Raw genomic sequence first — 57,436 nt, 5'->3', positions numbered from 1 at the left:
GCGCCACCTCGTAAAACCTCGGCCCGCGGTCATGCTGTAGCGCCTGGATGTCATGATGGTCATAGTGCCGATTTTCCTCCGGCAGCATCGGACAGGGCGGATTGATCCATGCGGTGTGTTTCACATTATTTCTCCTCCCATGCCATCGCACGTCCCAGTGCCCGTTTCCAGCCTTCCGTGATCCGGCTGCGCATTCCCGCCTTCATCGTGGGCTTAAACTTGCGGTCCACCTGCCAATGTTTGGCAATGTCGGCCACGTTTTTCCAATACCCCACGGCAAGTCCCGCAAGACACGCCGCGCCCAGTGCCGTCGTCTCGTTCACCTTTGGCCGCACCACCGGCACCCCGAGAAGGTCGCACTGCATCTGCATCAGCAGGTTGTTCACGCTCGCACCTCCATCCACCCGCAGCTCCTTCAGCTTGATCCCCGCATCTGCCTCCATGGCCTTCAAAATATCCATCACCTGCAGCGCGATCCCCTCCAGCGCAGCTCGTGCGATATGCGCCACCGTGGTGCCGCGCGTCATCCCCACCAATGTGCCGCGCGCATAAGCATCCCAGTGCGGAGCGCCTAGCCCCGCAAACGCAGGCACCAGATACACGCCGCCCGTGTCAGGCACACTCGCAGCCAACGCCTCCACATCTGCCGACTTCCGGATGATGCCCAGCCCATCTCGCAGCCACTGAATCGCCGCTCCCGCAATGAAAACGCTCCCCTCCAGCGCATACTCCGTGCGCCCGTCGATCCTCCACGCCACCGTGGTCAGCAGCTTGTTTTTGGACGCAATGGGTTTCGTGCCCGTGTTCATCAGCATGAAGCAGCCCGTACCATACGTGTTCTTCACCATCCCGGGCTTCGTGCACACCTGCCCAAACAGCGCCGACTGCTGATCCCCCGCGATTCCCGCGATGGGAGTCTTACCACCCAGCAGCGTCGTCTCGCCAAACACCCCGCTGGAATCCCGCACCTCCGGCAGCATCGAGCGCGGCACACCAAAAATTCTGAGCAGCTCTTCATCCCACGTGCCCTTGCGGATGTCATACAGCATCGTGCGCGAGGCATTGCTCACATCCGTCGCATGCACTTTGCCGCCGGTCAGGTTCCACAGCAGCCAGGAGTCGATCGTGCCAAAGGCAAGCTCCCCCTTTGCCGCACGCGCCTTGGCCCCCTTCACATTCTGCAAAATCCACTGCACCTTCGTGGCGGAAAAATACGCATCCACCACCAGCCCCGTTTTCTTCTGGATCAGCTTGTCCAGCTTCTGGGCTCGCAGCTTGTCGCACATCGGTGCCGTGCGCCTGTCCTGCCACACGATCGCGTTGCAGATCGGCTTCCCCGTTTTGCGATCCCACACCACCGTCGTCTCCCGCTGGTTCGTGATGCCGATGGCGGCCACATCCCCAGCCTTCGCACGCGCCTTGTGCAGCACCTCCGCCGCCACCCCGGCCTGCGTCGCCCAGATTTCCTGCGCATCATGCTCCACCCAGCCGGGCTTTGGAAAGATCTGCCGGAATTCCTTCTGCGCCGTGGCCACAATGCCGCCGTCATGATTGAAGAGAATGGCGCGGGAGCTGGTCGTGCCCTGATCGAGAGCGAGGATGTATTTCATGGTTAATGCAGATGTTCCCAAGCCCTGCGCGCAGAGTCAATGCCTTACAAACTCTCAGGGAACCTGTAGCTGGCATTTTTCCCCATGAATGAATACTTTCGGGCGGAAAGCATCCAAACCACTGTCATGCAAGCCCCCCCTGAATCCGTAGCGCCCGCTCCAGCGACCCGCGCGCGCTCCACCAAAAAAATCATCCTCATCACCCTCGCCGTCATCCTCGGCTGCGCGGGCATCGCCGCTGCCACCGGCGCCTTCTGGGTCAAGCACACCTTCTACCCCTCCCCCATGAAGCCGGTCAGCCTCACCTCCACGGAGCAGGCCGCCTTCGACAACAAGCTTCAGGCCCTCAACAACCCTGCTGCCATCCCTCCCGATGAGGCAAACCGCACCATCATCATCAATGAGCGCGAAGTAAACGCCTACCTCGCCCAGCAGCAGCTCGGCGAGAGCGTCCAGGTCCAGTTTGCCGAAGGCCAGGTCTCCGCCGCCATCATCCTCGCCGCCCCGCCGGATTTCCCGATCATGCCCAATCAAAAAATCCGCCTCCGTTTCACCTTCGGCACCAGCCTTACCCCGGCTCACAAGCTCTCCCTCAAGCTCGACGACCTCAGCCTCGGCGGCATTTCCCTTCCCAATAGCTGGATCGGCGACATCAAAGGCCTCGACCTCATCGCCGCCAATGTCGAATCCGACCCCGCCCTCCAAAAATTCGTCGCCGGCATCCAGTCCCTCGACATCCACAACGGCACCCTCCGCCTCGTGCTGAACAAGTGACCCATTGAGCCTGACATTGAGGCATCCGTTGGCACATTTTATCTAGCTCAGTCCAGGCGCAGCCTTGCCATTGGCTCCTGGAAGGAGCCCGGAAATTAGCCGGTGGTGAAGCGAGGCTTTGCGAGCGAGAACCACCGGACTCAGGATAACCGATGTTCAAAGCCAAGGCCGCATGCCGGAGGTATGCGAGAAGTCTTCAGCGATCCAACGCAAACGAGAAGCAAGAACAAGACCCCACATGGGAGAACGCGAGACCGCAAATGCCCCATGACGCCCATACCTAGTACGAGCCTCAAACAAAAAGCCGCAGCGGATCTCTCCCCTGCGGCTTTTTTGTTTCATCAAATCAACCCGGTCACTTCTTAGCGTCAGCTTCAGCCAGGATCTTCTTCGCCTCCTCGGCGCCGATCTCTCGCACCTGCAGGTTCCTCCAGCGAATCTCACCGCCATGCGTCTGCAGCATGATCGGCCCCTTCGCAGGCAGCGGCTTCGTGCGGTCATAGTAGTTTTCCATCACGTTGCCATCCACCACCAGCTTGTCATTCAGCCACACCCACGTGCGTGCCCCGATCTGGCGGATGCGGAAGCTGTTCCACTCGCCAAAAGGCTTGTCCGCCACCACCAGAGGGTCACGTCCCGGCGTATCAGGAGTGTTGTTGAAAAGCCCTCCCGAACCCAGATGAGGTCTGCGCGTTGGCTTCGCCGGATCAAAGACCTGGTTCTTGTCCCAGATCTGCACCTGCGGCACCCCGCGCAGATAGATGCCGCTGTCAGCACCCGCCACGGTTTTATACTCAATGAGGAATTCCATGTCGCCAAACTCCTGCTCCGTGGTGGCATACGGACCGTGGCCGTCATTGACCAGTTCGCCATTTTCCACCTTCCAGAAGGTTGCGAATTCCTCGCGCATCTTCTTCAGCGCAGCCTCCTTCTTCTCGCCTGCCAGTTTGACGACAGAGTGAGGATTCAGCCCGTACCAGCCGGTCAGATCCTTGCCATTGAAGATCGGCTTGAATGCGGAGTCCTCCGCACGGGCCACGAGACAAAACGCCAGCGCCAGGCTGCCAAGAGTAAGTGTGTTAAGTTTCATGATCGTAAATGCAGATTGCCGGGTGTGGGTTATTTCGCCTGCTTGAGCTTTGCGATGAGGTATTCGTTGATTGTCTTGTACTTCACGTCTGTGGCACCAGGGTAAACGACGTCACAAGCCACACCTTTTTCTTTGCAGTGTTCCTGCAGCTTTACGCCGAAGTTGGCAGTATGCGTGGGGTCCTTCTGCTCCTGTCCGATGGCTGGTGCGGAGCTGAAATAACAGTACACTGGCGGATCATCCGTGCTCACCAGCGCATAGGGCGAGTATTCATTGATCCACGGCAGGATGCGCTCACGCGCGGCCACAAAGTCATCGAAGTTTTTGAACTCGCCCGCCTTGCTGAAGGCATGACCACCATAGCGGCTGTTCGGCGTCCATTCGCGCATCTGCTTTGGGTCCAGCGTCGTCTGCGGACCATTCACCGCCGCGGTCAGCAGGCGTGTGGACTCGCGCTTGATCGGATCGCTGCTCTTCGGATCCGCCATGTCATCATGAAAGGCCAGCCACAGGCTGCTGCAGGCCCCGGCCGAACCGCCGCTCGCGGCAATGCGTGTCTTGTCGATGTTCCACTCCGCAGCCTTGCTGCGCACCGTCTGCAGCGCCAGCGCCGCATCCGTCAGCGGGGCCTTCACCGGTGGCACCACATCCTGCGCCTGCGAGATGTAGCGGTAGTTGATCGACACCACCGAGATGCCTTCCTTCAAAAACGGCTCCACCGAGATGCCCTTCTTGTCTCCACCCATCCAGCCACCGCCATGGATGAAAAACAGCAGCGGCGTCGGCTTGTCAGACTTCGCCTGCCAGAAATCCAGCACGTTCCGCTCAAACGGCCCATACTTAAAATCCGCCACCATCGGCGGCGGATTCTTCGGATAGACCTTCTTGGCCGGAGCTTTTTTAGCAGGAGCCTCAGCCTTCTTCGCCGGAGCATCGGCGGCTGAGGCAATGGAAACGAGCAGGAGGAGAGACAGAGCGAGTTTCATGGAGCAGTTAGAACGCATCTTATGAGACCGAATTCGCTATTTTCTCGTTTTTGTCTCTAGTTCCAAGAGACGCTTAACTTTACGGCTGTCATGTCCGGACCCAGTTCCAGCGTGAAAGAAGTCGCCCCTTCTTTGCCCCGTCCAACATATTCGCGTCCTCCATCGTCTAAGTCTGTGCGCTCCGCTTGATCCAAATCTGGAACCCGCGTCAGCCAGGATTCAACACTCGACCTGGGCGCAGAAAATGAGCTTTTGAACTTTCGTGTTAAGAAATCTCCAAAAGTCTCAATTTTAAAATTTCTGGCATCCACAGGAAGATCAGGCACCCCCGACCAAGCGCGCGTCACATGCCACATGTGCCGTCTCATAAACGGGTTTCGATTGTCCCAGTAATTCGAATTTAAGAGGTATCCGACGAGAAGCGCGCTTCCAACCGCAAGGCCAAAGCCTGCGGTCAGCAAGCGTCTTTTTATGAAGAATCTCATCATATGAGAGGCCCCAATCTCACTTCTTCAGCGTCTCAATCAAAAACTCCGCAATGCTCTTGTGCTTCAGCTCCGGCGCCCCCGGATACACCAGCTCGCACTCGTCACCGATCGCACGGCAGTGCTCCTGTAGCTTCACGCCGTAGTTCGAGGTATGCGTCGGGTCCTTCTGCTCCTGCCCGATCCCTGGAACACTAGTGTAGTAGAGATAAACCGGCGGGTCGTCCTTGCTCACAAGCTCATACGGCGAGTACATTTTGATCCACTTCAGCACCGACTCACGCTTCTCCAAAAACTCCGCAAACCTCGTGTCGCGTGTCTTGCGCTCGTTCGGGTCCATAAACCCAAAGGCATGGCCACCATAGCGGCTGTTCGGCGTCCACTCCTTGAGCTGCTTCGGGTCCAGCGAGGTCTGCGCGCCGCTCACCGCTGCGCACCAGAGGCGTGTGGACTCACGTGCAATGGGATCGCTGCTCTTCGGATCGGCCATGTCGTCGTGAAAGGCCAGATACAGGCTGCTGCACGCACCCGCCGAGCCGCCGCTCGCACCGATGCGCTGCTTGTCGATGTTCCACTCTCCCGCCTTGCTGCGCACAAACTGCAGCGCACGCGCCGCATCCTCCAGCGGCCACTGCACCGGCGGCATCACACCCGCCAGCTGCGCCTGCCACGAGTAGCGATAGTTGATCGATACCACGGAAATCCCCGCCTTCAGGCAGGCCTCCAGCTCGCCCACCTTGGATTTGTCCCCCGCCACCCAGCCGCCGCCGTGGATGAAAAACAGCAGCGGTGTGGGCTTCACAGCGTCCGCTTTGTAAAAATCGAGCACCTGCCTCTCATGCGCACCATACGGCACATTAGCGAGCGTCGGCGCCCTCTTCGGCGTGGCAGGCTTCTCAGTAGGCACAGCAGCAGGTTTCGTCGCTGGAGCAGGTGTCTGTGCGTTCAAAGACGCAGCAAGAATCAGTGTCAGAATGGCAGGTGATTTCATAATCGTGGATTGGAAAGAGATCAGGGTTTGGCAAAACGGTCCGCAGCGGCTTTTTGAAATGCGGGCAGAATCTTCCTCCCCTCGTCGGTTCTCCAGCCCGCATTCTGCACCATAAAGACAGTCGCGATGCCCTTGGCCGGATCGATGGACATGTTGGTGGAATAGGCACCCCCGTGACCAAACGCGCTGCCATTGAGCTGATACCCCAGGCTGTAAGCGTTCAACCCCTCGGCGGTCTGCTTTGTCTGCAGCTGCTTCAGTGCCGCCTCCGAAATATAGCGCTTCCCGTTCAGCTGCCCGCCATTGAGCAGCATCTGGCAAAACTTCACCACATCCGCCGCCGTGCTGAAAAGCCCGCCCGCTGGCATCGGCTGGCGTATGCGCTCGTGCAGCGGGTAGTGCAGTTGCCCCACCGTCGTGGCCTCCAGATCCGTCTTGCCCTCGTTCGCCTTGTAGGAAGTCGCGATGCGCTTTTCCTGCTCTTCGCTGGGCCAAAAGGTCGTGTCCACCATCCCCAGCGGCGCAAAGAGCCGCTGCTGCATGAAGTCCTCGTAGCTCATTCCAGACACCACCTCGATGATGCGTGCCGCAGTGTTGATGCCCGCATTCGCATACTGGTATTTCGTATCTGGCTCAAACTGCAGCGGTGCCGCTGCATAGCTCAGCACCGCCACCCGCAGCGGCAGCATGTCCAGTGTGGGATTTTCCACCGCCGACTTAAAGGCCAGCCCGCTCGTATGGCTCAACACATTGCGCACCGTGATCGGATGCTTCGGCTTCTTCAGCAGCACATGCTCCCCATCCTTCTCCGCCACGACCATCTGCCCTTTGAATTCCGGCAGGTATTTTTCCACCGGATCATCCAGAGACACCTTCCCCTCGTCCACCAGCATCATGAAGGCCGTCGCCGTGATCGGCTTGCTCATCGACGCGATCCAGAAGATCGCATCCTTCGCCATCGGCTTCTTCGCTGCGATATCCGCCCAGCCCACCGTCGTCACATCCACCACCTTGTCCTTGTCCGCCACCATCGTCACCGCTCCCGCCAGCACCTTGTCATCCACATACGGCTGCAAAACCGAGGCGATGGGTTTGGGCGTCTCAGCGCGAAGGCTGACGAGGGCAATGAAAAGGAACGGCACAAGGCGTTTCATGGGAAGGGACCTATGCAAACGCACCACGCAGGCCGTTTGATCAAACAAAACCTCATCTCAGCCCCTGGATTTTTTTCCACCTGCTCACGCCAGCGCCTTCGCGATCACCCTGCGATCCTCCACCCCCGTCAGCCGCTGCGCCAGTCCCTGATGCAGATAACTCAGCCGCGAATGATCAATGCCCATCAGATGCAGGATCGTCGCATGCAGATCACTCACATGGCAGCGCTCCTCCACCGCCTTGAATCCCAGCTCATCCGTCGCTCCGATGGCCTGCCCGCCCTTCACCCCGGCACCGGCCAGCCACATGGAGAAGCCATGCCAGTCGTGATCTCGCCCCGGCTTGCCCACGCCCTCACTCGTCGGCGTGCGGCCAAACTCCCCGCCCCACACCAGCAGCGTCTCATCCCACAGCCCGGTTCGCTTCAGATCCGCAATCAGCGCGGCAATCGGCTGGTCCGTCTCTCCCGCATGCAGCGTGTGGTTGGTAATGCAGTCATTATGCCCGTCCCAGGTGTCCTCGATATGCCCGCCTCCCGAGTACAACTGGATGAATCGCACCCCTTTCTCGATCAGCTTGCGCGTGATCAGGCACTTGCGGCCAAAATCCGCCGTGCGCTTGTCATTGAGTCCGTACATCTCGCGCGTCGCCGCATCTTCATTCTCCAGATCCACCACGCTCATCGCCTCCGTCTGCATGCGGTAGGCCAGCTCATAGGATTCAATGCGCGCCATCAGCTCCGTCTCCTCGGGGTGCCGCATGAGGTGCGTCTCGTTCAAAGACTTCAGCAGGTCCAGGCTGCGCCGTTGCGTCCGCTCGCTCGTCCCTTCCGGCGTGGCCAGATCCAGCAGCGGCGGCCCTCCGCTGCGAAAAAGCGTGCCCTGATACGCCGCAGGCATGTAGCCCGCCGTCCAGTTCGACGCACTGCCGATGGGTCCGCCACGCGGGTCCGTCATCACCACAAACCCCGGCAGATCTTGATTCGCCGAACCCAGCCCATAGTTCAGCCACGAGCCCAGGCTCGGCTTACCGATGAAGATGCTGCCCGTGTTCATTTGCAGACAGCCCGAGGCATGTGCCGCCGTATCTGCATGCATGGAGCGAATCACGCACAGGTCATCCGCATGCATCGCCACATGAGGAAACAGGCTGCTGATCTCCAGCCCGCTCTGCCCATGCTTCTTAAACTCAAACGGCGACTGCATCAGATGCCCCACCGCACGTCCGTTCGATCCCACCTTCGCATCCCCAGTGTAGGGCATGCCATGGTACTTCTTCAGCGCCGGCTTCGGATCAAACGTGTCCACCTGGCTCGGCCCGCCGTTCATAAAGAGAAACACGCAGTGCTTCGCCTTCGCCGGAAAATGCGGCCTCTTCTCCGCCAGCGGCGATGCCGCCATCGCATCCGCAGCCAGCAGATCCGCCAGCGCCAGCCCGGCAAAGCCGCCGGTGGCACGCATCAGGTATTCACGTCGTGTGAGAGATCGGTTCATGGTCTTCACTCCGGATAAACAAACTCGTTCAGATTCAAAATCACCCGGCACGCCTGCTCCAGCGGCTGCTCCTGCAAAAACACACGCATCTTCGCCATCTCATCGCCCGTGGGCTCCCGGCATAGCGCCAGCTTCCACGCCAGCTCGATCTGCCTCGCCGCATCATCTCCCGCCTCCCGCCTGAGGCGCCCCGCAAAGTGCCGCGCCTGCTCGTTCACAAACTCACCGTTGAACAAGCTCAGCGCCTGCGGTGCCACCGTGGTCACCTGCCGCTGCGGGCAGCTGCTCACGGTGTCTGCAAGATCCAGCGTCTCAAACATCGGTACCACGAGCCCGCGCTTGATAAAGGCATAGATGCTGCGCCGTGAGGCCTCGGCCTCATCCGACACCTTCCAGACTTTGTCCTTGTCCGTATTCGCCTCCAGCGCCGCCTGCGAAATGCCGGGCTTCATCGCGGGTCCAAATCGCTTCGGATTCAGCCTGCCGCTCACCGCCAGCATTGAGTCCCGGATGGCCTCCACCTCCAGCCGCCGATACCGCATCAGCGCCTCGGATGATCTTCCCATCTGCCACGCCCTGCTGGTCAGGATGAGACGATGCAGCTTCTTCAGCGACCACCCCGCATCATGCATGAACCAGTGCGCCAGCCAGTCGAGCAATTCCGGATTAGAAGGAGCCGCGCCCATAAGACCAAAGTCATTCGCCGTGCTCACCAGCCCCTGGCCAAAATGCTGCTGCCAGATTCGGTTCACCATCACTCGTGCCGTCAGTGGGTTCTGCTCACTCGCCATCCAGCGCGCCAGCCCCAGACGCCGCTGTGTGGTCTTGTCACTTGAAGCCGCAAACAATGGCTGCTCTTTGACCAGGATGGCAGGCACCGCAGGCCCGACCAAATCGCCAAACCGTGTGGGCGACCCACGCACCAGCACATGCGTTTCCGGTGCTTTCGCTGACGGCTCGTCCCACGCATAGACCTCTGTTCCATCCACAGCCACCGTCAGCTCCTTGCGCCCCTTCGCCGGACGCTGCAGCGGATTAAACACCGCCACCAGACTGTAGTAATCACGCGTGGCCAGCGGCTCAAACTTGTGATCATGGCATCGCGCACAGCCGATCGTCAGTCCTAGAAACGCCTGCCCCATGGTGCTCACGATGTCATCCAGCTGGTCATACCGGTCCGCTGCGGGATCAGCCGGCTCATCATCCCAGTGCCCCAGTCTCAGAAACCCAGTGGCGATCACCGACTCCAAAGTTCGCTCCGGCAGTTCGTCACCCGCCAGCTGCTCCATCACAAAGCGGTTGTAAGGCTTGTCAGCATTGAGCGCCTCGATCACATAGTCTCGGTAGCGCCACACAAAGGGCTTCTCTGCATCACGCTCATAGCCATTGCTGTCCGCATAGCGCACCACATCCAGCCAGTGCCTTGCCCAGCGCTCGCCATATTCCGGTCGCTTGAGCAGATCATCCACCACCGCGTTCAGCTCTCCAGATCGAGAAAACCTCTCCTGCTCCTCCACCGTCGGCGGCAGCCCCATCAGATCCAGATGCACCCGACGCAGCAGCGCCTGCGGACTCGCCTTTGCCGCAGCCTCCGCCTTGCCAAATACAAACGCATCAATCGGATTTTGGTACGCCGACTCCGGCACCACCACACGCCGCACAGGCTGGAATGACCAATGCTCCGAAGGCTTCTTCGGAATCACCTCTTCTTTCGGAAACGGCGCACCCTCCGCAATCCATTGCTTCAGCAACTCGATCTGCTCCACGCTCAGCCTCTTGCCTTCCGGCGGCATGCGCTCATCCTCATCATTGGATACAATGCGTTCCAGCAGCGCTTCATGAGACTCCTTCGGAATCAAAGCCCCCGCATCCAATCTCAAGTCGCCCTTCTGCTTCACTGTCCCATGGCACGATATGCAGCGCTCTTTGAGCAGCGGCTTGATGTCCTTCACGTAATCCGCCGCCAGCAGCATCTGCCCAGACGCAGTCATCCAGCCACACACCCACAGCGCTGCATTGGCTGCAGATTTCAGTGGATGGCATGAGCGCGGCTCAGACTGAGATTCGGCTGGCATAGATGGTCTGTCACATCAATACGACCATTCCACACCTCTCTAAATTGAACATCTGGCCTATTTCATGCATATTTTGACATGGCCTCAGAGCACGACCCCAACCTCTATTTCAACATTCCCGGCCCCTGGAATGTGAACGCCACACGGCCCGTGCACTGCGATCTGGGACAGGTCGTTTACGCAGGCACCAAGTGGAACAGCCAGGCCACCTACGCACACGCACCACCGCCGCACTACCTGCGTCCCACGCCCAATTACCTCCTCGTGCTCACACTCGAAGGCACCGCCGACTACATGGACGACACCGGCGTCCGCTGCACACTACAGCCCGGCACGCTCGTGTGGTCAAAGCCCGGCATCAATCAAAGCTACGGCCCGCAAAACGGCGTGCGCTGGAGCGAGCTCTTCCTCTGGTTCAATGGCAGCGTGTTCGATGCCTGGCAGTCCGCCGGATTCCCCGGAGAGCGCAGCCGCGTGCTGGAGCTCAGCCCCTTACCTTACTGGACTGACCGGCTCCGCCGCATCCTCCAGCCACCATCCGACACACCACCTCAGACACCTCTTTCCCGCCTCTGCCACTTTCAGCAGTGGCTGGCAGATGCGCTTCAGCAGGATGACACACGGCACCAGACCACGGAAACCATGCAGTGGCGTGAGACCGCCGAGCGCATGCTCGCCCGTGGCAGGCTCGGCTCTCCCTCGCTGGAGCAGATCGCCGCAGACCTCGGCATGTCCTACAGCGCCTTCCGCAAACGCTTCGTGCACATGACCGGCAAAAGCCCCGGCGAATTCCGCGCCGACGCCATCGTTCTGCGCGCTTGCTCCCGCCTTCTCGAAAGCACCCACACTCTCGCCCGCATCGCCGACGACCTCGGCTTCCACGATGCCTTCCACTTCTCCCGCCGCTTCAAACAAGTCGTCGGCATGTCCCCCAAAGACTTCCGCCGTCAGCACACACTCCGCTGAGAGAATAGGCACTGATAGAATCCGACGAGACAAAGGGTCAAAGCGATAATCAAAAGCACAACGATGTCCCGCGAGGGCGCCAGCATAGTGGTCCGCACAACGCGAAGCCAGCCGAAGGCAATCCTCTGTGCGGCTCGCAAGCCTGCTGATGTACAAACCATCATCCCCCTCTCAGAATCCAGCGTTCATTCCCTTCTAATCACACGCCCCATCAAACACGGAGCCATCCCTTTTAACTATGCCTCCCCAGCCCCAAAGGGGCGACATAGTATAGCCCAGGGCAAGCGAGCCTGGGCGAGCGCCGCCCTGGGTTCTGCCCCACAAATTCGGAAGCAAACCCATCGCCCTCTTCCAACACCGCGTCCACCAGCAGCGTTACCCCGCCACCCCGCAGCAGGAGAGAGCCAGCGGTAACACATCCGCCCCTCCCTGCCACTACACCTCAGGCAGCTCAAACCCCGCCGCATATTCCTCCTGCGCCAGCTTGTTCGCCTCGGCGGCAAATTCACCGGTAAACACCTCGTTCACCGGATCAAAGTCCAGCCATGGCCCCACAATGACCTGATCCACCTCAGTGTTGATCTGGTTCGCCGCCAGCGTGGCCAGCATGCCCTCAAACATCGCCTGTCCCATCTTGTCTCCCTGCAGACGCTCTTTGATCTCCTCGTTCTTCATCGCCTTGCCCAGGCGATACGACGTATTCGCCAGATGCGACAGCGCCGCCGCCTGCTGCCCATGCCGGATGTGCAGCACATCCTTGGTGTATTTCCCCGCACGCACAGAATCGATAAAATTCTTCATATGGTCCGGCCCCGTCAGGAAGTTCTCAAACTTCGTGATCGCCTTCCCCTCGTTGTCATAGGCCTTGGACTCCGCCACATAGCCGCCTTCACAGTGGATGATGTTCCCCGTGCGGATCCCCTTGTAAGGCGGCTCGCCGCTCTTTTTGTCCATGTTCTTCATCGGCAGGCCAAACATGTCCATCAGCAGCGGCACCGGCTCGTAGGGATGAAAGGCCAGCTGGCAGTTCGCCGTCTGCCCGTCATCCACATACCCCCAGCGGTGGCCCAGACTCATCACTCGCTGCGGCAGCACCGCCGGATCATTCAGCGCCCACCGCGCCACATCGTACTGATGCGGCCCCTGGTTCCCGATGTCGCCGTTCCCATACGGCCACTGCCAGTGCCAGTCGTAGTGAAACTGCTTCCGCATGATCGGCAGCACCGGACGCGGCGCAGACCACAGCTTGTAGTCCACCGTGGCAGGCGGCTGCTGCGGAGCGTCCACCTTGTCGATGCTCAGGCGCATCCCGTGAACCAGCGCATGCGACAGCTTCTTTTTCCCGATGTGCCCCTCGTTCACCCACGCCATCGCCGCAGCCCATCCCAGATCCGAGCGCCGCTGCATCCCATGCTGCACGATGATCCCCTTCGCCGCCGCCTTTGTCGCGGCCGCCATCAGCTTGCGCCCCTCCACCAGATTGTGGCACACCGGCTTCTCCACATACACATGCTTGCCGTGCTGCAAGGCGGTGAGCGCGATCAGCACATGGCTGTGGTTCGGCGTGGCAATCGTCACCGCATCGATGTTCTTATCGGCACAGCACTCACGGAAATCACGATACGTCTTCACCGTGACGTTCTGCTTCGACAGCTCCGCCACCTGCTTGTCGATCACCTCCTGATCCACGTCACACAGCGCCACCAGACGCACGCCGGGCACCTTCATCAGCTCCTTGATATGCCCGCGCCCACGCCCGCGGAATCCGATCACCGCCACGCGCACATCGCCATTGGCCCCCAGCGGTGCCGCCCACACGGGCATCGATGTCATTCCGGCAAGAGTGGTCTGAAGAAATCGACGACGTGAAGTGAGGGTGACGGGCGCGTTCATAGTGCGTCTCATAACGTCCGCACCGGGCTTGCCTTTGCGAACTTCATGCTTAGCCATGCAAGATGCAGCCCCTGCCGACCCTCAGCGAAATCGAATCTGCCAAGGCCCTCATCCGCCCGCACATTCGCGAGACCCCCACCTACCGCTGGCCGCTGCTGGAATCAGGCCTCGGCTGCGAGCTGTGGATGAAACACGAAAACCACACCCCCGTCGGCGCTTTCAAAATCCGTGGCGGCCTCGTTTACATGGACGAGCTCAAGCGCCACCAGCCCGGCGTTCGCGGGGTCATCGCCGCCTCCACCGGGAACCACGGCCAGTCCATCGCCTACGCCGCCAGGCGCAACGGTCTGCGCGCCGTCATCGTCGTACCGCATGGCAACAACCCCGAAAAAAATGCCGCCATGCGCTCTCTCGGCGCAGAGCTGGTCGAGCACGGCCGCGAGTTTCAGGAGGCGCTCGAATACTCCCGCGAGCTCGCTGCCAGAGAGTCGTTGCACGCCGTTCCCTCCTTCCACCCCTGGCTCGTGCGCGGCGTCGCCACCTACGCATTGGAGCTCTTCCACTCAGTCGCAGATCTCGATGCCATCTTCGTCCCCATCGGCCTCGGCTCCGGCTTCTGCGGCATCGCTTCGGCACGCGAGGCTCTGGGCCTTAAAACCAAAATCATCGGCGTCGTATCCGCTCACGCACCCGCCTACGCCCTCTCCTTTCAGCAGCGTCAGTTTGTCGAGCAGTCCAGCATGACCCGCGTGGCCGAAGGCGTCGCCTGCAAGACCCCAAACCAGGACGCACTCCAGCACATCCTCCACCACGCCCACGACATCCTCACCGTCACCGACGACGAAGCCCTCGCCGCCATGCGCGAGATCATCCAGTCCACCCACAACATCGCTGAAGGCTCCGGTGCCCTCGCCCACGCCGCCCTCAAAAAACACCGCGCCGATTGGCAGGGCAAACGCGTCGCCTGCATCCTCTCCGGCGCAAACGCCAGTATGAGCATCCTGCGCGAAGCACTCGGCGCATAGCTCTATCGCACCAAAGCCATCCCCTCTCCCCACCGAGGACACGGCAAAGCCCACGACGTCTATGGGGAGAGGCCGGGTGAGGGGCCATCTAGAGCACCGCCCCGCTTACCGACGCCATCCCCCCTACCTGCCCACCACCGGCAGCACAATCTGCGACGGATGCTCCCGGTCATGATGCACCGTGTTCGTCGCGATCACCGTCCTCCGATGCTGCTGCAGCGGCTCACCCGTGTTCGGATTCACATCAAAGCGTGGAAAATTGCTGCTGCTGATGTCCACCCGAATCCGGTGCCCCTTCTTGAACACATTGCTCGTCGGGTAAAGCTTGATCGTGATGGGATACACCTTCCCTGGCTGCATCAGCTTCTCCTCCTTCAGCGAATCACGAAACCGCGCCCGCATGATCCCGTCTGTCAGGTTCAGGTCAAAGCCATGCGGCCAGTCGGCGCTCGGCGGATACACATCCACCAGCTTGGCGGTGAAATCCGTGTCCACGGCTGACGACGAAATCCACAGCTTCACCTCCATCTCCCCTGTCACTTCCGTGTCCTCCGCCAGCGGTGCCGTCTGAAACACCAGCACATCATTGCGCGCCGAGAGCGGGATGGGCTTCGTCCAGTTCCAGAACTTGTCATTCCCACGCTGATCCCACGCCCCCTGCTGCATGATGCCATCGCCTGACGAGATATTCCCACCCAGCGTCGGCACCGGATTCTTCGGATCAAACGCATAACTCTGCGCCGCCACTTCCAACTTCGGCTTCCCATCGCTCAGCACCCCTTCCGGATGCAGGTAAAACGGAGTCACCTTCGCCCGCGCCAGCGGCCACTCATCCTCATCACGCCACTGCCCGCCATGATTCAGCAGCCCATCCTTCGTCTTGCTGCCATCACCCGTGCCCATCACGAAGATGCGCACCTTCTTCGCAAAGGGCGCGGCCTTGCCCACGCTGTTGTCCAGCCCCTTCATCCAGTGGTCAAACCACTCCTTGCGCCACGCCAGCTGGTCAGCGATCGCCGCCTCCGCTCCAAACTCCACCTGCCCGTGCGCCGACTTGTTCTGCGCGCCGTGAATCCACGGCCCCATGATCAGGTAAACATCACTTTTGAGCGCCTTGCTCAGCGCCTGAAAATTCGCTGACGTGTTCCCCGCCCACGAGTCATACCACCCTCCCACCAGATACACCGGCATGTCTTTGTAGCGCTTCGGATCAGCCAGGATGTTGTTCTGCGCCCAAAAGTCATCGTCCTTGCCATGCCTCATCGCCTGGATCAGCCAGTCCTCATACTCCGGCGCCAGCTTCAGCGGCGTGCAGCCCGGACGCAGCGGCAGCAGAGACAGGTAGTCCCACCGATGATCCGCCATCTCTTTCAGCTCCACCTGTGTCGCCGGGTTCAGCGCCGCATTGCTGCCCTTGCCCGCATTGAGCATGATCCAGTTCCAGAAGCGCATCTCAAACGCCCCCGCATTCCTCATGCTCTGCAGTCCCATGTTCGACACCGCATCCACCGGGATCACCGTTGTCAGCTCCGGCACCTTCGCCAGCGCCATCGCATGCTGCGTGCCGCCTACGTACGACGTGCCCACCATCCCGATCTTCCCGTTCGCCCACGGCTGCGCGGCTATCCACGCGGCGCAGTCCGTCCCATCCACGCCATCATCCGTCATCCAGTGCCACACGCCCTCGCTGGCATAGCGCCCGCGCGTGTCCTGCGCCACAAACACATACCCATGCTTGGCGAAGTACTCGCCATAGCTCTTCGCTCCGTCCTTGTTGTAAGGCGTGCGCGTCAGCACCACCGGCAGCTTCTCGGTCCTCCCTTCTGGCAGATACACATCCGTCGCCAGCTTCACGCCATCATGCATCGGCACCATGACGTTCTTCTCCACCTTCACCCCCGTCTCCTGCGCCTGCATAGGCAGCCAGGAGACGGCGCAAAGGACCGTCAGGATCAATCGCTGACGTCTCATAAAATCACTCCGCCAGCAGCTTCGTCACCGCCTCTTCCAGATGACCGCGCGCATCCGTGCTCACCACCATGCCCTTTTTGTTCAGCAGCCACATCGCCGGAATCGACTGGATGCCATACTTGCTGGCGATCTCATTCTGCCAGCCCTTACCGTCAAAATACTGCGGCCACTCCATGCCCTTCTCCTTCACAAAGCCTTCCAGCTCCGCTTTGTCTTGGTCCAGAGAGATGCCCACGATTTCAAAGCCCTTGGCATGCAGTTCCTTGTAGGCCTTGATCACGTTCGGCAGCTCCGCCACGCACGGTCCGCACCATGTGGCCCAGAAGTCCACCAGCACCACCTTGCCCTGCAGCTTGCTCACATCCACCTCACGTCCGTCCACGGCGGTAAACTTGAGCTCCAGCGGCTTGGTCTTGAGGTCGGCGCTCGCCTTGATGCTCTTCAGCTTGCCCTCCACCATCTGGTTCATCTTCTCATCCGGGAAATCTTTCAGATGCTTCTCCGCTTTCGCAGTCCATGCGGCCAGGTCACCCCCGGGAGCCTCGGCGGCTTCCGCAGATTCCATCACACTCACCAGGCTCGCCTGGGATTTGGTTTCCGCCTTGGCATCCGCCGCCTTCACAATGTCGTCCAGGCTGATCGCCGGCTTGGCAGGTGCAGGAATGCCAGCCACCTCACGCACACGCCCCGTCATCGCTTCAAACAGTGCCGCATCCCAGCGCGCCGCGTTGGACGGCCCCGCTTTCAGCGCAGCAGCGTATGCGGCATCAAATTCCGTGATCCCCTTCTTCAGCATCCCGATCGCTTCTTCACGCGTCTTGGGCTTCTCCTTCGGGTTTTTCACCCCCTCCACGATCTCATTGACCTTCTGCCATTCGGCATCGCCGTCGGCAGCACGCATTGAAGAAGTAACGGCCAGGACAAATGTCGTGACCCCGAGGCAGAGAAGATGGCGGGCTTTCATGAAGTTGATCAGCCTAAACGGACGCAATCCCCCGCACCAATCTTTTTACGCAAAGATTTCCATCATACACCTGCACCTCGGTGCGGATCACTCACCCCGCGAGGCCACGCCACTCTACTCCGCCAGCAGCTTCTTCACCTGCTCCTCCAGCCCTTCAAAGGCGGTCTTGCTTGCCACCACGCCCTTCTTGTTCAGCAGCCACGCCGTCGGGATGGACTCGAGTTTGTATTTCACGAAAAGCTCATTCTCCGCGCCTTTACCGTCAAAATACTGCGGCCACTCCATGCCCTTCTCCTTCAAAAAGGCCTCCAGCTCCGCCTTGTCCTGGTCCAGTGAGATGCCCACCACCTCAAAGCCTTTTTCGTGCAGCTCTTGGTAGAGCTTGATCACCTTCGGCAGCTCTTCCACGCACGGCCCGCACCATGTGGCCCAAAAATCGATCAGCACCACCTTGCCCTGCAGCTTGCTCACATCCACCACACGACCATCCAATGCCGTAAACTTCAGCTCCAGCGGCTTGGTCCGGAAGCTGACCTCCGCGAGCCTGTCCTGCACCATCTTGTTCAGCTTTTCCGCAGGATAATTCTTCAGATGCTTTTCAGCTTGGGCAATCCAGGCTGCTGTGTCTCCGCCTGGAGCGAGAGCGGAGTCTGAGGCCAGCATTACTTGCGTCAGGCTCGCTTGAGATCTCGTCTCTGGCTTCGCATCCGGCGCTTTCGTTATTTCCTCCAGACTGATGGCCTCCCTTGCTGGCGCAGTCACGCCCGCCAGAGCTCGCAGACGCCCAAGCATCGCGGCAAACAAAGCCACATCCCAGCGTTCGGGGTTCGCAGGAGCAGCCTTCATGGCAGCCTCATACGCCGCATCAAAATCCATCAGGCTTTTCTTCAGCGTCAAGCGCGCGGCATCACTCGTCTGCGGGTCCTCCTTGAGATTGCGGATGCTTTCCATGATGTCGGCAACCTTCTTCCATTCAGCATCGGCCTCAGCCGCGCGCAGCATGGTGGAAATGGCCAGGACAAATGTCGTGACCCCGAGGCAGAGAAGACGGTAGGCTTTCATGAACGTGGGCAGCCTAAACGGACGCAGTCCCTGCCACCAATCTTTTTACCCAAAGATTTCCGTCACCGCCTTCCCCTTCCCGTCTTCTGTCACGTAGAAGGGCCGTCCCTCGATCTCAAATTCCGTCTTCGGGCTGATGCCCATCGCCGTCATGATCGTCGCATGCAGGTCCATCACGCTCACCGGATTCTTCGTCGCGATCAGCGGTCTCTCGTCAGCCGTCTCTCCATACAGGTGTCCCTTCTTCACTCCGCCGCCAAACATCACCACGCTTGTCCCTCCGGTAAAATGGCGGTGCAGCCCGTAGTGCTTCATCTCGCTCAGTGTGTCCACCTTGAAGGTCGTCTGGTCGTTCGCATTCGATCCCGGCTTGCCCTCCATCAGCGCATCACGGCTGAACTCGCTCGCGATGATGATCAGCGTCCGGTCCAGCAGCCCCTTGGCCTCCAGGTCGCGCACTAGCTGCGCGATGGGCATGTCGATCTCCTTGTGCATCGCCTCCACCGTCGTGTGGCCGTCCTTGTGCGTGTCCCATTGAAAAAACGGCACATACTCCGTCGTCACCTCCACAAAGCGCGTCCCCGCTTCCACCAGCCTCCTTGCCAGCAGGCACCCGCGCCCAAAGCGCCCCGTGTCATACTTCGCATAGCTCTCCTTCGGCTCCAGCGTGATGTCAAAGGCCTCCCTCTCCTTCGCGCTCAGCAGGCGGTACGCATTGTCCATGCTGCGCAGCATCGACTCCTGCTGGTAGTCGCTCATAAACTCGCGCTGCGGGCTCTGGTCCACCAGCTTTCGGAAAAGCCGGTCACGATTCGCAAAACGGTTCGCATCCATCCCCTTCGGCGGCTTCACACTCTGCGCCGCCTCCTCCGGAAACGGCAGGTTCATCGGCCCAAACTCACTGCCAAAAAATCCCGCTGTGGTAAAAGCCTTCAGCTCCTCGCTTTCGCCCACACCTTCCAGACGCTGGCCGATGTTGATAAACGCAGGCATCACCGGATTGCGCGGCCCCAGCACCTTCGCCATCCATGCGCCGATGTGCGGGCATGCCACCGTCTGCGGCGGCACATAGCCCGTGTGCCAGTGGTACTGATGCCGCGAGTGCAAAATGCTCCCCAGATCCGGCTGCACCGCGCTTCGGATCAGCGTCGCACGGTCCATCACCTGCGCGATGTTTTCCAGCCCCTGGCAGATCTTGATCCCGTCCACGCTCGTGTTGATTGCCGGAAACGTGCTCAGCATCCGCTTCACCTCCAGCCCCTTCTCAAACGGCAGGTACCCCTTCGGGTCAAAGGTGTCCGGCGCCGCCATGCCGCCCGCCATCCACAGCAGGATGCACGCATCCGCCTTCGCGGGTGGGTGCGTCACCTTGTCGCCAGACTTCGCCCAGATCGCTCTGGGCTCGCCGGTCATCCACGCCGCAGTGCTGGCCGCCGCCAGTTTCTTCAGGAAATCACGGCGCACCAGGTGCTCGGGCAGGGAGGGATCAAAATCGTGCATGGCAGTACCAGTAAAACGCTCCCAGAATCACTTCGCTGGCTCATTTTTCTTCTTTCCCTGCCCGCGCGGCGGATCCCCTGGCATGCCCGCGTGCATCTTTCCGGCGGTAGGGTCATGCGGCCCTTCCGGCAGCGTTTTGGCCCACGCAGCCACCTGCCCTGCCAGCTTTTCCACCACCTCAGGATGATGCTCGGCCACATTGTTCAGCTGCGTCAGGTCCTTCGTCACGTCATACAGCTCCACGCGGCTCCGGTCAGGGTTCATCAGCAGCTTCCAGTCTCCTTCGCGGATCGCCAGCTCCGGGCTGTGGTGAAACGGTTCGCCCGCAATGTTAAACCGCCACTCCCACATCAGTGGCTTGCCACGCGGGCGCTCGCCCCCCGTCATCACGTCGCTCACATTCTCCCCGTCCAGCATATGCCCTTCAGGTATTTGCACCCCTGCGATCTTGCAGATCGTCGGCAGCCAGTCCACGCCGGCCAGCACCGCCTTGTCATTGATCTGTCCCGCAGGCACCTTCCCCGGCCAGCGCATGATGCCCGGCACCCGAATGCCTCCTTCATACAGGCTGCGCTTGCGTCCGCGGAAAGGCCCCGCGCTGCCCACGCCGCTATGCCCTGCATTGCCGATGTGGATGTCCTCCGGCCCGTTGTCACTGCTGAAAAGAATCAGCGTGTCCTTGTCCTTGCCCATCTTCTCCAGCTCCGCCATCAGCCTCCCCACCTGCGTGTCTAGGTCCGTCACACTCGCGGCAAAGACCTCCATCGCAGCCGCCAGCGGAAAGTCTTTCCCGCCCGCCCTCAGGTGCGCATATGCCTTCATCTGCTCAGGCGTCGGGTTCAGCGTCGCATGCGGCACCAGCGTCCACAGCTGCAGGTAAAACGGCTTGTCCCCCGCTTCTCCGATAAACTTGATCGCCTCATCCACAAACAGCGCCGTGGACTTGGCGCGGAAGTATGGATCCGCGGCCGGACCATTCGCCCCTTCTTTCTCAGAGGTCCCCACAAAATCGAAACCATACGCGCCGATCTCCGGCCCGCCTGATGCATTGCCTAGATGCCACTTCCCGATGTGTGCCGTCTTATACCCGGCCGTCTTCAGCAGCCGCGCCGCGTTCGGCACCTGCGGCTCCAGCCAGTTGGACATGCCACGCGCCTCATTCTGCTGCGGCGTGGCATAGTGCCCGTGGATGCGATGCCTCGACGGATACTGCCCGGTAAAAAAAGCGCAGCGGCTCGGCGAGCACACCGAGGCGTTCACATAAAACTGCGTGTACACCGTCCCCTGCCGCGCCATCTTGTCCAAGTTCGGCGTACGGATGATCCGGTTGCCATAGCACCCCAGATCTCCCCAGCCCAGGTCATCGGCCAGGATGAAGATGATGTTCGGTTTCTCCACCGCCGTGGCGGTCAGGGTCATCAGCAGAAAGAGGGCTAGAAATGGGCGCATGGCAGCCGCAAACGACGCCACCCACCTCAAACTGTCACCATTGCTCCCAAGATTCCGCGATTGACGCGCGTCTAGCCTTCGCCATTTCCATACTCCGTGCCCAGTCTCCACCATCTGCTGTTTATCCTGCTGCCCCTTGCATTGGCGGTTCGCCTGTATGTCAGGCCCCGCCCCGCTCAGCTCGAGTTCGCCGAGGCCGTGCTGCGCTTCTGTCTCGGAATTGGCAAATGGGTGCTTCTCGTCGCTCCTCTCTGGCATCTTGCCGTGATCGTCGCCCACGGCGGCCCCGACAGCCTCGGCACCAGCATCGCCTGGATGGGCTTTCTCGGCACCCTGATTAGTCTCCACTTCGCCTGCACCGGCGCGGGAGATATCCTCGTCGGCCTCGGCGGCATGTTCGGCTTCACGGTGCCGGACTCCATTCAGGAAATTCTCTCCCTTCGCAGCCTCACCAAAGACAAAGCGCACTGGCTGCTCCTGCTCCTCCTCGCGGTCACTCCGCTCGCTATCCTTTGGCAGACCGGCTCGTGGGACGATGCCTGGCTCCATCTCAAATCCCTGCACCAGCCCCCGCGCCAGACCTACGCCACCCTGCTGCAGCAGACCCGTGTGCGCACAGACTTCCATGTGCTCACCATCATCGCGGGACTGGCCTGCCTCTTCGGCCTGCCCCACTCGCGCGATTTCCTCCGCGTAGCCGCCCCCTGGAAGGCCACCGTCTGCCTCCTCACCTTCGCTTTCGCCATCGCCATGCTGTGGACCCACGCCTCACCCACGCCATGAAGCCCCCCACCGCCAAAGTCTCTCCTCCCAAGGGTTTCGTGCCTGAGCCAGACCCACGGCTCAGCCCGCGCACCGTTCAGAATGTGCTGCGTGTCTTCACCCTGCTCCTGGCGCTGCCGCTGCTCTTTGAGGGCGTTTCCTTTCTCCTCCCCTCCCGGACCAATCTCGCCGCCGCCACCGTCCGCAGTGGCATGCAGTGGCTGCTCCTCAACCTTCTTGGCGAGGGCAACAACCGTGTCTTCGCCGGAAAGGAAGACTGGCTCTTCAGCCATGCGGAGCTCGACCGCCATACCCACGCCAGACGCCCGGACAGCGGCCTGCACGCCTCCCTGCTCCAGCTCGCCTCTCAGCTCAAGGCGCAGCAGACACCGCTTCTCGTCGTCGCCATCCCGGACCGCGCCACCATCTACCCCGAGCAGCTTCGCCCAGGCCGTTACCTGGACCCCATTCGCCAGAAAGACGAAGCCGGCAGGCTCGCCTCGCTCAAAGCCGCTGGTGCCGAGGTGCTCGACATGACGGAGCCTCTCTGGACCCTCCGCGACAAAAAACCCGTCTTCTACTCCCACGACAGCCACTGGACTCCCGAGGCCATGAAGTTCACCGCGCTCGCAGTTCACAAGCTCGTTCGCGAAAAATATCCCCGCCTTTGCAGCCCGGATACCCCGCTTATCAACGCCACCCTCCTCGACCGCACAGATCCCGGCGACCTCGCACTCCAGCTCGCCCCGCTCTTCGCCGGCTCCCTGATGGGCCTCGAAACCGCCGAGCTCGTCTCCATCCAGGGCATCGAGCCCGCAGCCTCCTCCCCCATCGTCCTGCACGGCGGCGCCCTCATGCACGTTTACGACGATGCCAGACTCAGCTTTGGCGGCGGCGACAAATCCCCCCGCGCCGGTTTCATCACCCAGCTGGCCACCCTCATCGGCCGCCCCTTGGATGTCAGGGCCATGCCGCAGCCTGCGGAAAAATACGAAGACAAGAAGCTCGTCATCATTCTGTTGCCCATGGCGGAACTGGTGCCGTAAGTTGGCGGCCCTTTCCCATGCTGCGCCTTCTCCTCCACTTCTTTTTCGGCGGCGTCTTCGTCTATGCCGGCATTCTGAAGGCGGCGGACCCCATGTCCTTTCTCGATGACATCCGCAGCTTCGACCTCCTGGGAGATCCCTGGGCCGCCTGGCTCGCCATGGGCCTGCCCTGGCTGGAAATCCTCGCCGGACTTGCGGTGATGAGCGGCGTGCTCCGCTCCGGCGGCCTTCTCGTCCTCAATGGCTCCTTGCTCGTTTTCCTGGCCGCCATCTCCATCTCCTGGGGGCGTGGCATCGACATCCGCTGCGGCTGCTTCGGCCACGCCGACGCCACCTCCAATTACCGCGACCTCATCCTGCGGGACATCCTGCTGCTCATCGGCGGACTCGTTCTGGTATGGCACGGCAAGCCCCGATCAAAAGCATGAGCGCCGAACTCAAATACCACTTCGCCTCGGACAACACCTCCGGCATCTGCCCTGAAGCCTGGCAGGCCTTGGAGGACGCCAACTCCGGCTACCAGCCCAGCTACGGCGCCGACTCCATCACCGCAGAAGCCTGCGAAACCTTCCGCTCCTTCTTCGAAACCGACTGCGACGTCTATTTCGTCTTCAACGGCACCGCAGCCAATTCCCTCTCCCTCGCCACCCTCTGCCAGAGCTACCACAGCATCATCACCGCGCAGGAGGCCCATGTAGAAACCGATGAATGTGGAGCACCGGAGTTCTTCAGCCACGGCTCCAAGATCCTCCTCGCACGCAGCCCTCTGGGAAAACTCGACCCCTCCGATGTCGAGCGCCTCGCCACCAGCCGCACCGACGTCCATTTCCCCAAGCCTCGCGCCCTCAGCATCAGCCAGAGCACCGAGCTCGGCACCGTCTATCGCCCCGGCGAAGTCAAAGGCCTCGGCGCTGTCGCAAAACAACACGGCCTCTCCATCCACATGGACGGCGCTCGCTTCTTCAATGCCCTCACCGGCCTCAATTGCGCCCCCGCAGACATCACCTGGCGCGCCGGGGTGGACGTCCTCTGCTGCGGCGGCACCAAGCTCGGCATGGCCGTCACCGAAGCCGTTGTCTTTTTCAACAAAGAGCTCTCCCAGGAGTTCGCCTACCGCTGCAAGCAGGCCGGACAGCTCTGCTCCAAAATGCGCTTCATCTCTGCCCAGTGGCTCCGCATCCTGCGCGACGATACCTGGCGCAGGCACGCCCAAAACGGCAACACCCTCGCCCGTCGCCTCGCAGACGCCCTCGGCCACCTCCCCGGTGTGCAGATTCTCTACCCGGTCGATGCCAACGCCGTCTTCGCCAAGCTCCCCGAAAAAATGAAGGACGCCCTCAAGGCACGTGGTTGGGTCTTCTACAGCTTCATCGGCGGCGGCTCCCGCCTCATGTGCTCCTGGCGCACCACCGAGTCAGACGTGGACGCCTTCGTCGCCGACGCCGTAGCCTCGGTCTGATCTGCTTTTTTACAAACCTTCTGGCTCGTCGCTGCTCTCATCACCCTGTCCCTGCGTCACCGCAGAGGTCCGCTGGAAATGCAGCTGCAGCACGCGCCGCAGATCCGCCTTCGTCGTCGTCACTTCATAGTCCTCGATCGTCACCTTCTCCCCCACCTTCGGCAGATGCCCCAGCAGGTGCGTCACATAGCCGCCGATGGTCGTCACTTCATCGCTCTCCAGCTCGATCCCCGTCTGGTCTGCCAGCTCATAGAGATTGAAGGTGCCTTCGACCGTAAACTCATTGTCGTTGATACGGCGGAACTCACTCACCTCGTGGTCAAACTCATCCTGAATGTCTCCCACGATCTCCTCCAGCACATTGTCCAGAGTCACGATGCCCACCGCTCCGCCAAACTCATCCACCGCCAGCGCCACATGCACGTGCTTGTCCAGAAAGAAGCGCAGCAGCTTGTCGATCGGCATCATCTCCGGCACCATGTGCAGCGTGCGCATGATCTTGCGCAGATCCGGCTGCGGCTTCCCGATCAGGCTCAGCAGGTCCTTGATGTGAATGATGCCGATCGCGTGGTCCAGATGTCCTTCCACCAGCGGGTAGCGCGTATGCTTCGTATCGATCGCGATCTTGAGGTTGGCTTCAAAGGTTTCATCCGCATCCAGGGACACCACCTGGTTGCGCGGCGTCATCACATCACGCACGCAGCGGTCGTTCAGCGCCAGCGCATTCAGCAGGATGTCCTTCTCCGTCTCCGTCACCTCCTTGGACTTCTGGCTCTCCGCCACGATGTGCCGCAGCTCTTCTTCAGAATGGGCGATCTCATGCTCCGACACCGCGCTGATGCCCATCGTCCGCAGCACCATGTTCGTGCTCGCACTCAGGATCCAGATCGCCGGCTTCAGCACGACATAAAACAAATGCAGCGGCCGCGCGATTAAGAGCGTCATCGGCAGCGATTTGCGGATCGCCAGCACCTTCGGCGTCTGCTCCCCCAGCACCACGTGCAGGTAGGTCACGATCGCATACGCAATGCCGATCGATGTCCACCGGATCACCGTCTCGCTGACAATCCCGATCTTGAACAGCATCGGCTGTACCACGATGGCCACAAATGGCTCGCCAAAAATACCCAGCGCGATGCTCGTCAGCGTGATGCCCAGCTGCCCGGCGGAAAGGTACGCATCCAGGTTACGCGTCACATTTTGCGCGAACTTCGCTCCGCGCGTCCCCTCATCAATCGCAGCCTGCAGCTGGCTGTCGCGGACTTTGACGATCGCAAACTCCGCCGCCACAAAAAAGGCGTTCAGCAGCACGATCAGCAGCACGATCACGGCTTGCCAGAAAAGCTCCGAAGAGGTGAAACTCCACTCGCGTACGAGTTCAGCGGAGGCGTTGGCAAGCAGGAGTGTCATGAGGCGGCGCGGTCAGACGTTCACAGCTTCTCGTAGTTACCATCGCATCGCTTTTCGAGGATGGTGAAGCCGGCCGCTTTCGCGTCGGAAACAGAAAGGGGTTTGGTGATTTTGGGCGTGTTGAAGCCCGAGATCAGCTTTTTGACCGGCTGCTTGCATAGCGGGCAGCTTTCCAGCGCCGGCCTGCTCAGAGGTCGGCGCAGATCAAAACCTCTGCGGCACGCAGGGCATCCTTTCTCAGGGTCTTCAGCGATGTAGGAGTAGGTTGGCATCTACAATCAAATTATAAACGCTCCGCCCCTCCATGCAGCCGGAGTTTACCCCGGCTGCAAGTTCGGACGTATTCTTTACCAGCTGGACTTCGTCACCCCTGGGATCATTCCCTGGGAGGCGAGTTCGCGGAAAGTCATACGGGACATCTGGAAGCGGCGCATGAAAGCGCGACGGCGGCCGGACACGCGGCAGCGGTTGGTCAGACGGGTCGGGCTTGCATCACGGGGAAGCATGGAGAGGCCGACGAAGTCGCCTTTCGCCTTGAGTTCAGCACGCAGCTTTGCGTACTTTTCGACGGTTTTACGTTTGCGCTTGTCGCGCTCGAGCCAGCATGTTTTTGCCATAGGGGCGCGGAGTCTGCCTCAAAGCCTTCTTTTCGCAAGAGAAAATTTCCACTGGCGCTGCCTCTGATTCACGCTAAAAACCCCTCACTATGGTCATCTTTTACGGAATGTGTCTCGCCGCCGCGCTGCTTTTCTGCGGAGTTCTTGCTTTCACCTACCTGGTGAAAGGCTGAATCAGGCCGCCTCAGGGTCACTTATAAAGAAACGTCGTCAGCGGACTGGTGGCTGAAGCCTCCCCAGTGCCTTCGCTCAGCCCGATCTCATAGGCGCTTCGCCCCGCTTCCACGCTCATTTTGAACGCCTTGGCCATGCGCACAGGGTCAGATGCCACCGCAATCGCGGTATTCACCAGCACGGCGTCTGCACCCATCTCAAAAGCCTCCGCCGCATGACTTGGCGCGCCGATACCGGCGTCCACCACCACCGGCACCGTCGCCTGGGTGATGATGATTTCGATCTGCCGCCGCGTCGTAATCCCCTGATGCGAACCGATTGGAGAGCCTAGCGGCATTACCGTTGCCGTGCCCACATCCTGCAGTCGGCGGGCCAAAACGGGGTCCGCATTGATATAAGGCAGCACGGTAAACCCCTCTTTCACCAGCACTTCCGCCGCCTTCAGCGTCTCAATCGGGTCCGGCAGCAGGTAGCGCGGGTCCGGGTGGATCTCCAGCTTCACCCAGTTTGGCAGCCCGGCAGCCACCGCCAGCCTCGCCAGTCGCACCGCCTCCTCCGCATTCATCGCCCCGCTGGTGTTCGGCAGCAGCAGCACGTTTTTCGGAATGAAGTCGAGGATGTTCGCAAACGGATCCCCCTTGCCCGAAAGATCCGCCCGCCTCAGCGCCACCGTCACGATCTCCGTCTCCGACGCCACAATCGCGTCCCTCATCAGCTCTCCGCTGGCAAATTTCCCCGTGCCCAGCATGAGACGGGAGTTAAACTGACGGTTGGCAATGGTGAGAGGCTGATTAGACACGGGAAGTCAGAGATGCACCCATTCCCGCATCACGCAAGCATCACCCGCTGCAGCAGCTCGCCTGTCGGCGTCTGGATGCCGATGTAAAAATCACCAAATTCGCCATACTGCGCCGTCACTTCGTCAAAGCGCATCTCATACACGATGCTCTTGATCTGGAACATGTCGTGCGCAAACAGCGTCACGCCCCACTCATAGCTGTCCAGTCCCGTCGAGCCCGTGATCAGCTGGCGCACCTTGCCGGCATACTTGCGTCCCGTCTTGGCGTGGCCGCCCATCAGTTCACGGCGCTTCGCAAATTCGTTCGCATACCAGTTCGCGCCCACGTTGCGGCGCTTGCTCATTGGGTAGAAGCAGACCACCTGCCAGTCAGGCATGTTCGGGTACAGGCGGTCGTTGAAGTACTTCGTCATGTGCCCCTTCCACTCGGCCAGCCGCTTCTCAAAGGCCTCCGTCCCCGGCGTCAGGTTTTCCGCCTTCTCCAGCTGCACCTTAAACTCCTCCTCGCTCTGCGAGTACTCCGTCCACTCTGTCATCGAGAGGTAGCTGTAAGCAGGCGTCAGCACATCCGGCCCCAGTGCCAGGCTGATCTGCTTTTCAAACTTTTGCGAGTCATGCAGGTCCGGTGTGATCAGCATGAAGCCCAGTTCCGACTTCGGCGATACCATCGCAAACGCCAGCAGCTGCGTGCCCGGGTGCTTGCGGATCGCCTCAATCGTGCGCGTAAAATTCTCCCGCCTCTCCTGCCGCTCCTCCGGCGTCAGCGCCGCCCAGTAGCCATGATCAATCGTGAAAAACAGGTGCTGCACCACCCAGCCCTCCTGGGCGATCAGCGGCTTCGATTCAGCAGGACCATTGGACGTCGGGAAAGAGGTGGGGATCAGCATGCGGTTGGTGGGGTGTTCCCTCCCTCATACGCCGGAATTCCCCCCGCTCAACGCCCTATCATTGGCTTTTGTTGTTCTAACACGATCAACTGCTGCTGATCCATGTTCACTTGGTCGTTTCCTGCAGACCGCCCCCACGCCCAAACCGCCCGCTTCGGCACACGATGGCTGCCAGCCCCATCAACCACAGCATGATCGCAAAAATCCATGGCAAATCAGGATGCGAGGGCGGCTGAGATGGAATCGGGCGCTCACCTGCCAGCAAAGAACACCAAGCCATGATGGCGTCTCGAATCCCAAACGTTAAAACTTTCCCAAAGCTCATGCCAAAACCGATCATGTAGATCGGCACCATGAAAAGCCAGGCCGTGCGTGTGAACCAAGCCAGAGTGACAGGAAACAAAGCGCAGTAGACACCACGCATTAAAACCGTGCCGGCATCCAGCTTGGCTCCACCAATTACAGCCCCCCACAACCCAAGTCCATATCCGATGCCATAAACAGAAATGCCAGCCAGCGCGAACGCTCCAAACTGGCGCTCAAACCAGGTAAAATCTTGTTTTGGATTCATGCCCTCCATAAATCTCACCTCACCTCGCCACCGTCGGCGTCACCGCTGTCGTGCTCAGCCACGAAAACACCGTCTGATCCTTCGCCACCTGCCCCTTGCCCGGCACTCCGCTTCCTCCTCCGGTGCACGAGCTCAAAACACTGGCCGCAAGAAGAATGAAAGTGGCGGTTTTCATGGCTGTATTACCTTACCACCCAATGCACCGCTCGTCGATCCTCTTCCTCCTCCTTCTGGCCCTTCGCCTCTGCCCTGCACAGGAGAGCTTTGACCGCCTCACCTCCCACGCCGCCCCCAGGCCCCTTTCAGCCTCCGCCAAAAACAGCGACTGGCCCCGCGTCCTCGGCCCCACCCACGACGCCATCTCGCCCGAAACCCATCTGCTCAAATCCTGGCCTCAATCCGGCCTCAAGACCCTCTGGGAAGTCCAGATGGGCGATGCCTACAACTCCCCCGCCATCAGCGGCAGCTATTGCGTGCTCTTCCACGCCCTCGCTGGCAAAGAAACCATCGAGTGCCTTGATCGCGAAACCGGCAAACGCTTCTGGACCGCCGACTACCCAGTCTCCTACCAGGACCGCTATGGCTTCAGCAATGGCCCGCGCGGCTCCCCCGTCATCGCCGATGGCATCGTTGTCACCTTCGGCGTCACCGCCGAGCTTCACGCCTACGATCTAAAAACAGGCAAAGAGCTCTGGAAACACGACCTCCGCTCCGAATACCACGTCCCGCAGGACTTCTTCGGCGCAGGCGGCACCCCCCTCATTCTCGACGGCCGCGTCATCCTCAATGTCGGCGGCAAAAAAGCCCCCATCGAAGACACCGAGGGCCTGCGCGACCGCAAAGAGCGCCTCGCCGAAGCAGGCGTCAGCGTCGCAGCTTTTGACCTCCACAGCGGCAAGATCCTCTGGACCGTCGAAGACGCCTGGGGCGCCAGCTACGCCTCTCCCGTCCCCGCTCAGCTCCACGGCCAGACCAAGATCCTCATCTACGCGGGTGGCGAGAGCGACCCCGCCACCGGCGGCCTCATGTGCATCGATCCCACCTCGGGCAAGCTCCACTCCAAATTCCCCTGGCGCAGCGAGGACTACATCCAGGCCATCGGCTCCTCACCCGTCGTCATCCCCGGGAAAAACCGCGCCTTCATCACCACCGCCTACCCCAAAGGCCGCCCTCTTGGCGGTGCCATGGTCGAGTATGACGCCGACTTCCAGGCCAAGGAAGTCTGGCAGTCCAAAAAGCTCGGCGTTCATTGGATGAACCCCGTTTACCACGACGGCTATCTCTACGCCATCGATGGCGAAACAGAGCCCAAATCCCGCCTCGTCTGCGTCAATGCAGACACCGGCGCCGAAGTCTGGGAGCAGCACATCGAGTGGGAAGATTCAGAGTTCAGCAAGCAGACCGGCCGCTCCAATCCCACCCGCCTCAGCATCCTCCGCGCCAGCCTTCTCAAGGTAGACGGCGCCTTCCTCTGCCTCGGCGAGACCGGCTCCCTCCACTGGCTCGACCTCAGCCCCGCTGGAGCCAAAGTCATCGCCCAGACCCAGCTCTTCTACGCCCTCAATACCTGGAGCCTCCCCGCCCTCAGCCACGGCCTGCTCTATGTCCGCCAGCAGTCACAGGACCTCCTCAGAAAGTCCGACTCCCGCGTCCTCTGCCTGGATCTTCGCGGCGAATAGACCTGTCCTCGAAAAGATTGTCGATTGAATCGGCGAGCGCAGCGTCCCCCCTATGGCAAGGCGGAAGCAACGAATGCAGCCACTCGGGCCGCTGCGCCATCCGGCTAGGTGACAAGATTTGAGAGTTGGTCAGAAATACCAGTTCCCGGAAAAAAAGTTCATTTTCTGAACTTTTTGTGACGCGTGCTTTTCACGCAAACAATGTGGCGCTTATTACTACAACCCGCCCTCATTTACAGGTTTTACGCGCTCTAAATAAGAGCGATCAAAGGGTGTGTTTTGTCACAAAACAACCAATTAAACTATTCATATACAATAGTTTAACCCCAAACCCAAGCGGAACCAACAATCTCAGGCCGATTTATAACCACCGGCCATTACAAACTTCCACCGCCTTTCTCCAAAGAAGGCGTTCTACCTATGCATCGCCCCGCCCGTATAGAAATGGCACATCACATGCTCATGCTCAAATCTCATGACCTCATATAAAGACGTACTCGACAAATGTGCCGGATTGAAAGCGGTCGCCTCTCTCTCGCTCCTCCTCTCCTTGGCTTCCTGCGGTGAAGACAAAACCGCAGTCGCCCCGCCTCCCAGCAAATCATACCCGGTCACCTCCGCCGTGGTCATGGATGTCCCTCACGGCCAGGAGTACGTGGCCAGTATTCAGAATTCCAATTTCATCGAGCTCCGTGCCCGCGTCAGCGGCCGCCTGGAAAAAGTATCTGCCGATGAAGGCCAGCGCGTCACCACCGGACAGCTTCTCTTCACTATCAGCAGCCACGAGTATCAGGAGGAGGTCAAGCGCGCCAATGCCCGTCTCAAGGGGGCCCAGGCTGAGGCCAAGATGGCCGAGATCGACCTTCAGAATAACCAGCTTCTCCTCGACAAAAAAATCATCTCCCTCTCCGAATGGGAAATGTCCAAGGCCAAGCTCGATTCTGCCATGGCCAGGGTGGACGAAGCTCTCACCACTGTCGCCGATGCCGAGCGCAGACTCTCCTATGCCGAAGTCCGCGCCCCGTTTGACGGCATCATCAACCGCATCCGCAGCAAGACTGGCAGCCTCATCGCAGAAGGCGATCTCCTCACCTCCATCTCCAATGACGGAGACGTTTACGCCTACTTCAATGTCTCCGAGCGCGAATACCTTGAACTCGCCAAGCGCCGCGATCTCGGCGAACAGGGCAGCGTCATGCTCGAACTCGCCAATGGCGAAATCCACCCTCATCAGGGCAGGATCGAGACCTGGGAAAGCGTCATCTCCAAAAGCACTGGAAACATCGCCTTCCGCGCTAGCTTCCCCAACCCAGAGCACCTCCTCAAGCATGGCTCCACCGGCAAGGTCATCCTGCGCTCAGAGCTCAAAAACGCGCTCGTCATCCCGCAGAAATGCACCTTCGAGGTCCAGCACAAAACCTGCGTCTTTGCCCTCACTCCGGAGAACAGCATCGAACTCCGCAGCATCGGCACAAAGCTCCGCCTCCAAAACCACTACGTCATCGACTCCGGCCTCAAGCCCAGCGACCGCATCATCTTTGAGGGCATTCAGGTGGTCAAGGAAGGCGAGGTGATCGCACCCGACTTCAAGGCGCTCGCTGAAGTGGCGCCCTTCTGACAGATGCCCCCAACCCCAACGGATAGCCGGGCGTGTAAACGGACGATGCGGACCTCCTCCGCATCCGGCTTCTGGCTCCATGCACCCAACCGACCAACCAGACGCCTCTGAATGATTCGCGAGTTCATCCGCAGACCCGTGCTCTCGATGGTGATTTCCATCATCATCACCTTCCTCGGCATCCTGTCTCTCCTCCAGCTCCCCATCACCCAGTTTCCCAGCATCGCACCTCCCGAGGTGAACGTGACCGTGGAATACACCGGTGCCAATGCCGAGACGCTCACAAAGGCGGCCATCGTCCCCCTGGAGCGCTCCATCAATGGCGTCCCCCGCATGAAGTACATGTCCTCCCGCGCCGCCAATGACGGCGTAGGCGTCATCTCCGTTGTCTTTGAAGTCGGCACAGATCCCGACGTTGCCGCCGTCAATGTCCAGAACCGCGTTGCCACCGTCATGGGCGAACTCCCGGAGGAGATCATCAAGGCCGGCGTCCGCATCGCCAAGGAAGAAAAGGCCATGCTGATGTACCTCGACATCACCAGCACCAATCCGGACATCGACGAGATGTTCCTCTACAACTTTGCGGACATCAATATTTTCACAGAGCTCAAGCGCATCAAGGGCGTCGGCTTTGTGGACATCCTCGGCACACGCGAATACGCCATGCGCATCTGGCTCAAGCCGGACAATATGCTCGCCTACAACATCTCGGCGGAGGATGTGCTCACGGCGCTGAAGGAGCAGAATGTCGAGGCCGCCCCCGGCAAGGTCGGGGAAAGCTCCGACAAGACAGAGCCTCACCTCCAGTACGTCATCCGCTACTCCGGCAAGTATCGAAACAAGGAGGACTACGAAAAGATCCCCATACTCTCCACGGATGAAGGCCAGGTACTCCGCATCAAGGACGTTGCCGATGTCGAGTTCAGCACCAACTACTTTGACGTCGAGGCCAAGCTCAATGGCCGCCCCACCGCCGCCATTCTCCTCAAGCAGCTCCCAGGCTCCAATGCCAACGAGGTCATCGCCAATATCAAGCAGCGCATGGCCGAGCTGAAAGAGTCCACCTTCCTCAAGGGCATGAACTACGAGATCAGCTACGACGTCTCGCGTTTCCTTGATGCCTCTCTGCATGAGGTTTTTCGCACCCTCGCAGAGGCCTTCCTCCTCGTTTCCGTCGTCACCTTTGTCTTCCTCCAGGACTGGCGCTCCACCTTGATCCCTGTCATTGCCGTCCCCGTGTCCCTCGTCGGCACCTTCTTCTTCATGCAGTTGCTCGGCTTCTCTCTGAACCTCATCACCCTCCTCGCCCTCGTCCTCGCCATCGGCATCGTGGTGGACGGCGCCATCGTCGTGGTCGAGGCCGTTCACGCCAAGATGGAAACCTCCGGCGCTGGCCCCCGCGAGGCCACCGAGTCCGCCATGGAGGAGATTGGCGGCGCCATCATCGCCATCACCCTGGTCATGGCTGCCGTCTTCGTGCCCGCTTCCTTCATGTCCGGCCCCTCGGGCATCTTTTACCAGCAGTTCGCCCTCACCATGGCCATCGCCATCGTGCTCTCCGGTGTTGTGGCTCTCACCCTCACGCCCGCCCTCTGTGCCTTGATGCTCAAAAGCATCCACCACTCCTCCGGCGGCGGCGGCCTGCTGGGGCGCTTCTTCAAGCTCTTCAATCACAGCTACGACAAAGTCTCCGGCGTTTACTCCAGTTGGATCACCGCCCTCGCTGGCAGGCGCACCATCAGCTGGGGCATCCTCCTCGGCTTCTGCGCCCTCATGGTGTTTGCAGGCGGCAGGCTTCCCTCCGGCTTCATTCCCAATGAAGACCAGGGCGCCTTCTACATCGGCGTCACCACCCCTGCGGGCTCCACCCTGGAGCGTACCAAGGCCGTGATCGATGAGATCCAGGCCTCCTGCGAGGGCATCTCCGCCATATCCTCCGTCTCCACTCTCGCTGGCGTCAACATCATCACAGATGCCAGCGGCTCCACCTACGGCTCCTGCCTCATCAACCTCACCGGCTGGCACGACCGCTCCGAGTCCGTCAGGCAGGTCATGGACGAGCTCCTCCGCAGGATCAAGCACATCAAAGACGCCAAAATCGAATTCTTCTCCCCGCCTGCGGTTCCAGGTTACGGCAACGCCAGCGGCTTCGAGCTCCGCCTCCTCGACCGCACCGGCAGCGGCGACTTCAAAAACATGGAGCGCGTCGCCGCCAGGTTCATCACAGATCTCCAGTCGCGTCCTGAAATCGCCAACGCCTTCACCAGTTTCGACGCCAGCTTCCCGCAGTACATGGTGCATGTGGACAATGACCGCGCGGCCCAGAAAGGCGTCACCACCAGCAATGTCATGAGCACCTTGCAGACCCTCCTCGGCGGCAAGTACGCCACCAACTTCATCCGCTTCGGCCAGCTCTACAAGGTCATGGTTCAGGCCCTCCCTGAATACCGCGCACATCCTGAGGACATCCTCAAGCTCCACGTCAAAAACGAGCACGGAGAGATGGTCCAGCTCTCCACTTTTGTGGAGCTGGAGAAAGTCTACGGCGTGGATCAGATCACCCGCTACAACATGTTCACCTCCGCCGAGATCAATGGCGAGCCCTCCGCCGGATTCAGCAGCGGCGCCGCCATCAAGGCCATTCAGGAGACAGCCCGTGAAAAGCTGCCCAAAGGCTTCGGCATCGACTGGGCTGGCATCACCCGCGACCAGATTCTCGCCGGCAATCAGGCCGTCTTCATCTTCATCATCTGCCTTGCCTTCGTCTACCTGCTGCTCTCCGCGCAGTATGAGAGCTTCCTGCTCCCCCTGCCCGTCATCCTCTCTCTGCCCACCGGCCTGCTCGGCGCCTTCGCCTTCCTTCTTTGGATGGGCCTGGAAAACAATATCTACGCCCAGGTTTCCATGATCATGCTCATCGGCCTCCTCGGAAAAAATGCCATCCTCGTCGTCGAGTTCGCCATCCAGCGTCAGCGCGAAGGTCTCACCCCTCTGCAGGCCGCTGTCGAGAGCGCCGTCTCCCGCCTGCGCCCCATCCTCATGACCTCTCTCGCCTTCGTCGCCGGCCTCAGCCCCCTCATGGCGGCATCGGGTGTCGGCGCTGCAGGCAATCGCACCATCGGCGCCTCCGCAGTTGGCGGCATGATCTTCGGCACCGTCTTCGGCATGCTCCTCATCCCCGGCCTCTACGTCATCTTTGCCTCCTTCACCTCAACCCCCAAGCCCTCCAAGGAACCGGAACATGCGTGAGTCCCTGCATCTGAGCTGGCCTTTTTTCAGCGCCTGCATTTCGTTCGTCACCCTGTTCTGCACCAGTTGCGAGGACTTCCGCCGCTTCGGCAAAAAATCCCCCACCTCACCCTCAGCCGCTCAGGCCCCCGACAAGACCGCCTCCTTCACCGGCGTCAGTCAGTGGCGCAGACACTTCACAGATCCCCACCTCCAGTCTCTCACCGACAAGGCGCTCGAAAACAATCGCGACCTCAAGATCGCGCTCCAGCGCATCGAGATGGCCAAGGCCCAGATCACCGCCGCTCGCAGCGCCTTGGCTCCCAAGGTCTCCGGCACCGCTGGCGCTGGCCTCCAGCGCTTCGGCCTCTACACCATGGATGGCGCGGGCAACAGCACCTCGCCCATCTACGATGGCCGCATCATTCCCCGGGATCTGCAGGACTACTCCGTCGGCCTCCAGTCCAGTTGGGAGCTCGACATCTGGGGAAAACTCCGCAGCAAAAGATCCTCCGCCACCGCCCGCATGCTCGCCACGGTCGAAGGCCGCAATCTCGTCCAAACTCAGCTCATCTCAGAGCTCGCCACCGCCTATTATGAGCTGGTAGCCCTCGACGCCGAGATCATTAACATCGACGAGACCATCAAGCTTCAGAAAGACGCCCTCGAAACCGTGCAGATTCAAAAGCAGGCCGGCGCTGCCAATGAACTCGCCATCCAGCAGTTCGAGGCCCTGCTCTACAACCTTCAGGGCATGCGTCTCGACACCCAGCAGCAGATCGTTCAGCAGGAGGGTGTCATCTGCAGCCTGCTCGGAGACCCCAAAAGACCGGTGATGCGTAACAGGACCTCACTTCACGACGCACACCTGCCTCAGCTCTCATCCAGTGTTCCAGCGGACCTCCTCAAAAATCGCCCTGACATCCGGCGCGCAGAATTCGAGCTCGTCGCCGCCAAGGCAGATGTAAAGGCGGCCCGCGCCGCCTTCCTCCCCTCGGTCTCCATCAATGGAGTTCTCGGCCTCCAGGCCTTCCGCAGTAATCTCCTTCTCAATGCTCACTCCGCCACCTACTCCGCCGTCGGTGGCCTTGTCGCTCCACTGATCAATCGCCGCGCCATACAGGCCGAGTTTGATCACGCCAATGCCCAGCAGCTCGAAGCCCTCAATGCCTACCAGCAGTCCATCGTCAATGGCTACGTCGAAGTCCACAATCAGCTCGCCTTCATCCGCATTCTCAAAGACCTGCAGGCTCTGAAGAGCAAGGAGGTCCAGATCCTCATCGGCTCCGTCAGCACCGCCACAGACCTCTTCCGCACCCGCCGCGCCACCTACCTCGAAGTCCTCAATGCCCAGCAAAACGCCCTCAAGGCCAGGCTCCAGCTCATCGGCGTCATGAAGCGCCAGTTCCAGGTTCAGGCAAACCTTTACCGCGCCCTCGGCGGCGGCTGACACCCCCTCCAAATTTCATGCTTGGCGGAACGCGGGCGGTTTGATAGCCTTCCCTGCATCCCGTACCATGAACACTCAACTCATTGTCCGTATTGGTGTCGCTGCGCTTGCGCTTCTGATCATTGCCCTCCTCTGGAATATGGTCAAAGACGCAGGAGATGGAATGAAGCTCGTGTTTGTGATTCTGCTCGGCTTGACCGGCGGAATCCTCGCCGTGAAATACCTCATCCCCATGCTTGGGGATGCCGTCAGTGAATCCGTCTTCTCCTCCGGCGAAAGAACGGAGCAGGACGAAATGACCAAGGCCGCCGCCAGCATCGCTCAAGGCGACTACCAGGGTGCCATCGAGCATTACGAAAAGATGCTCGAGGACAAGCCCGACGATCCCTTCCCCGTCGCTGAAATCGCCAAGGTGTATGCCGAGCGCCTCCGCGATCCCCAGTCCGCCCTCAAGGCTCTTGAGGACCATCTGCAGAGCAAGGATTGGCCCGTCGACGATGCCGCCTTCATCATGTTCCGCATCGCCGACGTCCACATCACCCACCTCCACGATTACGACACCGCACGCGATATGCTGGAACAGGTCATCGGCAATTTCCCAAACACCCGCCACAGCGCCAACGCCCACCACCGCATCAGCGAAATCGAGCAGATTCAGTACAAGATGCTCGTCGATCAGCGCTCCAAAAATGCGGCTTCAGCGGCTGCGAAACTGTGAGACTCCCCTCAGTTCCGCAGTCCTTGCAGGACAAAACGCTGCGCTGGTCTCAGGCTAATCCTCTGCTCGTCCTGGCGCTGGCGGCGGCATCTGGCATCATCATCGCTGACGCAGGCTGGCTGCACTCGCTTTCGTCCTGGCTGCCGGCCGCTTCTCTTGTGCTGCTGGGTGCGGCCCTGCTTCGCGGACGTTCATGGCTGCTGCTTCCCGCTTGCCTGCTGGTCTTCGCCTTCATCCACACCACTCGCACAGAGGAAACCTTCCGCCACCCGCTCCGCCTCGCTTTGCAGCATCAGTCCCGGCCCGTGCAGGCCGTCATTCGTGGCAGCCTTTTGCCGGAGTATGACAACACCGCGGACGAGCGCGCCCATGCTCTCTGCATCTCTCAAAAAATCGAGGCTCCCGCCATCGGCCTCTCGATGCATCAGCCGGCCACGCTCCTCGTGCGGCTTCCCAAAGGCGTGCTCTTCCCCGGCCCCGGTATCTATGAGATCCACGGCACTCTCCAGTTGCCGCGCACTGCCTCCAATCCTGGCGCTTTCGATGCTCAGACCTACTCCCTCCTCATGGGCCGTGTGGCCCGGCTCGATGTCACCCACATGCAGCGCATCAGCATCAGCGGTGGCGAAACTCTCTGGTGCTCCTTTCTCGATAAAGCCGAGGCCTGCAGGCGCTGGATCAGCTCTCAGCTCGCTTTGGATCTTGAGGAGGACCCTCAAATGGTGGCCGTCCTCCGTGCCATGGCCCTCGGCATGTCGGCAGATGCCGATGATGAAATCGAGGAGGCCTTTCGCAGCAGCGGCACGCTTCACGTCTTTGCCGTCAGCGGCATGCAGGTCGGCCTGCTTGGCGTCATCGCTCTCTTGCTGCTGAAACAGCTCGGCATTCGTCGCGGCCTCGCCCTCTGGCTCGCCATCCTCATCGTCTTTGCTTATGCCTTCGTCACGGGCTGGCGGCCTTCCGCAGCGCGCGCCGCCTTCATGGTCGCCATCTTTCTCAGCGCCACGCTCGTGGACCGCGAGGCCTCGCTTCAAAACAGCCTCGGTGCCGCCGCCCTGCTCCTTCTCGGCACAGACTCAAACCAGCTCTTCATGCCCGGCTTCCAGCTTTCCTTCGGCGTGCTCTGGTTCAGCTCCATCGGCTCCGCTCCTCTGCTGGAAAAGCTGCTGCCCTTCACTCGGCTCGATCCCTTTCTCCCACCCCAGCTCGCCTCATGGCACCAGCGCGCCTGGAGCTGGTGCCGTCTGCGTTTCGCAGAGATTGTCAGCGTCTCCGTCGCCGCCTGGCTTGGCAGCCTGCCTTTCATCCTCGCCCACTTTCAATCGGTCACTCCCGTCGCAGTCCTCGCCAACTGTGTCCTCGTCCCCCTCTCCACCTTCTGCCTCGCCGCCACCTGCATGAGCCTCTGCGCCGCCACTCTTCATCTCAGCGGCGCCCAGATCATCCTCAACAACGCCAACTGGGCGCTCGCCAAGGCCATGACCCTCAGCGCCGCCTGGTTCGCCAGTCTTCCGGGGGCAAACATCCACTTCACCCCTGCGTCCGTTCTTCCTCATGCTCCCGCCACGCTCCACGTGCTCGAGCTTCCCTTCGGCGGCGCCGCCAATCACCTCCGCATCGGCCGTCGCCACTGGCTGCTCGATACCGGCGCTGACTCCAGCTTCCAGCGCGTCCTCCGCCCCTGCCTCCACACCAGCGGCGTCAACTCATTGGAAGGCGTCTTCCTCAGTCATGACGATGCCGACCACATCGGCGCCATCTCCAAAGTCCTCACCGCATTTCATCAGCCGCAGTTATACTGCAGCGCACTCGAGCCCGTAAAGCGCGCTTCTCCCTCCTCCACACTGCGCCAGCTCCTCGCCCAACCCGGCTCGCCCACAATCCACCGGCTCGTAGCGGGAGACCTCATCCCTCTCTCGCACACCGCTGACTTTAAGGCGCACGTCCGTGTCCTCTACCCGTCCGCAGAAATCCAGAGCCAGCGCGGTGACGACCGCGCCATGGTCCTCATGCTCCACCTAGGCCCCTGGCGCGTCCTCTGGCTCAGCGATGCCGGATGGTCCACCGAGAAAACCCTCTGCTCCAGCTCCGCCGATCTCCGCTGCGATGTCCTCATCCGCAGCCAGCACGAGCTCGACCAGGCCACCTCCCCGGAGTTCCTCCTCAAAGCCTCACCACAGCTTATCCTCTCCAGCAGCGACGCACGCGCCACCCAGACCGCCCCCTCCACCACCGTTGCAGATCACGCCAAAGCCCAAAACATTCCCCACCTGGACACCTGGCTCACTGGCGGCATCGACCTCGAATTCACCCCCGCCCAGCTCCAAATCTCCACCCATCGCACCCACCAGCACCTCACCCTCAAACCACGCCCCTAGCTCGTTTTAAAAATAATCGTAGCCAATACCTCTCCTTCAGGAGGAGTGGGATCGTCCCGATCCCACACACGCCCGCACCGTCCAGCCTGCCCGCGCATCCTCACACACTCTCACTCCATAAGCAGACCATTTTCCAACACACCATGGAGTGTTTCGCGGGCCAAAGGCCCGCAGGACTCAGCCCTGGGCGCTGCGAGGAACGAGCAAGCCCTGGGTTCGCGCACGCACACCATCTCCCACCCAAGCTCGCGCTCTGAAGGAGCGCAGGAGATGCACCGCAGCCCCTTGCCCCCCTCTCACCCCGCATCCGGCCTCGATCCCAGCCTCGCGATGATGTCCCCCATCTTGTTGTTCCGGATCACCTCCAGCTTCACTTCATTGCCCGGCGGCTGCGTGCGGATGATCTGCAGCAGGTCCGCTGGCGACCGAAATGCCATGCCCTGAAACTTCGTCACCACATCCCCCTGCCTCAGCCCGGCTTCATCCGCTGGCGAATTCGGCGCGATGTCCGTGATTAGCGCCCCACGCCTCGATGTCCCCCACACTGGATCGATCTCCACAGGCTCGCTGCTCACCTCCAGTCCCAGGTACCCCTTACCCGTCGCCGTCGTCACCCCCTTGTCCTGCTTGGCGCTTTCCTTGATCTTCTTCTGAATCTCCTCCACGACCATCTTCGCCTCGTTCGAGGGGATCGCCAGCCCCACCCCCTGCCAGCTCGTGATGTTCGCATCGCCACGATAGATCGCCACGTTGATCCCGATGATCTCGCCCCGGATGTTCACCAGCGGTCCCCCGGAGTTCCCCGGATTGATCACCGTGTCCGTCTGCAGGTAGTCAAACTGGCTGTCGCTCAGATGCCGGTCCCGCGCGCTGATAATGCCCTTCGTCACCGTGCCGCTCAGTCCAAACGGATTGCCCACCGCCATGACGATCTCCCCCACCCGCACTTCATCCGAATTGGCAAAGGTCAGCGCCGGAAAGTCCGCCCGCGGGCTGTCAATTTTCAGCAGCGCAATGTCTCGCTCCTTGTTAAATCCCAGCACCAACGCCGGATATTTCTTGTTGTCATTCGTCGCTATCTCCATCTCCGAAAGCAGCGCTCCCTCGATCACATGATAGTTCGTGATCACATGCCCCTCCTTGCTGATGATACCCCCTGAGCCCAGGCTCGGCACGATCTGCGCACGCTGGCCAATGTTGCCAAACAGCGGATGCCAGCTCACCGGTCCCCGCCGCACCGTCTTCGCCGTCACACTCACCACCGCAGGCTGGACCGCCGCCGAGAGCTTCGCAAACTCATCATTCATCTGTGCCAGAAGCGGCAGTTCATTCGGGCCGATCTTCGGCTTGCTCGGCGTCGTCAGGGTCGTCGGCCCGGGCTTCTCGCTCTTCAGCAGGTTCATCACCCCATACCCATCCTTGCCCTGCCGCCACCACGAAAACAGCAGCGCCGAGAGCACAAACACAGAAAAGGCAAAAAGCAGACGACGGAGGTTCTCCATGCAGTACCAATGCGCCAGCGCTTCCCAACTTCAACGGTCAAAGTACTCCTGACCACTCTCTCCTCACGCCGCCTGCTTCGGACACAAGATCACCAGCTTCTGCCGTGAAATCGGTGCCGGTTCTGCCGGTTCCGTCAGCGCTCGGTTCACCGCATCCTTGATCTCCGAAGGCTCAAAGGGCTTCGTCACATAGTCACAAAAACCACGCCTCACCGCCGTCACAATGTCCCGCGTGTCACTGCATGCAGACACCATCACAAACCGTGTGTTTGGCGAGGCCTCACGCGCCTCTCGGATCATCTCCAGCCCGTCCAGATCGCCCAGCCGCCGGTCCATCAGCGCCACATCCGGCGTCATCTCGCGGATCGCCGCCATTCCAGCACGCCCATTGTCCAAGGCCATCACATCATGCCCTTCCGCTTGGCAGAGAGAGGAAAGAAGCTTCAGGACCGGTTGATGATCCTCGATAATCACAATATTTGCCATATTAAATCGAATTTTAACACTTTGTCTCTTTTCGGCAAGAACCATGTAAGAAACTTGTCAGCCCACCCCCACTCCAAGAGGGAACCGCTGAAAAAAAACCACGTACCTCAACATGAAGAATCGCAAAGCCTTGATTCAAAAAGCATTCTCTGCGGTCTTCTAGACCTGTTCTCGAAAAGAATGTCCGATGGAACCGGCGAGCGCAGCGGCCCCAGTGGCAAGGCGGGAGCGCCGCCTGCTATATAAAAATAACAGGCAAGCGACCAACGCAGCCAATGGGGCCGCTCCGCCGCTCGGGCAATGTGACAGGCTTTTCGAGAACTGGTCTAATCTCTCGCGGTGTAAATCAGTGCCTACCCCAGCGGCTTCTCGTTTGCGTCATGACCGCATTCCGGCATTTTACCCACCCACCATGTCTTCCCCCCTCCTCCGCTACTGCCCCGATCTCTACAACTACCAGCGCCGTGAGACGCGCCCGGTCATGGTCGGCAAGGTGCAGATCGGTGGCGGTGCTCCCGTCGTCGTCCAGAGCATGCTCACCAGCGACACCCGCGACGCCGCTGCCTGCGTCAAGGAGGCCCTCGGCCTCGCCGAAGCTGGCTGCCAGATCGTCCGCGTCACCGCCCAGACCCGCGTCATCGCCGAAAACCTCCAGCACATCCGCGATGGCATCCGCGCCGCAGGCTGCGATGTTCCCCTCGTCGCCGACATCCACTTCAAACCCGACGCCGCCATGGAGGCCGTCAAGTGGGTCGAAAAAGTCCGCGTCAATCCCGGCAACTACGCCGACAAAAAGAAGTTCGCCGTCAAGGAATACACCGACGACGAATACGCCGCCGAGGTCGCCTACATGGAGGAGCAGTTCGTCCCCCTCGTGAAGGAGTGCATCCGCCTCGGCCGCGCCATGCGCATCGGCACCAATCACGGCTCCCTCAGCGACCGCATCATGAACCGCTACGGCGACACCCCCCTCGGCATGGTGGAAAGCGCCCTCGAGTTCGCCCGCATCGCCCGCTCCCAAGGCTACCACAATTTCCTCTTCTCGATGAAGGCCAGCAATCCCAAGGTCATGATCGAGGCCTACCGCCTGCTCGTCGCTCATCTCGATCAACAGGGCTCCGACTGGAATTACCCCATCCACCTCGGCGTCACCGAGGCAGGCGATGGCGAAGACGGCCGCATCAAAAGTGCCATCGGCATCGGCTCTCTCCTGGCAGACGGCATTGGCGATACCGTGCGCGTCTCCCTCACCGAAGACGCCATCTTCGAGATCCCCGTCGCCCAGCAGCTCGTCAAACCCTACAACGAAGGCCTCCCCGCCAAAAACGAGCGCATCCAAAACGCCCCTCCAGTCAGCTACGACCCCTTCGACTACCAGCGCCGCGCCTCACAGCTCGTTACCATCAACGGCATCAAAGCCGGTGGCGGCGAAACCGTCCCCGTCTTCACCACCCGTCAGAAGTGGGACGCCGTCGCCCACAAGATCGACAAGCTCGGCGACTACAAACCCGAGGTCGTCATCGAAGATAGTGGCGTCACCGAGCTCGACCCTCGTGACGACTCCGCCGTCGCCGAGATCAATGCCAGCGCAGAGCCCCGCCTCGTCGCTGTGAAAGACGGCCTCACCCTCCCAGTCATCGCCGCCTACCGCCTCCTCGCCGCCCGGCTCCAGCCGCGCCACCCCATCCTGCTCAAAGACACCTTCCAGCCCTCCGGCAGCGACGACTTCACCGAAAACCTCCTCGTCGCCGCCACCAACATCGGCTCCCTCCTCTGCGATGGCATCGGCGATGCCGTCATCGTCAATGGCGAGCCCGCCCCCGGCCAGTCACTCCGCATCAGCTACAACATCCTCCAGGCCGCCGGCGTCCGCATCTTCAAGACCGACTACGTCGCCTGCCCCAGCTGCGGCCGCACCCTCTTCAATCTGCAGACCACCACGCAGAAGATCCGCGCCGCCACCGGCCACCTCAAAGGCGTCCGCATCGCCGTCATGGGCTGCATCGTCAATGGCCCCGGCGAAATGGCCGATGCCGACTTCGGCTACGTCGGCGGCGCCCCCGACAAGATCAACCTCTACGTCGGCAAGACCGCCGTGAAGTTCAACATCCCCGAAGAAGAAGCCGTCGAACGCCTCATCGACCTCATCAAAGAACACAACCGCTGGTTCGACGCCCCCGTCCCCGCCTGAGGCAAAGCTGCCTCACTCCAGCCCACTTAAACTGCAAGCCGCGCCCCAACGCCACGTCGTAGGATGGGTGTGGCGACAGCCCGCCCGTCCACCAGCGCTCGGCAAGTAGCATGACATGCGAACGACCTTTTCATTTACACGCTCCGTTCCAGCGGCACCAGTCAGTCAACCTACACTGCCACTCCGGCAAAAAGCTCGGCTACCTTCACGCTCACACCGCTGAGCACGCCACACTCCAGCACTTCACCCTCAGTCACACGTTGCTGGCTTTGATAGCGCCCTTCGACCGGATCTCGATACACTTCAAGACACCGTTCCGCCGCGTTCACGATCCAATACTCCGCCACCTCGGCCTCGGCATACACCGACGCCATCTCGCGATCCACCTGCAAGCTGCTTACTGATACCTCCACCACCAGTCGCGCGGTCACAGGGTGGGCCTGATAGTCATCCCGACGACCTTCCACAATGGAGATGTCCGGCTCAGGCTCGGAATCCTTAAACGTCAGCGGAGCCTCCTGGCGCACCCAGAACAGGCCACCGACGGCATTCCTTAAAAGCTCGACCAGCGCATCTGCCAGCCGGGTGTGAAGAAAGGATTTGCTCATTTTTTCAATGATGACCCCACGGATCAGTTCCGCCCGTTCAGGAGCCAGCCCTTTGTCGATCATCTGATGCCATGCCGCGACAGACAGCGGCAGTGCACGCTGTTGAAAAGCTGGCTGCGACAAGATAGGCACCATGCGGGAAACATTAATTTCAGAATCAAAACTGGCAAGCAGTCTTGCAGCACCTGCTGCACACGCCCCATGATGGCTCGGTCTTCCTGCACTCTACCTCGCCCCCATCTCCCTCCACCTTCTCACCGCCTCCGCGTTCGACCAAAACGCAAACTCCTCCAGCGGCACCTCATCCAGCTTGCAGATCAGGCACTCTGACACCTCCGCCGCATCCGGCATCACCGTGCTAAAGTCCGGCACGCGCGCCATGTAGAAGAGGTCCAGCGTCGGCCACGTAAATCCCTGAAACGGATACCGGTTGTTCAGCGCCAGATAATACGTGAACGCGCTCGCAGGCAGATCAATCCCCACCTCCTCACGAGTCTCACGCGCCGCCGCCATCTCACCCGTTTCCTCCGGCTCGATCACTCCACCCGGCAGCCCCAGCTTCCCATAGCCCGGCTCATGCGCACGCCGGATGATCAGCACCCTCTCCTCCGCATCCAGGATCAGCGCCACTGCCGCCGGGATCGGTGTGATGAAATGCCGGAACCCGCACGCCACGCACACAAATTCCCGGTCACTCTTCGTGATCCACTCGTTCCGTCCGCAGTCGCTGCAGTATTTGAAAGGAGACTCAGCCATGCCTCTTCCCCTGCCGTCGGAACGCCAGCCACGCCAGCAGAAACACCAGCACACACGCCGCTTTCAGCACAAACAGCCACCACGGCTCCCACCACGCCCCCGTCTGCACCTCGATCAGGTCCGACACCCCAAAGCACCCAAACGCCGCCGGCACCAGCCACCGCCATGGCCTCCCCATCCGCAGCCTCACCGCCAGCACCAGCGCGATCACAAACCACAGCCCCGCCTCCGCATAGTTAAACACCGCATGCACCGACAGAGGCTCCGCTTCATTCATCCGCCCATCATCGTCACCCTCAGCGCCACACGCAAGACATCGCAAAGCGATATTTCTTGCGCAACACCCCTTGGCTGCCGCCGTTTCCTTTGCCACATTACCTCACAACCACCCCAGGCATGAGCACCAAACTCTCACCGCCCTGGCTGCGCCTTCCGGGCGGAGCGCGCCATGACATCACCGGCACCTGCACCCTTGGCCGCGTGCCGGACAACCCCCTCCCCATCGCAGACACCGAAGTCTCACGCCGTCACGCCATCATCCAGCCTCAGGGAGACCTCGAATGCTGGCTCGTCGATCTCGGCAGCGCCAATGGCACCTTCCTCAATGGCCGCCGCATCTCCCAACCCATGCCCCTTCATCATGGCGACCTCATCCGTCTCGGCACCCACGAGCTCGCCTTCAGTCCCCGCCCTCCAGGCACCCCCGCTCCGCCCCCCGCCAGCTCCTCTGCATCACAGGCCCTCCCATCCAATCTCTCCCAGTGCTGGCTCATGGTTGCCGAGGTCATCGGCTACTCCCAGCTCGCCCAATCTCTGCCCGCCCCAGAGCTCTCACACCAGATCGGTACCTGGCTCAAAAACTCCCGCCAGATCATCGAAGAATGCGGCGGCCACACCTCCCGCTACCTCCCCGAGGGCTTCTTCTGCCATTGGGAAAACTCAGACGACAGCACCATCCAGCTCCGCCAGGCCGTCTCCTTGATGTACGAGGCCCAGCGCGCAGCCTCCCCGCCCTTCCGTTTCGTCCTCCACTTCGGCCCAGTCGAGATCGGCACTGTCCCGCTACTCGATGAGCCCCGCCTCCATGGCGCCGAGATCGACTTCGTTCTCGCCATGTCAAAAATCGCCGCCGCCCAGCAGCAGAGCATCCTCTTCTCCGAAGCCGCCGTCACACACCTCTCCGCAGCTTCCGAAGTCCGCCTCGTCTGCGAATCCCCCGTCCCAGGCTTCACCAGGCCCGCCAAATTCTACACTCCTGGCGACTGACCGCTGCCACGGTCGGCACCACTCCTGGCTGGGAGCGCCAGAGCTCCACCAGCTCCGGCGCTCATGTGCCATACGCCCCTCAGCATCATCTGGAAAGGGGCGCTCCCGCTGGGCCAGCAGCCTCATCATGCCCCCTCACATTGAACACGACCACCATTTGAGGTGACAAAAACCCCCGCCCCGAATCGATCTTCTTCTGGTTGATTCTCAATCCCTTATCCCCTCAGTGACAGACAACCCTCCCACCTCCCGCACAGGGCTCACCCGCTGGACCAATCTCTTCAGCCTCCTGGTCATCGGCATTGGCATCTCCGCCATCGCCGGATGGATCTTCGATGTCTCCTTCCTCAAGCGCATCGTCCCCGGCAGCATCGCCATGAAGTTCAATGCGGCCCTCATGTTCCTCCTCGCCGGCCTCTCACTGCGCGGAGCTTCCTCCTGCCGCAGCCACAGATGCAGGCGCGTGGCGCAGTTCTGCACCGGACTCGTCATTCTCACTGCCTCACTCACCCTCGTCGAGCACCTCTTCCGGCAGGATCTCGGCATCGACAATCTCCTCATCGCAGAAACCGCACCCGCCACCAGGAAGTACATCCCCGGCCGCATGTCCTCACAGACGGCCGTCTGCTTTCTCTTCTTCGGCCTCTCACTCCTGCTTTCTTCAGGTGGCTGGGTGGGCTGGCGCCGCACCCTCTCCCGCGCCCTCCGCATCTGCCTCACCTTCATCACGCTCGCCAATCTCGCAGGTCATCTCTTCGGCTTCGTCTTCAGGGTCGGCATTAGCCAGATCACCGGCATGGCCGTTCACACCGCCCTCGCCTTCCTCCTCCTCAGCGCAGGCCTCTGGTGTGCCATGCAGGAGTCAGCGCCAAAAAAGACCCTCCTCTTCAGCGACACCACCGGCGGCATCATGGCCCGCCGACTCTTGCCAGCCGCCATCCTCCTCCCCCTGCTCATCGGTTGGCTCGTCATCAGCGACCTCCGCCCTGGCCTCTACGACTCGCCTCACGGCGTCGCCTTCTTCGTCGTCTGCGCCATGTTCTTCTTCACCGCCCTCATCCTCGCCACCGCCCGTCAGCTTCACCATCTTGACGTCGCCAGACGCGAGGCCGTCGATGCCCGCGACCACACCATCGCCGAACTCCAGCAAGCCCTCGATGAAGTCCGCACCCTCCAGGGCCTTCTCCCCATGTGCGCCTGGTGCAAAAAAATCCGCGATGACCAGGGCTACTGGGACGACGTCGCCTCCTACATCGCCAGACACACAGAGGCCAGCGTCTCCCACGGCATCTGCCCCGACTGCGCCAGCACCCACTTCCCCACCTCCAAACCCGCCTGAGCCAGCTCGCCTGCTGGCGCGCGCTTGATACCACGAACAGTTGAAACCGGGTCTGAAGAGAGAGTCGGTGAGTCCATGGGTAAGCAGGGCTCGCCAAGGCCCGGCGCCGTGGGCCAAAGGCCCGCAGGAGTCAGCTCTGGGCGCTAGCCCTGGGGATTGGATCACAGCGGCATTCTCGCTCAAGGCCGCGCTCTGAAGGAGCGCAGGAGAGGCTGCGAGATCATCGTCCCCCTGCAGGCCGCCCTGAAGATATCTGCGCGCCTGTTCAGACCTGTTTTCAATGGATGGCAGTATGACTCAGCACCAAGAGACGCACCATCTGCGGCTCTAGCAATTGGTACTTCCCCTGCCTCCACCTGCTTCAGGCTTCGCCACTCGCCATTATTTCGTCATTCGGATTTCGGACTTCGTCATTCCCCATCCCCCTCAGTCCACCGCACTCGCCACCCCATCCGCTTCCTTCGGCTCAGACGGCAGCATAAACGCCACCGCCGCCGACGGAATGAAAAGGAACCCCGCATACAGCAGCGCCGTCCTGAAATCCCCCACCTTCACAAAGATCCCAAAAAACACCGTCCCGCCCGCAGCCACGATGCGGCCGATGTTGTAGCAGAAGCCCGAACCCGTCGTCCGCAGCAGCACCGGAAACACCGGCGGCAGGCACATCGTGAAAAGCCCAAACACACCCTGGCATGCCCCGATGATCGCAAACTGCCACTTCGTCGCCTCCCAGCTCCACACCTGTGAAAACGACACATACATGATCGCAAAATACGCCAGCATCATCCCCACGATCGTGTTCCGGTAGCCAAACACCTTCGCCAGCCCGCCATTGATGAAATTCCCGATCAACGAGCCAAACATGATCCACATCAGCGCCGTCACCACAGCCGCATCCTTCCCCGCCTTGTCCAGCGGCACGATCTCCTCCAGGCTCAGCACATGCTTCTGCTGCCAGAAGAGAAACGTCCAGTGCGCCGTCAGCGACACCGAGCAGATCAGCATCACCCGCCACGTCACCCCCCGCACCGCCGGGCTGAAAAGATCACCGATCTTCGGCACCGGCTGCCCTTCACGTGCCTGCACCCACTCCTCCGTCTCCGGCACCGCCTTGCGGATCCACAGCGTGATCAGCGCCGGCAGGATCCCGATCAGGAAAATGTAGCGCGGCTCCTTGCCCGCCAGCAGATACCCCGCCAGGCACGCCAGCAGCACCCCGCAGTTCACCGCGCTCTGCAGAGTCGCCGCGATCCACGGCCGCCACTTCTTCGGCCACGTCTCAGACAGCAGAGACGCCCCCACCGCCCACTCCCCGCCGATCCCCAGCGCCGCCAGGAAACGGAAAATCATGAGGTGCCACCAGGTCTGCGCAAAGAACGACAATCCCGTAAAGCACGCATACGTCAGAATCGTCAGCGTCAGCGCCTTGCTCCGCCCCAGCACATCCCCCACGCGCCCGAAAAACGCCCCGCCCACCGCCCAGCCCACAAGGAACGCCGCCTGGATGATCGACCCATGCATGCCCACGCTCGGGTCCGACTCCGGCACCGCCAGCAGCGACGCCACAAACGCCGTCGCCACCAGCGTGTACAGGTGCATGTCCAGCCCGTCAAACATCCACCCCAGCCATGCGGCCAGTCCGGAACGGCGTTGCTCAGGCGAAAGATCCCTCAGTCGGGTGATTTCAGTGGAGGCTGGTTGGCTCATGCGGCCGCGAGTCTTTAGCAGACCGCCCCCAATGGCAAGCTCTTTACCCAATGGCAGGAGCAGTTCTGGACAACCTCCTGCGCCTTACCTCGACAACGACGATGCCCCAGCTGAAGAGCAGCCCCAAAAATATCGGAACACTGCTGTCAAGAATTGACGGCAAAGCCGAAGCTGGAGCGTTATTCCCAGGTTTGGATGGATCATACCTGACAGACACAAATCCTTTTTCGACAGCCTTACCCCATTCAGCTTCGGGCAGCGAAGACCACATGTTATCATTAAAAGCACCTTGCCTGCCGATTGTGTCTCTTCTGAGAGCAGGTTGAAACACGTATTTCAGTTCATGAGAGACACCAAACCTTTTAAACATGGTTCTGTTGTCGATGACACGTGCATCCACCTCGCTTTGACTCCGATGAAGAGCAATCGTGTCCAGCAAGTCGGGAATTCCCATCCCCAAAAAGACCGCCGGAAGCAACGCAGTGAGCATGGTTCTTCTTCTGGATGGCAGATCATTTGTTTGCATTTTTGCCAATGATTGCGCCCTTCGTGGACATGTGTGGATGCCAGTGCTCGGCGGGAATCGCTATACCTCACACTTCCATCCTGCAACACATCTCGGCATGATGTTTTCAAAATGCTGATCCTGCCAGCCTCCGCAAAATGAAAACAAGTGATGCCCCTGGGCTTCGAGAAATGACACCATCCACGGATGGCGGAGCCATCCCAGCCTGTAGCGAGGGGTTGAGCGAAGCGACACCCCTCGTTAACACACACCTCGCACTTCTTCGGTACTCGCATCGCGTAGCGATGCCAGCACTGCCACCCAACGCCCACACACCATCTCCCTCTCCCCCCCCCGAAACAAACCTGCAATTTCCCCCCTGCCAAACCGTTCGCATGCCCTCATGCCCTCACATCTTCTCCCCCGTCTTCTGCCTCTGCTCGGTCTTGGCATGCTCACCTCTCCAGCCCTCCCCCAAGAAGCCCCGTTAAAACGCCCTCCCTCACCGCTGCTGAAAAAAGGCGAAAAGCAGCTCTTCGTGGACAGCCTCATGATCCGCAGCAAGCAAGGCATCACCCGCGTCATCCACCCGGCCAGGAAACGAGAGCACCCCGTCCTCACTGCAGACATGCCCTGGGAGGTGCGGACCAAAGACGGCATTCTCGACAAGCGGGTCAACATCTACGGCACCGTCTTGCGCGATGAAAAAACCGGCTCTTTCCGCATGTGGTATGCAGACCCCGGCAGCGTCCTCTACGCCACTTCCGCCGATGGCATCCACTGGGAAAAGCCAGCCCTGAAGGTCGCTGGCGACACCAATGAAACAGACCTGCGCCTCCACAGCCCCAGCATCATCGAGGACAAATTCGAAACAGATCCCAGGAAACGATACAAAGCCGTGGGCAATGCAGGCCGCGGCGTGGACGACGCCAAGCTGCAGCGGCTCAAAGACAAGTTTGAGCTCGTGGACTGGTATCGTGACAAAGATCATCGGCTCTACTACTCCGCCTACTCGGCCGACGGCTGGCATTGGACCGTCGAGCCCGAGCCCATCCTCCTCGGCTGCGACACCATCACCCTCTCCCAGGATCCGCAGACCGGCGAATACCTCGCCTTTCACAAGCGCCAGGGAGACCCCCGCGTCATCGGCATCCGCCACGTGTTCCTTTCCGTCAGCAAAGACATGCAGCACTGGTCAGAGCCGCACCCCGTCGTCGTCGCCGACGAGGTTGACAACAAAGCCGCCCGAAAGCTCAAAGGCGGCACCTACTCGGAATACTACAATCTCTCCGCCTTTCCTTATGCAGGTCAGTGGCTCGGTTTTGTGACCCATTTCCGGCGGATCGAGCCACCCTCAGCCTTGTTTGGCAATGACGAAGTCGATGGCCGCAAGCGCTCCGCCACCGGCATCATTGATGTCAAACTCGTCACCAGCCGCGATGGTCGCCACTGGGACCGCTGCTCAGACCGCACTCCCGTGATTCCGCTGGGCCCGCACGCCTACGATGCCGGCAGCATCTTCGGCCTCTGCAATGCCCCCGTTTTCGTCGGCGACGAAATGTGGATGTACTACACCGCATCCACCACCCCGCACGGCGGCCTGGCCCCCGAAAAGCAGCAGTCCATCGCCCTCGCCATCTGGCGCACCGATGGCCTCGCCTCGCTGCGGGCAGGAGAAAAAACCGGCACCATCGAAACACACGACTTCACACCCCAGGGCACACAGCTTTTCGTCAATGCAGACCTCACCAAAGGACAGCTCAGCGTCGAAGTGCTTGACGCCACAGGCCACACAATCAAAGGCTACGAAAAAGCAGCCTGCGTGCTCAAAGCTCAGGACGGCGTCAAGCTCCCCGTTCAGTGGGGAAACACCACCACACTTCCATCAGGCATCCCCATCCGTCTGCAGTTCCACCTCCAAAGCGGAGACTTGTTCAGCTATGCAGTTGAGTAATCCCACGAGGCGCTGAAAACAGCTCTGATACCACAACCCATTGAAAACAGGTCTGTTCTCTTTTCGTCACTCAGCCCCTCTTTACGCCAACCCCAAAGGGGTTGCGTAATTGAGCCCAGGGTCAGCCGAGCCTCAGCGAGGCGACCCTGGGTCTGCAAGCCACCGGCTGGGAAGCAAACCCAAGACTTTCTACATCACACCGCGTTCACCAGCAGCGTCTGCCTTGCGCTCCGCCGCACATCGGCCCCCGCTTTCAGAACGCGCTTCAATACGACTCCGCCCCCCAAGTCTTCCGCAGCAAACTCTCCCTCTGAGACAGACCCGTTTTCAACAGATGGTGGTATGAGGTCACAAGCACCGGCAGACGGAGGGGGGATCATCTTGATCCCCCCACCTGCCGCGTATTCACGGATAATGTGGGGACGCTCAACGTTGCAGGAGCGTATGGAATCAGGACGCCCCCACTCCGCTCGATCGCTGGCAGGCCGCATGCCATTCTCGCCCGGCATCTTTTTCTTTTGTCCATACTCACGAACGCCGCTTGAGCAAAAACCACAGCAGGCCAGTTGCCGCCACGGTCAACACCACGATGATACTCCACGGCGTTAAAAGGGAGGTTTTGTGGGCTGGTTGACGTTTCACCACAGTCTCGGCCACGCTTTCGATGATGGCTTGCCGCGTCTTCTCATCAGCGTAACGAAGATGAGCTAAGGATGGATCATCCGAAGCTTGAGCTTTCTTCACCAGGTCCGAATTCGGTATGTCCATTGAGACATGCTCATAGCCTTTGGGCGGCGTGATGCGTGTTTCACGGTAAGTTGGCCCGATCTCTGTCGGCTTCCAATTGATACCCAGCACGGCATAGCATCTCACCTCACGGTACCCTTTGCTTGCATCATTAATGAAGCTCAAAATTGGCTGCAGCCCAAACCTGATGGAGAGCCATTCATTCGACCAATCTTGAGTCCATGGATCGAGTCGTTTAGGGGTGTCAAGTGTTGTTCGGGTCAGGGCCTCATCCAGTCCTGTCAATCTGAGCCCGATGGATTGAGCAAGCCGCCGCAGCACCTCCCCTGTCTGCTGGGGGGATGCCACCTTCGTCTGAAGATCAATCCCTCTGACTGTTTCAGTTCGAGTGATGCGGAAACTAATGTATTCGACATCCAGCGGAATTTCTCCGCTCGACGAAGGAAGCGAGAGCATGAGATCTGCTTTTCCCACGCTACAGATACTTTCTGCTAACCGATAGGGCCTGAAACCAGCATCAAAAATGTCTTTGAGAGTGAGCGTCTCAAGGCAGCGCAACTGGCCATGCTGTTTGGGTGGAACCACAGATGCGGAGCCGAACACAAATGGACTGAGCGCCGCACAGGTTAGAATGGTGAGAATGACCTTCATTGTTCAACGCGCAAAAAAGCGCGCAAACGGGATCAGGCCACCAGAATACGAAGGAGAAAGCCGCTTATGATGCTAAGTAAGTGTCATTCCACCCTGCCCCGTTTCCCCTGATGGGGTCGTGGCAGCCGCTCGGCGTATTCGTAGGCGTCGCATAAACGGGGTCAGGGTGCAAATAATTGACAATTTCATTCCGGCTTCCCCTTCGTCGTCACTCGGTGCCACATTACCGAAAAGATGTCAGTCATTCGGCAAACACCCAAAGCAAAAGCGCTTCAACATCAGCTGCCAGTCTTACCAGCAATCACCATCCCTCTCCCCATCTGATTGTCTCATTATCTGATTGTCTCCCACCCCACCCATCTCCCTCCAAAACTGCGGTCAAACCACTGCAAACAATCGCAAATAGGCTGGCATGTCCCGCGCTAGCGGTTGCCGTATGAGTTCATTTTGGCATCAATGACTTCGGAGTAGGCTCGAATTGGATCAATGCCCTTCTGTCCTAGATACGACTCAAAATCTTCTGGGGGGAGAGCTCCAATTGCCTCAATTGAAGTCCAGGTCGCATCGCATTCATGGCAAACAAAAAGGGTTGTTTTGATCCCATCGACTCGAATGGCATGGAGATCGTGGCCCTGGCGGCAACGCGGGCATTGCATAGGAAACATGTTCATGGCTGCGAATAGGCGGTGATGTTTTCATCCGTGTTCTGCCGCTGTGGATGGACGTAAAATGGGGTCAGGGTGGAATGGCACTTACTTAGCATCTTAAGCGGCGGATTTTCTGTGTTTTGGCGGGGCTGGAAAGAGACGCATCACGTAGCGCGGCTGAGTCATGAGTTGGTAGCTGTCACGCCGTCGTTTGACCACTCGCGGCTCGTTGCGTTTGAGCCGTGTGGGCACCACATCTCCGGCGATGAGTTGCAGGAACTGCTCGTAGCGTCCGGTTGACTGCCTGGCACTGGTACAGCCCCACAGCGTGCCGTGCCATTGGTTGACTCGATCCAGCGTGCCCTTGAAGGAAAGGCGTCCGGCTTCTCCAGGTGAACGACGTTTGTCTGCCTGCACCATGAGCATAAAATGGGGTCAGGGTGCAAATACTTGACAAATCTCATGAGCTTCAGCTCGCGGTGAACTCCGGCTGACTCAAAAAGTCCTGGAGGGTTTCGGGAGCTTGTTGAAGGGCCTTTTGGCGGTCCAGCCGCCGGAGCTGCTGGCTCACATTCGCCGCTGACTTCATCGCCAGCGCCTCCGCCAGCCATTCCTGCGACACCGTCGTGCGCCGCCACAGCAGATCTGCCAGCAGCAGTTTCCTCACATCCGATCCCTTCAGCCGCCCCATCTCAGCTCTTTTCAGGCCTGCTGCCTTCAGCCCCTGCTTCAGCCACGCCTCCGCCTGCTGCACCCCATGTGCCGCCACATGCGGATCCGCCTGATAGTTGCGCGATCTCGGCGCGCTTTTCTTCAGCAGCGCCCCGACCAGCCTTCTCATCCTCTCCCCAAAGGCCTGGCTGCCCCAGTACCACCCGCGCCGCAGGTGGCTGGCCCGTGCATCCACCTCCGCAGCCAGCGGAGGCACGCCACAGCTTTGCATCTCCTCGCTCGTCGCCCGCCGGTCCAGCCGCTCAATCATCCTCCGCCGTCCGTTTGCGGTGTCTGGCAGGTCAAAGGCTTCCAAACCGCGCCCAGCCGCCAGCCAATTCGCACGCCGGGCAGGCGGCAGCGCATAGCCTCCAGCGATGCTGCTCCACGGATAGTCCAGCACGCTCTGCTTCTCCTTGGGCTGGATGAGCCGTGCCCGCACGGGGTTGAGGTGGATGTAGTCCATCAGCGTCTGGTAATGGTAGCAGTCTTCGCCTTCCACCACGACGGCCTTGTAGCGGTCGCCAAAGAGCCGCCCCCACTTCCGGTGCCGGACGTTGTAGCGGCGTGTCAGGGTGTTTTGCAGCCAGGACATGCCCGCCACGAGATTGGGCTCCGGCGTCTGGAGAAAGAGGTGGTAATGATTGCTCATGAGCACCCAGGCATGCACGCGCCATCCGGTCATCTCGCAGGCCTGCCCCAGCGTGTGCAATAAGAAGCGCCGGTCATCGTCATCATGAAAGATCACCTCCCGCCGGTTCCCCCGCGCCATCACATGATAATACGCGCCGGCAGACTGAATGCGGATGCTGCGTGCCATGCACGACTCGTATGGCAACATTTCATTTTGTCAATTATTTGCACCCTGACCCCGTTTCTTGAGCTATATCAGTTCAATATATCCAAGTGTAACGAACAAAGATGGGTATTGATTTACACCAATTCTTTTCGATTCCCAAATCTTAACGGCATGATTCGTACGACAAAGCGTATACACTTATTCCAAGCGCGGCAAGCGCCTCATCAACGAGGCTTTTCATCCTGATCACTCCTGGAAAAAGATTGCATACGGCAGCTCATGAAACACTGCACCGCCTCCTTAATGACGTTCACTCATCAATGGACGGTCGCAATGATGTAGAGTATAATTTTTTACGCTGTCTCTGGCATACTCTTGGGCCTGACAATGGCGATATATTCGACCGAAAGCGCATCTCCAAATACGGAACGCCTCAAGTAGTGCCGCAACTTCAACAGTCTCCGTTTATATTGCCGCCATGAAAAGATACATTCTCCGAATAACTGTTTGGGCCTGCGTGCTTTCTGGTTTTGCGAATGCCAAGCTATGGTCGCAAGATGTACCACCTCCCGTCCAAGTTCCTTACGCAGAGGTGACTGATATAGGCTTGCGTCTTGCACTCACGAGGCTGCAGTCTAAGAACTCGCATGATTACCTATCAGTGGAGGCTATTGCTGATGCCAAAATGGTGCTCGAACAAGTAGCAAATGGGTCATTGCCTGTCAGTGCTCACTTGGAGGAATCCATTGAGGATATTATCACTCGCTGCATCGTTTCAGGTCATGAAAATTTTATTCCTGTTCTCAAAAAAATCGCAAAGACCCCGAATCTGCGTCTTCGTCATGCCATTGGCGAAGCGTATGCCAACTCTGATCGACCTAGTGAAGAAGTTTTGAGAGAGTTGATCGCTGCTGCTGAAGCAGAGTTACCAAAAGACACATCCAACAAAGAAGATGCTCAAAAGCGGTTTAATGAGTTCACTCGCCAGATCACAGTGTACTGTAACTATGTTCCTCTTGAGAATCGCGAACCTGCTAAGCTGGCGGTGGAGCGTTTTTTAAACCGCTACAATGACTCGAGTGTGCGGAGCTTTTATGAGAAGCGACTCATGGAGAAAGTGAGCACAGAAGAAAAAATCCCTTTGTCTCAAATCGATCCATTGAGGCGAGGAAACGGGGTCAGGAAACGGGGTCAGGCGACATGAATGCGAAGGGAAAACAGTGTTTCAAGCCTCCGCTCTCCTAGGAGAGCGCGATTTGGTATGGTGTGCACACCATGATCA

Annotated in this window: 50 protein-coding genes (1 of these 50 cut by a window edge); 18 read left to right on the top strand and 32 right to left on the bottom strand. The window is 60.2% G+C overall.

All coding sequences use genetic code 11. The features are described 5' to 3' along the window. Both HNQ65_RS27040 and glpK read right to left on the bottom strand, forming a co-directional pair. Positions 1-124: the 5' portion of a GNAT family N-acetyltransferase gene (locus HNQ65_RS27040; RefSeq protein WP_184342811.1), read on the bottom strand. Its footprint begins 956 nt before the window's first position; only the first 124 of its 1,080 coding nucleotides appear in the window; its start codon is at positions 122-124; its stop codon lies off the left edge, out of view. Position 125: 1 nt separating this feature from the next. Beyond that, positions 126-1,610, bottom strand: coding sequence for a glycerol kinase GlpK (gene glpK / locus HNQ65_RS21255; protein ID WP_184342809.1), 1,485 nt, complete (start codon positions 1,608-1,610; stop codon positions 126-128). Between the two features lie 126 nt (positions 1,611-1,736). On the opposite strand from glpK, the gene HNQ65_RS21250 reads away from it, so the two are divergent. Beyond that, positions 1,737-2,384: a hypothetical protein gene (locus HNQ65_RS21250; protein WP_184342807.1), complete on the top strand. Its 648-nt coding sequence runs from the start codon at positions 1,737-1,739 to the stop codon at positions 2,382-2,384. A 355-nt stretch (positions 2,385-2,739) separates the two neighbouring features. On the opposite strand, the gene HNQ65_RS21245 is transcribed toward HNQ65_RS21250, so the two are convergent. From HNQ65_RS21245 to HNQ65_RS21220, 6 genes are all read right to left on the bottom strand, one after another. Continuing rightward, complete coding sequence (locus HNQ65_RS21245) at positions 2,740-3,474, bottom strand: 3-keto-disaccharide hydrolase (protein WP_184342805.1); 735 nt, start codon at positions 3,472-3,474, stop codon at positions 2,740-2,742. A 29-nt stretch (positions 3,475-3,503) separates the two neighbouring features. Next, complete coding sequence (locus HNQ65_RS21240; RefSeq protein ID WP_184342803.1) at positions 3,504-4,460, bottom strand: alpha/beta hydrolase; 957 nt, start codon at positions 4,458-4,460, stop codon at positions 3,504-3,506. Positions 4,461-4,964: 504 nt separating this feature from the next. Further along, positions 4,965-5,936, bottom strand: a complete 972-nt coding sequence (locus HNQ65_RS21235; RefSeq protein ID WP_184342801.1) for an alpha/beta hydrolase — start codon at positions 5,934-5,936, stop codon at positions 4,965-4,967. 20 nt (positions 5,937-5,956) lie between these two features. Next, on the bottom strand, positions 5,957-7,090 hold the full coding sequence (locus HNQ65_RS21230; protein ID WP_184342799.1) for a serine hydrolase domain-containing protein: 1,134 nt from the start codon (positions 7,088-7,090) through the stop codon (positions 5,957-5,959). 84 nt (positions 7,091-7,174) lie between these two features. Then, positions 7,175-8,584, bottom strand: coding sequence for a DUF1501 domain-containing protein (locus HNQ65_RS21225; RefSeq protein WP_184342797.1), 1,410 nt, complete (start codon positions 8,582-8,584; stop codon positions 7,175-7,177). Positions 8,585-8,589: 5 nt separating this feature from the next. Further along, complete coding sequence (locus HNQ65_RS21220; RefSeq protein WP_184342795.1) at positions 8,590-10,659, bottom strand: DUF1553 domain-containing protein; 2,070 nt, start codon at positions 10,657-10,659, stop codon at positions 8,590-8,592. 78 nt (positions 10,660-10,737) lie between these two features. Between HNQ65_RS21220 and HNQ65_RS21215 the strand changes: the two genes are divergently transcribed. Next, a complete protein-coding gene (locus tag HNQ65_RS21215; RefSeq protein WP_184342793.1) occupies positions 10,738-11,625 on the top strand; it encodes an AraC family transcriptional regulator in 888 nt (295 codons plus the stop codon). A gap of 435 nt (positions 11,626-12,060) precedes the next feature. On the opposite strand, the gene HNQ65_RS21210 is transcribed toward HNQ65_RS21215, so the two are convergent. Beyond that, positions 12,061-13,518 (bottom strand): Gfo/Idh/MocA family protein, encoded by a 1,458-nt coding sequence (locus HNQ65_RS21210; RefSeq protein WP_184342791.1) that lies wholly within the window; start codon positions 13,516-13,518, stop codon positions 12,061-12,063. Between the two features lie 71 nt (positions 13,519-13,589). Here HNQ65_RS21210 and HNQ65_RS21205 point away from each other — a divergent pair, with 71 nt between their 5' ends. Further along, the gene (locus HNQ65_RS21205) at positions 13,590-14,543 is read left to right on the top strand and encodes a threonine dehydratase (protein WP_343076578.1); all 954 of its coding nucleotides are present in this window, start codon (positions 13,590-13,592) and stop codon (positions 14,541-14,543) included. Between the two features lie 123 nt (positions 14,544-14,666). Here HNQ65_RS21205 and HNQ65_RS21200 read toward each other — a convergent pair whose 3' ends face one another. From HNQ65_RS21200 to HNQ65_RS21180, 5 genes are all read right to left on the bottom strand, one after another. Further along, positions 14,667-16,514: a CocE/NonD family hydrolase gene (locus tag HNQ65_RS21200; protein ID WP_184342787.1), complete on the bottom strand. Its 1,848-nt coding sequence runs from the start codon at positions 16,512-16,514 to the stop codon at positions 14,667-14,669. A gap of 4 nt (positions 16,515-16,518) precedes the next feature. Further along, positions 16,519-17,478 carry a TlpA family protein disulfide reductase gene (locus HNQ65_RS21195; protein WP_221306243.1) on the bottom strand — a complete coding sequence of 320 codons (960 nt, stop codon included), beginning with the start codon at positions 17,476-17,478 and terminating at the stop codon, positions 16,519-16,521. Between the two features lie 114 nt (positions 17,479-17,592). Beyond that, on the bottom strand, positions 17,593-18,540 hold the full coding sequence (locus HNQ65_RS21190) for a TlpA family protein disulfide reductase (protein ID WP_184342785.1): 948 nt from the start codon (positions 18,538-18,540) through the stop codon (positions 17,593-17,595). A 45-nt stretch (positions 18,541-18,585) separates the two neighbouring features. Next, complete coding sequence (locus HNQ65_RS21185) at positions 18,586-20,040, bottom strand: DUF1501 domain-containing protein (RefSeq protein WP_184342783.1); 1,455 nt, start codon at positions 20,038-20,040, stop codon at positions 18,586-18,588. Between the two features lie 27 nt (positions 20,041-20,067). After that, positions 20,068-21,489: a sulfatase family protein gene (locus HNQ65_RS21180; RefSeq protein ID WP_184342781.1), complete on the bottom strand. Its 1,422-nt coding sequence runs from the start codon at positions 21,487-21,489 to the stop codon at positions 20,068-20,070. A 96-nt stretch (positions 21,490-21,585) separates the two neighbouring features. Between HNQ65_RS21180 and HNQ65_RS21175 the strand changes: the two genes are divergently transcribed. The 4 genes from HNQ65_RS21175 to HNQ65_RS21160 are packed head-to-tail and all read left to right on the top strand — an operon-like array spanning position 21,586 to position 24,756. Continuing rightward, positions 21,586-22,272, top strand: coding sequence for a hypothetical protein (locus tag HNQ65_RS21175; protein ID WP_184342779.1), 687 nt, complete (start codon positions 21,586-21,588; stop codon positions 22,270-22,272). Continuing rightward, positions 22,269-23,297, top strand: coding sequence for an alginate O-acetyltransferase AlgX-related protein (locus HNQ65_RS21170; protein WP_184342777.1), 1,029 nt, complete (start codon positions 22,269-22,271; stop codon positions 23,295-23,297). Before HNQ65_RS21175 ends, HNQ65_RS21170 begins: the two co-directional genes overlap by 4 nt. 17 nt (positions 23,298-23,314) lie before the next feature. Next, positions 23,315-23,725: a MauE/DoxX family redox-associated membrane protein gene (locus tag HNQ65_RS21165; protein WP_184342776.1), complete on the top strand. Its 411-nt coding sequence runs from the start codon at positions 23,315-23,317 to the stop codon at positions 23,723-23,725. Next, entirely contained in the window at positions 23,722-24,756 is a 1,035-nt protein-coding gene (locus tag HNQ65_RS21160; protein WP_184342774.1) for a threonine aldolase family protein, read from the top strand. Before HNQ65_RS21165 ends, HNQ65_RS21160 begins: the two co-directional genes overlap by 4 nt. Before the next feature lie 9 nt (positions 24,757-24,765). Here the strand turns inward: HNQ65_RS21160 and HNQ65_RS21155 are convergent, their stop codons facing one another. The 7 genes from HNQ65_RS21155 to HNQ65_RS21125 all read right to left on the bottom strand — a co-directional run bounded on the left by HNQ65_RS21155 (position 24,766) and on the right by HNQ65_RS21125 (position 29,389). After that, a complete protein-coding gene (locus HNQ65_RS21155) occupies positions 24,766-26,166 on the bottom strand; it encodes a hemolysin family protein (protein ID WP_184342772.1) in 1,401 nt (466 codons plus the stop codon). A gap of 20 nt (positions 26,167-26,186) precedes the next feature. Further along, entirely contained in the window at positions 26,187-26,438 is a 252-nt protein-coding gene (locus HNQ65_RS21150; protein WP_184342770.1) for an FmdB family zinc ribbon protein, read from the bottom strand. 75 nt (positions 26,439-26,513) lie between these two features. Beyond that, positions 26,514-26,783 (bottom strand): 30S ribosomal protein S14, encoded by a 270-nt coding sequence (gene rpsN, locus HNQ65_RS21145; RefSeq protein WP_184342768.1) that lies wholly within the window; start codon positions 26,781-26,783, stop codon positions 26,514-26,516. 190 nt (positions 26,784-26,973) lie between these two features. After that, a complete protein-coding gene (locus HNQ65_RS21140; RefSeq protein WP_184342766.1) occupies positions 26,974-27,756 on the bottom strand; it encodes a thiazole synthase in 783 nt (260 codons plus the stop codon). A gap of 29 nt (positions 27,757-27,785) precedes the next feature. Continuing rightward, positions 27,786-28,643, bottom strand: coding sequence for a hydrogen peroxide-dependent heme synthase (hemQ, locus tag HNQ65_RS21135; protein ID WP_184342764.1), 858 nt, complete (start codon positions 28,641-28,643; stop codon positions 27,786-27,788). 106 nt (positions 28,644-28,749) lie between these two features. Beyond that, positions 28,750-29,214, bottom strand: a complete 465-nt coding sequence (locus tag HNQ65_RS21130) for a hypothetical protein (protein WP_184342763.1) — start codon at positions 29,212-29,214, stop codon at positions 28,750-28,752. A gap of 19 nt (positions 29,215-29,233) precedes the next feature. After that, positions 29,234-29,389, bottom strand: a complete 156-nt coding sequence (locus tag HNQ65_RS21125) for a hypothetical protein (RefSeq protein ID WP_184342761.1) — start codon at positions 29,387-29,389, stop codon at positions 29,234-29,236. A 22-nt stretch (positions 29,390-29,411) separates the two neighbouring features. On the opposite strand from HNQ65_RS21125, the gene HNQ65_RS21120 reads away from it, so the two are divergent. From HNQ65_RS21120 to HNQ65_RS21095, 6 genes are all read left to right on the top strand, one after another. Next, positions 29,412-30,893, top strand: coding sequence for a PQQ-binding-like beta-propeller repeat protein (locus tag HNQ65_RS21120; protein ID WP_184342759.1), 1,482 nt, complete (start codon positions 29,412-29,414; stop codon positions 30,891-30,893). A 475-nt stretch (positions 30,894-31,368) separates the two neighbouring features. Further along, positions 31,369-32,511, top strand: a complete 1,143-nt coding sequence (locus HNQ65_RS21115; protein WP_184342757.1) for an efflux RND transporter periplasmic adaptor subunit — start codon at positions 31,369-31,371, stop codon at positions 32,509-32,511. Positions 32,512-32,622: 111 nt separating this feature from the next. Continuing rightward, positions 32,623-35,760: an efflux RND transporter permease subunit gene (locus HNQ65_RS21110; protein ID WP_184342756.1), complete on the top strand. Its 3,138-nt coding sequence runs from the start codon at positions 32,623-32,625 to the stop codon at positions 35,758-35,760. Continuing rightward, complete coding sequence (locus HNQ65_RS21105; protein WP_184342754.1) at positions 35,753-37,189, top strand: efflux transporter outer membrane subunit; 1,437 nt, start codon at positions 35,753-35,755, stop codon at positions 37,187-37,189. Before HNQ65_RS21110 ends, HNQ65_RS21105 begins: the two co-directional genes overlap by 8 nt. A 67-nt stretch (positions 37,190-37,256) precedes the next feature. Then, entirely contained in the window at positions 37,257-37,907 is a 651-nt protein-coding gene (locus HNQ65_RS21100; RefSeq protein ID WP_184342752.1) for a tetratricopeptide repeat protein, read from the top strand. Beyond that, positions 37,904-40,285, top strand: coding sequence for a ComEC/Rec2 family competence protein (locus HNQ65_RS21095; protein ID WP_184342750.1), 2,382 nt, complete (start codon positions 37,904-37,906; stop codon positions 40,283-40,285). The genes HNQ65_RS21100 and HNQ65_RS21095 overlap by 4 nt, the downstream gene beginning before the upstream one ends. A gap of 296 nt (positions 40,286-40,581) precedes the next feature. Here HNQ65_RS21095 and HNQ65_RS21090 read toward each other — a convergent pair whose 3' ends face one another. Both HNQ65_RS21090 and HNQ65_RS21085 read right to left on the bottom strand, forming a co-directional pair. Continuing rightward, a complete protein-coding gene (locus HNQ65_RS21090) occupies positions 40,582-41,787 on the bottom strand; it encodes a S1C family serine protease (protein WP_184342748.1) in 1,206 nt (401 codons plus the stop codon). Positions 41,788-41,850: 63 nt separating this feature from the next. Then, positions 41,851-42,318 carry a response regulator gene (locus tag HNQ65_RS21085; RefSeq protein ID WP_184342746.1) on the bottom strand — a complete coding sequence of 156 codons (468 nt, stop codon included), beginning with the start codon at positions 42,316-42,318 and terminating at the stop codon, positions 41,851-41,853. Positions 42,319-42,685: 367 nt separating this feature from the next. Between HNQ65_RS21085 and ispG the strand changes: the two genes are divergently transcribed. After that, a complete protein-coding gene (gene ispG / locus HNQ65_RS21080) occupies positions 42,686-44,464 on the top strand; it encodes a (E)-4-hydroxy-3-methylbut-2-enyl-diphosphate synthase (protein WP_184342744.1) in 1,779 nt (592 codons plus the stop codon). A gap of 170 nt (positions 44,465-44,634) precedes the next feature. Here the strand turns inward: ispG and HNQ65_RS21075 are convergent, their stop codons facing one another. The 3 genes from HNQ65_RS21075 to HNQ65_RS21065 all read right to left on the bottom strand — a co-directional run bounded on the left by HNQ65_RS21075 (position 44,635) and on the right by HNQ65_RS21065 (position 46,105). Then, complete coding sequence (locus HNQ65_RS21075; RefSeq protein WP_184342742.1) at positions 44,635-45,207, bottom strand: Uma2 family endonuclease; 573 nt, start codon at positions 45,205-45,207, stop codon at positions 44,635-44,637. Positions 45,208-45,297: 90 nt separating this feature from the next. After that, a complete protein-coding gene (locus tag HNQ65_RS21070; RefSeq protein ID WP_184342740.1) occupies positions 45,298-45,828 on the bottom strand; it encodes an NUDIX hydrolase in 531 nt (176 codons plus the stop codon). Then, a complete protein-coding gene (locus tag HNQ65_RS21065) occupies positions 45,821-46,105 on the bottom strand; it encodes a hypothetical protein (protein ID WP_184342737.1) in 285 nt (94 codons plus the stop codon). The genes HNQ65_RS21070 and HNQ65_RS21065 overlap by 8 nt, the downstream gene beginning before the upstream one ends. 119 nt (positions 46,106-46,224) lie before the next feature. On the opposite strand from HNQ65_RS21065, the gene HNQ65_RS21060 reads away from it, so the two are divergent. Continuing rightward, positions 46,225-47,094: an FHA domain-containing protein gene (locus tag HNQ65_RS21060; RefSeq protein ID WP_184342735.1), complete on the top strand. Its 870-nt coding sequence runs from the start codon at positions 46,225-46,227 to the stop codon at positions 47,092-47,094. Between the two features lie 226 nt (positions 47,095-47,320). Then, entirely contained in the window at positions 47,321-48,433 is a 1,113-nt protein-coding gene (locus HNQ65_RS21055) for a hypothetical protein (RefSeq protein ID WP_184342733.1), read from the top strand. 426 nt (positions 48,434-48,859) lie between these two features. Here the strand turns inward: HNQ65_RS21055 and HNQ65_RS21050 are convergent, their stop codons facing one another. Beyond that, positions 48,860-50,140: an MFS transporter gene (locus HNQ65_RS21050; protein ID WP_184342731.1), complete on the bottom strand. Its 1,281-nt coding sequence runs from the start codon at positions 50,138-50,140 to the stop codon at positions 48,860-48,862. Positions 50,141-50,183: 43 nt separating this feature from the next. Continuing rightward, the gene (locus tag HNQ65_RS21045) at positions 50,184-50,666 is read right to left on the bottom strand and encodes a hypothetical protein (protein WP_221306242.1); all 483 of its coding nucleotides are present in this window, start codon (positions 50,664-50,666) and stop codon (positions 50,184-50,186) included. Between the two features lie 382 nt (positions 50,667-51,048). Here HNQ65_RS21045 and HNQ65_RS21040 point away from each other — a divergent pair, with 382 nt between their 5' ends. Continuing rightward, positions 51,049-52,599, top strand: coding sequence for a glycoside hydrolase family protein (locus tag HNQ65_RS21040; protein WP_184342727.1), 1,551 nt, complete (start codon positions 51,049-51,051; stop codon positions 52,597-52,599). A gap of 528 nt (positions 52,600-53,127) precedes the next feature. Here the strand turns inward: HNQ65_RS21040 and HNQ65_RS21035 are convergent. From HNQ65_RS21035 to HNQ65_RS21020, 4 genes are all read right to left on the bottom strand, one after another. Continuing rightward, on the bottom strand, positions 53,128-53,997 hold the full coding sequence (locus HNQ65_RS21035; RefSeq protein ID WP_184342725.1) for a hypothetical protein: 870 nt from the start codon (positions 53,995-53,997) through the stop codon (positions 53,128-53,130). 422 nt (positions 53,998-54,419) lie between these two features. After that, entirely contained in the window at positions 54,420-54,668 is a 249-nt protein-coding gene (locus HNQ65_RS21030; RefSeq protein ID WP_184342723.1) for a zf-TFIIB domain-containing protein, read from the bottom strand. A 93-nt stretch (positions 54,669-54,761) separates the two neighbouring features. Next, a complete protein-coding gene (locus HNQ65_RS21025; protein ID WP_184342721.1) occupies positions 54,762-55,064 on the bottom strand; it encodes a hypothetical protein in 303 nt (100 codons plus the stop codon). 49 nt (positions 55,065-55,113) lie between these two features. Beyond that, positions 55,114-56,175, bottom strand: a complete 1,062-nt coding sequence (locus HNQ65_RS21020; RefSeq protein ID WP_221306241.1) for a transposase — start codon at positions 56,173-56,175, stop codon at positions 55,114-55,116. 457 nt (positions 56,176-56,632) lie between these two features. Here HNQ65_RS21020 and HNQ65_RS21015 point away from each other — a divergent pair, with 457 nt between their 5' ends. Continuing rightward, positions 56,633-57,358: a hypothetical protein gene (locus tag HNQ65_RS21015; RefSeq protein ID WP_184342719.1), complete on the top strand. Its 726-nt coding sequence runs from the start codon at positions 56,633-56,635 to the stop codon at positions 57,356-57,358. The last annotated feature ends 78 nt before the right edge of the window (positions 57,359-57,436 follow it).

The sequence above is a fragment of the Prosthecobacter vanneervenii genome (assembly GCF_014203095.1).
Lineage (GTDB): Bacteria > Verrucomicrobiota > Verrucomicrobiia > Verrucomicrobiales > Verrucomicrobiaceae > Prosthecobacter > Prosthecobacter vanneervenii.
The sequence above is the reverse complement of the archived record's forward strand: the minus strand, read 5'-3'. Positions and strand labels throughout refer to the sequence as shown.

What these genes read in the sequence shown, in the direction of transcription:
- glpK (WP_184342809.1), bottom strand. Translation starts at nt 1,610, where the DNA reads ATGAAATACATCCTCGCTCTCGATCAGGGCACGACCAGCTCCCGCGCC.
- HNQ65_RS21250 (WP_184342807.1), top strand. Translation starts at nt 1,737, where the DNA reads ATGCAAGCCCCCCCTGAATCCGTAGCGCCCGCTCCAGCGACCCGCGCG.
- HNQ65_RS21245 (WP_184342805.1), bottom strand. Translation starts at nt 3,474, where the DNA reads ATGAAACTTAACACACTTACTCTTGGCAGCCTGGCGCTGGCGTTTTGT.
- HNQ65_RS21240 (WP_184342803.1), bottom strand. Translation starts at nt 4,460, where the DNA reads ATGAAACTCGCTCTGTCTCTCCTCCTGCTCGTTTCCATTGCCTCAGCC.
- HNQ65_RS21235 (WP_184342801.1), bottom strand. Translation starts at nt 5,936, where the DNA reads ATGAAATCACCTGCCATTCTGACACTGATTCTTGCTGCGTCTTTGAAC.
- HNQ65_RS21230 (WP_184342799.1), bottom strand. Translation starts at nt 7,090, where the DNA reads ATGAAACGCCTTGTGCCGTTCCTTTTCATTGCCCTCGTCAGCCTTCGC.
- HNQ65_RS21225 (WP_184342797.1), bottom strand. Translation starts at nt 8,584, where the DNA reads ATGAACCGATCTCTCACACGACGTGAATACCTGATGCGTGCCACCGGC.
- HNQ65_RS21220 (WP_184342795.1), bottom strand. Translation starts at nt 10,659, where the DNA reads ATGCCAGCCGAATCTCAGTCTGAGCCGCGCTCATGCCATCCACTGAAA.
- HNQ65_RS21215 (WP_184342793.1), top strand. Translation starts at nt 10,738, where the DNA reads ATGGCCTCAGAGCACGACCCCAACCTCTATTTCAACATTCCCGGCCCC.
- HNQ65_RS21210 (WP_184342791.1), bottom strand. Translation starts at nt 13,518, where the DNA reads ATGAACGCGCCCGTCACCCTCACTTCACGTCGTCGATTTCTTCAGACC.
- HNQ65_RS21200 (WP_184342787.1), bottom strand. Translation starts at nt 16,514, where the DNA reads ATGAGACGTCAGCGATTGATCCTGACGGTCCTTTGCGCCGTCTCCTGG.
- HNQ65_RS21195 (WP_221306243.1), bottom strand. Translation starts at nt 17,478, where the DNA reads ATGAAAGCCCGCCATCTTCTCTGCCTCGGGGTCACGACATTTGTCCTG.
- HNQ65_RS21190 (WP_184342785.1), bottom strand. Translation starts at nt 18,540, where the DNA reads ATGAAAGCCTACCGTCTTCTCTGCCTCGGGGTCACGACATTTGTCCTG.
- HNQ65_RS21185 (WP_184342783.1), bottom strand. Translation starts at nt 20,040, where the DNA reads ATGCACGATTTTGATCCCTCCCTGCCCGAGCACCTGGTGCGCCGTGAT.
- HNQ65_RS21180 (WP_184342781.1), bottom strand. Translation starts at nt 21,489, where the DNA reads ATGCGCCCATTTCTAGCCCTCTTTCTGCTGATGACCCTGACCGCCACG.
- HNQ65_RS21170 (WP_184342777.1), top strand. Translation starts at nt 22,269, where the DNA reads ATGAAGCCCCCCACCGCCAAAGTCTCTCCTCCCAAGGGTTTCGTGCCT.
- HNQ65_RS21165 (WP_184342776.1), top strand. Translation starts at nt 23,315, where the DNA reads ATGCTGCGCCTTCTCCTCCACTTCTTTTTCGGCGGCGTCTTCGTCTAT.
- HNQ65_RS21160 (WP_184342774.1), top strand. Translation starts at nt 23,722, where the DNA reads ATGAGCGCCGAACTCAAATACCACTTCGCCTCGGACAACACCTCCGGC.
- HNQ65_RS21155 (WP_184342772.1), bottom strand. Translation starts at nt 26,166, where the DNA reads ATGACACTCCTGCTTGCCAACGCCTCCGCTGAACTCGTACGCGAGTGG.
- HNQ65_RS21150 (WP_184342770.1), bottom strand. Translation starts at nt 26,438, where the DNA reads ATGCCAACCTACTCCTACATCGCTGAAGACCCTGAGAAAGGATGCCCT.
- rpsN (WP_184342768.1), bottom strand. Translation starts at nt 26,783, where the DNA reads ATGGCAAAAACATGCTGGCTCGAGCGCGACAAGCGCAAACGTAAAACC.
- hemQ (WP_184342764.1), bottom strand. Translation starts at nt 28,643, where the DNA reads ATGCTGATCCCCACCTCTTTCCCGACGTCCAATGGTCCTGCTGAATCG.
- HNQ65_RS21130 (WP_184342763.1), bottom strand. Translation starts at nt 29,214, where the DNA reads ATGAATCCAAAACAAGATTTTACCTGGTTTGAGCGCCAGTTTGGAGCG.
- HNQ65_RS21125 (WP_184342761.1), bottom strand. Translation starts at nt 29,389, where the DNA reads ATGAAAACCGCCACTTTCATTCTTCTTGCGGCCAGTGTTTTGAGCTCG.
- HNQ65_RS21120 (WP_184342759.1), top strand. Translation starts at nt 29,412, where the DNA reads ATGCACCGCTCGTCGATCCTCTTCCTCCTCCTTCTGGCCCTTCGCCTC.
- HNQ65_RS21115 (WP_184342757.1), top strand. Translation starts at nt 31,369, where the DNA reads ATGACCTCATATAAAGACGTACTCGACAAATGTGCCGGATTGAAAGCG.
- HNQ65_RS21110 (WP_184342756.1), top strand. Translation starts at nt 32,623, where the DNA reads ATGATTCGCGAGTTCATCCGCAGACCCGTGCTCTCGATGGTGATTTCC.
- HNQ65_RS21105 (WP_184342754.1), top strand. Translation starts at nt 35,753, where the DNA reads ATGCGTGAGTCCCTGCATCTGAGCTGGCCTTTTTTCAGCGCCTGCATT.
- HNQ65_RS21100 (WP_184342752.1), top strand. Translation starts at nt 37,257, where the DNA reads ATGAACACTCAACTCATTGTCCGTATTGGTGTCGCTGCGCTTGCGCTT.
- HNQ65_RS21090 (WP_184342748.1), bottom strand. Translation starts at nt 41,787, where the DNA reads ATGGAGAACCTCCGTCGTCTGCTTTTTGCCTTTTCTGTGTTTGTGCTC.
- HNQ65_RS21085 (WP_184342746.1), bottom strand. Translation starts at nt 42,318, where the DNA reads ATGGTTCTTGCCGAAAAGAGACAAAGTGTTAAAATTCGATTTAATATG.
- ispG (WP_184342744.1), top strand. Translation starts at nt 42,686, where the DNA reads ATGTCTTCCCCCCTCCTCCGCTACTGCCCCGATCTCTACAACTACCAG.
- HNQ65_RS21075 (WP_184342742.1), bottom strand. Translation starts at nt 45,207, where the DNA reads ATGGTGCCTATCTTGTCGCAGCCAGCTTTTCAACAGCGTGCACTGCCG.
- HNQ65_RS21070 (WP_184342740.1), bottom strand. Translation starts at nt 45,828, where the DNA reads ATGGCTGAGTCTCCTTTCAAATACTGCAGCGACTGCGGACGGAACGAG.
- HNQ65_RS21065 (WP_184342737.1), bottom strand. Translation starts at nt 46,105, where the DNA reads ATGAATGAAGCGGAGCCTCTGTCGGTGCATGCGGTGTTTAACTATGCG.
- HNQ65_RS21060 (WP_184342735.1), top strand. Translation starts at nt 46,225, where the DNA reads ATGAGCACCAAACTCTCACCGCCCTGGCTGCGCCTTCCGGGCGGAGCG.
- HNQ65_RS21050 (WP_184342731.1), bottom strand. Translation starts at nt 50,140, where the DNA reads ATGAGCCAACCAGCCTCCACTGAAATCACCCGACTGAGGGATCTTTCG.
- HNQ65_RS21045 (WP_221306242.1), bottom strand. Translation starts at nt 50,666, where the DNA reads ATGCAAACAAATGATCTGCCATCCAGAAGAAGAACCATGCTCACTGCG.
- HNQ65_RS21040 (WP_184342727.1), top strand. Translation starts at nt 51,049, where the DNA reads ATGCCCTCACATCTTCTCCCCCGTCTTCTGCCTCTGCTCGGTCTTGGC.
- HNQ65_RS21035 (WP_184342725.1), bottom strand. Translation starts at nt 53,997, where the DNA reads ATGAAGGTCATTCTCACCATTCTAACCTGTGCGGCGCTCAGTCCATTT.
- HNQ65_RS21030 (WP_184342723.1), bottom strand. Translation starts at nt 54,668, where the DNA reads ATGAACATGTTTCCTATGCAATGCCCGCGTTGCCGCCAGGGCCACGAT.
- HNQ65_RS21025 (WP_184342721.1), bottom strand. Translation starts at nt 55,064, where the DNA reads ATGGTGCAGGCAGACAAACGTCGTTCACCTGGAGAAGCCGGACGCCTT.
- HNQ65_RS21020 (WP_221306241.1), bottom strand. Translation starts at nt 56,175, where the DNA reads ATGGCACGCAGCATCCGCATTCAGTCTGCCGGCGCGTATTATCATGTG.
- HNQ65_RS21015 (WP_184342719.1), top strand. Translation starts at nt 56,633, where the DNA reads ATGAAAAGATACATTCTCCGAATAACTGTTTGGGCCTGCGTGCTTTCT.